We start from the raw sequence: 57,671 nt of genomic DNA on the forward strand, positions 1-57,671 counted from the left end.
GGGGGGCGGTTTGATCTCCCTCGGGACGAGGCGCTTTATTCCGCGTGTCTTTTCGCGGCGGCCCAGCCGGATCAGGATTTCCCTGCCTTCATCGCGGCAACGGCGCTGTTGCTTCTGGACCGTCTTCAGGACGGGCAGGGGGGCGACGACCTCTATTGGAACTGGGACAGCTTCCGCGCGCACTATGCGCTGGCCGATCCCTCCAGCCGTTCGGCCCTGATGAACGGCTTCCGTATCGGCGCAGCCACGGGACAGCTTCTGATCGACCCCGAGCCGGACCCGGAAGAGTGCCTGACACAGCCCATGGCCAGGCTTCTAGACAGCCCGGCGCATCCCGAGCTTCTGGCGCTTGTCCGCAAGAACGCCGATCCGCGCGTCGCGGGTGCCGTCTGGGGTGAGATGGCCGATTATACGGCCGCGCCGGCGGACCTTGCCGTCATTCGCTATCTCTACGAGCGTCCGGCCTCGATCGCGCCGCCCGCGCCCGAGCGGGTGCGGCTGATCCCGTGGTCTCCGGTCTAGCTCTGTCCGGTCGCACCTGACGTCTTGCAAGGCAGGGCGTCCTCTGCCAAGTGCCTTGCCATGGCGAAGGGTGACAAGAAGAAAAGCCAGCAGGTCTATACGCTGGTGGTGCAGGTGGGCCGCAAGGCGGGCGACGGCCTGCCCGATGGCGCAACCGGCGCAGCGCTGATGTGCTTCGCCAGCGGCGTGGACGAGGCCGAAGCAGTGCGCGAGACGGTTGCCGTCCTGAAACAGGCCGATCTTGCGCCTCTCGACGTCACCGGCCACGGCACGCTTGACGAGCGTCTGGCCGAGGGTCACGAGATCGACGAGGACGAGCGTGCGCTGATGGACCGCGCCTTGGCCGACAATGCCGTGATCGTCGTGCAGATGACTCCGTTTTTCGGGGATGACGACGGGGAAGCGGACGCATGAAGGCGATCTTTCTCGACCTCGACGGCACGCTCATGGATTCGAAACCGGGGATCGAATCCTCGCTTCGCCATGCCTTTCAGGAAACCGGCCATGACGAACTGGCCGCGAGCGACCTCACCTGGATGATCGGCCCGCCCTTTCAGGACAGTTTCGCCCGCGCCGGTGTCCGCGATCCGGACAAGGCGATCGCGCTCTACCGCGCGCATTATCAGGCCAGCGGCATGTTCACCGCCTCGGTCTATGACGGCGTGTTCGACATGCTCGACACGCTGGCCGACACTGGCGCCGAGCTGTTCATCGCCACCGCCAAGCCTCACGCCTATGCCCGGCTGATCACCGCGCATTTCGGTCTCTCGCGCTACATGGTGGCCGAGTTCGGCCCCGAACTGGATGGAACCCGCGCGCACAAGGGCGATCTTCTGGCCTATGCGCTGCAAGAGACCGGACACCGCCCGGACAGCTCTGTTATGGTCGGCGACCGTCACCACGACATGGACGCAGGCGCGCGCGTCGGTATGCCCACGATCGCCGTGACATGGGGCTATGGCAGCGAGGACGAATGGACCGGCGCCGCTGCCCGGATCGACCGGCCCGCCGAGCTTGCCCCGGCCATCGCATCCCTAGGCTGACAGCAGTTTCGCCTCAAAGCTCTTGAGCGTTGGCCGCGCCGCAGGGCCGTAACCTTCGCCTGTCTCGGGGTCGAGCTCGGGGAAGATCGCGCAGATCTCCTCGATCACCTCGCGTTCGAAGCATTCGGCTGTCTGGGGGCCGGGCAGGAAGCTCTCGGACAACAGCCCGTTCGACCAGACCACCTGATGCCGGTCGAACAGGATATGGACATAGTCCACAGTTCCGCCCTCGATCTGACGCACCTTCCGCCCGTCGATCAGGTCGCGCGCAGCGATCAGAACCTCGGCTGATCCGAACAGAAGCTCGGCATGGGTGTTTCGCACCAGAATGCGGTGCAGGGGAGATACCCGGATGCGGTCATGGTCACCGAAGACACCCCGTGCGATCTCGACCGGAGCCATCGCGCCTTCGGCCGCCATGGTTCGCCGCCCGATCCATCGAATGGGCTGAGGCCCATCGTCCCGCGTCACCACCATGTCCCCCACGCCGAGGCTCTCGACCGCACGCGGCCCGTCCGGCGTGCGGATCAGCGTCCCGGCCACGAAGCAGGGCACCGTGTTCAGCGTGACGACTGCCGTGTCGAGCTGCCGGGCGTTCCCGGTTCCATAGGCCGCCGTGTAGTCGAACGTGCCCTGGATCACGCCGCTGTCGTCGGCAGTAATGGTGACCGTGCCGTCCGCATTGAGCGTGACGGTCTCGCCATTGCCGATGTCGACGGTGTCGCCCACCTCGACCGCCTGCCCGTTGATCTCGGTGATGAAGATGACGCTCTGTCCGGGGCCGACATCGTTGGCCCTGAGATCGACCGTGACCGACGCGTCTTCCCAGATGTCGACCGTGTCGTCCACGGCGGTGAAGTTGTTCGCGCCGCCGCCACCGCCACCGCCGCCACCGTTGCCGTTCCCGTTGTCGGCATTGCCACGCGGGGAATCGTTCCCCCCGTTGCCGTTGGACGGATTGCCCACGGCCTGCCCGTTATTCGCCTCGGCCCGGACCGCCAGCGCCGACAGAACCGCCGCCGCGCCAAGGGTGCGCGTCGCGATCCGGATCGAGTTCACGCGGGATTTCCAGACGCCCAGAACCGCGCCCATCCCGATCCGGAGGCCGGCGTCCGCGGTGGCGGCCACAGGGACGTGGCCATCCGCCTGTCCTTCGGCACGCCGTGAGACCTGTGCGGGCCGCATCGCCTGACGATGCCCGTTGATCCAGATCGTCACCCCGTCCGACAACAGCCGTTCGCCGCCCGAAATCGGCACCTCGTCCGCGACGAGGGCCATGGACAGGCCAAGGTGGTCGGTCTCTGGAATGAAATCGATGTCGATATGCGCCGAGGGCGCGTCCTGCGAGGCGCCGGTGGACAGAACCGCCGAGCCATCCGCGCCCAGCCCGGACACATCGCGATTGCCCGAGAACGACGCACCGACCACGCGGATGCCGCTCCCGAGAATGGCCTTCGCCATCTCGAGCGCGCTTGCGCCGGGTACCTCTGGAACGCTGGGCACTGCCTCTGCCTCGTTCTCATATACGAGGCCGGGCCCGCCACCGGTCATACCGGTGCCGCTTGCCTGTTCAGATCGCGCGCCCGAAGTGTTCTTCGTGACGAACGGAACCCTGCCTCGGGTTATAGTTATCCACAGGGTGCCTGAAAACGCCCCGTTTCGAAAGCCTTTTCTCTCACCCGGCGGTAAAGCGTGCCCGTTGATGTCCCGCCGACCTCGGGGTAGCAGAGCGGAATGAGCACCGATCCCGCCGACCTGACCGCCCGCCTCGTCCGCTGCCCCTCCGTCACTCCGGAGGAAGGCGGCGCCATTTCGCTTCTGGAAGAGGCGCTTGCCGCCGCCGGCTTCGACTGCATTCGTGCCGACCGGGGCGAGGTCTCGAACCTGATTGCCCGCTGGGGCGACAAGGGCCACGCCCGCACCTTCGGCTTCAACGGCCATACCGACGTGGTCCCCGTGGGCGATCCCGCCGACTGGAGCGCCGAACCCTTCGGCGCCGAGCTGCGGGACGGCTGGATGTATGGGCGCGGCACGACCGACATGAAATCCGGCGTAGCCGCATTCGTCGCCGCCGCCATAGACTTCGTGACCGAAACGCCCCCGGAGGGCGCGATCCTGATCACGGTGACCGGCGACGAGGAAGGTGACGCCGCGGACGGCACCCGCGCCATCCTCGACCGCATGGCGGCAGAGGGCGAGGCTATGACCGTCTGCCTCGTGGGCGAGCCGACCTGCCCCGAAACCTTCGGCGACATGATCAAGATCGGGCGGCGCGGCTCGATGTCCGCCCATATCGTCGCCTCGGGCGTGCAGGGCCACACCGCCTATCCCCACCGCGCGAAGAACCCGGTGCCCGCCATGGCCCGGCTGGCCGACCGGCTGGCGAGCCATACGCTGGACGAAGGGTCCGAGCATTTCGACCCCTCGACGCTGGCCGTCACCACCATCGACACCGGTAACCCGGCGACCAATGTGATCCCGGCGGCGTGCCGGATGACCGTCAATCTCCGCTTCAACGACCTGCATTCTTCGGAGGCGCTGACCCGCTGGATGAAATCCGAAGCCGCCCGCGTGACCGAAGAAACTGGCATCGAATTCGCCATGACCGTGCGCGTCTCGGGCGAGAGTTTCCTGACCCCGCCGGGCGAGCTATCTGCGCTGATCGCGAACGCGGTTCAGGCCGAAACCGGCGTGACGCCCGAACTCTCGACCTCTGGCGGCACCTCCGACGCGCGCTTCATCCGCGCCCACTGTCCTGTGGTCGAATTCGGCCTCGTCGGCCAGACCATGCACCAGGTCGACGAACGGGTGGAGGTCGCCCAGATCGGCCAGCTCAAATCGGTCTATTCCCGCATCCTGAAAGACTGGTTCGCATGAGCGCCATCACCGTCGGTCTGACCGACGACCTCGCCACCTGCCTCGCCATCCGCCGCGTGGTCTTCATCGAGGGCCAGAACGTCCCCGAGGAGGAAGAGGTCGACGGCCGCGACGGCGAGGCGCTGCACCTTCTGGCGTACCAGGACGGAGATGCCATCGGCACCGCGCGGATGCTGATCGACGGCGAGACGGGCAAGATCGGCCGCGTCGCCGTCCTTGACAGCGCGCGCGGACAGGGCGCGGGCCGCGCGCTCATGCTGGCCGCCCTGGAAGAACTCCGCGCCCGCGGCCTCCGCGAAGCTTGGCTCGGCTCTCAGACCCACGCCCTCGCCTTCTACGAGCCGCTCGGTTTTCAGGCTGTCGGCCCCGAATTCATCGACGCAGGCATCCCCCACCGGATGATGATGACCCGCCTCACATCCGGCTGAAACGGTCCGTCTTTCTTTGGGTCCGGGAAATCCTCGGGGGTGAATTGGCCGCAGGCCAAGAGGGGGCAGACAGCCCCCTTGAGACCCGCCCCGAAACCGCGTGACGTCTTCCCGTCCGCGTGCTACCCGGCGACATGGCCCGTATACCGTCCAAGGACGAGATCCTCGCCTGGATCTCCGAGAACCCCACCCAGACCTCGAAGCGCGATATTTCCCGGGCCTTCGGGATCAAGGGGGCTGACCGGATCGACCTCAAGCGCGTGCTGAAAGAGCTGGAAGAGGACGGCCATCTGGAAAAGCGCCGCAAGACCTATCGCGACCCCGAGCGCTTGCCGCCCGTTTCGGTCCTGATGGTCACCGGCCCGAATGCCGACGGTGATCTCTTCGCCCGCCCGCTCGAATGGCAGGGCGAGGGGACCGAACCGGTCGTCCTCCTGATCCTCCGCGCCTCCGACCCTGCCCTTGGCGAGGGCGACCGCATCCTCGCCCGGCTCACCCAGGTCAAGGCCGAGGACCACGCCTATGAAGGCCGCCTGATCCGCCGCATCGGCACCAATCCCCGCCGCGTGCTGGGCATCTTCCGCGCCCATGCCGAGGGCGGGCGCATCGTTCCCATCGACAAGGGCGCCGACCGCGAGTGGCGCGTGGCGCCCGACGGGGTGAGGGGCGCGAAGGACGGCGAACTGGTCGAGGCCGAACAGGCCGGGCCGAAGAACTCCATGGGACTGCCGCGCGCCGCCATCGTGACGCGTCTGGGCGACCCCGGCGCGCCCAAGGCCGTCTCGCTTATCGCGATCCATCAGCACGGCATTCCCGACGCCTTCCCCGATGCCGCGATTGCCGAGGCCGACGCCATGCACCCCGCCACGGGCGAGGGGCGCGAGGACCTCACCGACCTGCCCTTTGTCACCATCGACCCGGCCGACGCCCGCGACCATGACGACGCGGTCTATGCCCATGCCGACGACGCCAGGGACAACCCCGACGGTCATGTCATCTGGGTCGCCATCGCGGATGTCGCGCATTACGTCCGCCCCGGCTCGGCGCTGGACACTGAGGCGCGCAAGCGCGGCAACTCCACCTATTTCCCCGACCGTGTCGTGCCCATGCTGCCCGACCGGCTGTCGGGTGACCTCTGCTCGCTACACGAGGGCGTCTCCCGCGCGGTGATCGCCGTCCGCATGGTCATCGGCGCCGATGGCGAGAAGCGCGGGCAGAGCTTTCAGCGGGGGATGATCCGTTCCCGCGCCTCGCTCACCTATGACGAGGCGCAGTCCGCCGAAGATGGCTCCCCGTCCGAACGCGCCGAACCTCTGCTCGACCCGGTCATCCGGCCGCTCTTCGCGGCGCACCGGGCGCTGGCCCGCGCCCGTGAGGCGCGCCAGCCCTTGGATCTCGATCTGCCCGAGCGCCGGATCGTCCTGAACGACGCGGGCGAGGTCACGTCCGTTGCCTTCAGAGAGCGTCTGACCGCCCACCGGCTGATCGAGGACATGATGGTCCTCGCCAACGTCGCCGCCGCCGAGACGCTCCGCGCGAAAAAGCAACCGCTTCTCTACCGTGTCCACGAGGAACCGCAGCCCCAGAAACTCGACGCGCTTCGCGAGATCGTCGAGGCCGCCGGGCTGGTGCTGGCCAAGGGGCAGGTCCTTCAGACCCGCCACCTGAACCGGCTTCTGGCCGCGGCCGAAGGCACCGACCACGACGAGCTGATCAACATGGCGACGCTTCGCGCCATGACGCAGGCCTATTACAGCCCCGAGAATTTCGGCCATTTCGGCCTGGCTCTGTCGGCCTACGCGCATTTCACCTCGCCCATCCGCCGCTATTCCGACCTCGTCGTCCATCGCGGCCTGATCGCGGCCCATGGCTGGGGCGATGACGGGATGACGATGGAAGAGGCCGCCGGACTGGACGCCACCGCCGAGCACATTTCCGAGACCGAGCGCCGCTCGATGGCCGCCGAGCGCGACACGACCGACCGCTACCTCGCCGCCTACCTGTCCGAGCGCGTCGGCACCGACCTGACGGGCCGCATCTCTGGCGTGCAGCGCTTCGGGGCCTTCGTGAAGCTGGACGAGACCGGCGCGGACGGTCTGATCCCGGTCCGCTCTCTCGGGGGCGAGTATTTCCACTTCGACGCCGACGAGCAGTCGCTCATGGGTGCCGACAGCGGCCGCGTGATCCGGCTGGGTCAGCGCGTCACCGTGCGGCTGACCGAGGCGGTGCCGGTGACCGGTGGCCTGATGCTGGAGCTTCTGGAGGTCGACGGCGCAACGCTGCCCCGTACCTCCGGCGCGGGCCGCAAGCGCGGCCCCGTCCGGCGCAAGGCGAAAAAGGCCAAGGCCAAGGCCGCCAAGACCAAGCGCAAGGTCAGCCGCAAACGCTCCTGACCTTTCGGGCGGCGTATTGCCGACCGCCCCCGGAGGCCGCTTTTCCGAATCCCCGGAATCGACTATCCTTCAGGAAAAAGAGCAGCGACCCAAAGATCAAAACAGGTGTTTTCATGCGTGCGGCCCTGGCCACATTCCTTACGATCCTCAGTCTCTCCGGACCGTCGGCGGCCTCTCCCGCGCCCGCCGCACCCGATGTCTCGCTCATTCCCCAGCCCCGCCCTGAAGGAGCGCCCATGATCCAGGCCCAGGCGAACAGCGCGAATATCGCCTTCACCCGCTGGATCGACCGCTTCCGGTCCCGCGCCCGGTCGGCAGGCATCCGAGACAGCGTCTTCGACGCCGCCTTTCAGGGGGTCCGCTACAATGCCGACGTGATCCAGCGCGACCGGAACCAGTCCGAATTCACCAAGCAGATCTGGGAGTATCTCGACAGCGCCGTCTCGGACACGCGGGTCCGGAACGGCCGTCAGGCCATGCGCGACCACGGCCGCCTTCTGGCCGGGATCGAGGACCGCTACGGCGTCGAGGCCGAGGTCGTCGTCGCGGTCTGGGGGCTGGAAAGCGCCTACGGCTCTTATCGCGGGTCGACGCCCATCATCGAGGCGCTGGCAACGCTCGCCTTCGACGGGCGGCGCGGGCGGTTCTTCGAGGAACAGCTCATCGCCGCGCTCAAGATCATTCAGGCGGGCGACGTCGCCCCCCGCCGCATGACCGGAAGCTGGGCAGGCGCAATGGGCCACACCCAGTTCATCCCGACCTCGTACCTCGCCTATGCCGTCGATTTCACCGGCGACGGCAAGCGTGACATCTGGTCGGACAACCCCGCCGACGCGCTGGCCTCCACCGCCGCCTACCTCAGGCGTTTCGGCTGGACCAAGGGCCAGCCCTGGGGCGTCGAGGTCCGCCTGCCGCGCGGCTTCGACTACAGCCAGACGGGCGAGCGCATCAAGAAAAGCCCCCGCGACTGGGCGGCCCAGGGCGTTCGCGCCGCCGACGGCTCGGTCGTGCCGAACCATGGCCGCTCGTCCATCCTGCTGCCCGCGGGCGCGCAGGGCGCCGCCTTCATGATCTTCGACAATTTCCACGTGATCGAGCGCTACAACACGGCGGACGCCTATGTGATCGGCGTCGGCCACCTGTCCGACCGCATCGCGGGCAAGCCTGCCATCCGTTCCGGCTGGCCCCGCGACGACAGGAACCTGCGCTTCGCCGAGAAGAAGGAAATGCAGCAGCTTCTGACCAAGCGAGGCTTCAACACGCAGGGCGTGGACGGGATCATCGGCCCGAACACCATCCAGGCGATCCGCCGCTTTCAGGCATCCAAGGGCCTGATCCCCGACGGCTATGCCAGCTATGACATCCTCCGCCGCCTACGCTGAGGCACCGTAGCGCCAGCACCCCTTGTGGTGGTCGTTCAGAACGCCCACCGCCTGCAGATAGGCCTGAATGATCGTCGGCCCGACAAAGCTCATCCCGCGCTTCTTCAGGTCTTTCGAGATCCCGTCCGCAAGGGCTGTCCGCGCGGGCATGTCCGCCATCGTCTCCCAGTGGCCGACGACCGGCTCGCCCCCCACATGAGACCAGAGCCAGTCCGAGAAACTGCCGAACTCGTCCTGCATCTCCAGAAACACCCGCGCATTCCGCCGCGCCGCGGGCACCTTCTGGCGGTGCCGCACGATGGCCGGGTTGTTCAGCGCCTTCTGTAACTCGAAATCCGTCATCGCGGCGACGCGGGCCACGTCGAAGCCGTGATAGACCTCACGATAGCCCTCGCGCTTTTTCAGGATCGTCTCCCAGGACAGGCCCGCATGAGCGCCTTCGAGGATCAGCATCTCGAACAGTGTCCTGTCGTCCCGCACGGGCACGCCCCATTCGGTGTCGTGATACTGCGCGTAAAGTGCGGATGTGCTGCCGAAACAGCGGGGCAGGTCGTCTGTCATGGCGAAAACCTACACCGGGTCACATGCCTCCGCCATCCCGGCAACTGACACCCTTTGTCAGTCGCGATCGCGGAAATGATCCTCGGCGTCGGTGACGTTCATGCCCAAAGCCTCCATTCCGGATTCGAGATATTCGGCAAGGTCGGGAATGCCCGAAAGGTATTGCTCGGTCGGCGCTGTGGCCTCGGTCCGCGCGGTCTCCAGCGCCTCGTCAAGATCGTCGGCATCGAAACTGTCCCGCCCCACCCACATGAGCGCCACCAGCGAAACCTGTTCGTCCTCGTTCAGGCCAGAGATGTAGTCGCTCAGATGCGGGCTGTCCGGCCCGTATTCCCGGCAGAGAAAGATCACCCGGACGATCTTTCCGGTGGATATGTCTAGCGTCGTCTCGGCCATGGCCGGACCTCCCTGTTGCGCGTGTCGTGGGCAGAATGCGCCCTGCCGCCCGCGCCGGTCCTTGAGCCAAATCAAGCCACGCGCGGCCCCCGGATAACCAGCCAGAGCGCGAAGCCCAGTTCCGATAGCGTCACGATTATCAGAAGCGCCACCTTGAGGATGCCGAGCAGGGCCATGTCCGGGAGGGCGAAGGCATGGATGCTGTCCACGAGATACCCCGTGCCGCCGACGATCAGGCCGAGGCCGAGCAGCCGGGGAAACCACCCCGAGGTCAGGACAAGCGCCCCCAGAAGCCAGAGATGGACGGTGAAGAAGATCTGCCAGATCCAGACACCAGCGTCGTGCATCGCGCGCAGAAGGTCGCCCAGATCGGCCCGCATCGCGCCGGTCATACCGTCGAGCGGCATCGCGCCGGTTGCGATCATGTAGAGCGCTGCCTGAAAGAACAGCATGGTCGCCATGACGGCCACCATCGCGAAGCGTGCCAGCGCGGCGGCAAGCGACAGCGCAGGGCTGACCGGACGGAACATGAAGAAAAGCATGGCGGTCACCACGACCTCGGCCAGCATCATCACCACGTCGCCCGCGATGCCGGACAGAAAGAACCCCGGCCGCGCCGCGATTTCGGCCAGCGTCCCGGCTGACTTCCCGCCGAAGAGTTCGGCAGGCACGTAGGCAATGGCATAGCCGCCCGCGACGGCGATGGTGAGATAGAACAGCCCCGCGATGCGGGCATAGCGCTTGCTTTGAGGATCGTTGAAGACGTGCATGATATGGCCTTTCCGGTCTGGGCGTCGGGGGCTCCCTGGAACGTCTCGGCGCGATGTCTGTGGCGGTGATCCGCGCTATATAGCCGGCATCTTGCGCATGAGAATTCCTGATTTTCGCATCAAATCCATACAGTTTCGCATGGAATCCGCGCAATCGCCTGCTGCGCAGGCGGCCTTCGGCGGGAGTATTTCTAAAAAGAAGAAACCAAATTTTAGTAAAATTGTCGTCTTCTGCGCCTGCGGTACAGGCTGGAGAGCCGATGGCCGTAAAAGGAGAAGCCGCCCTCCCGGTTTCAATGCCGGGGGGCGCACCTCGCTTCTTCTTTTCAAAAATACTCGAAGGCGGGCGAAGCCCGCAGCGCAATACCTCATCTCAGCGCCGACGGCTTTCCCGCCGCGAATCCGTATCCCCCTCGCGCCCCCAGATATCGGTCCGGATCAGCCCCGTCGCGCGGGAAAACCCTCCCGGATCGGGCGCGGCACCGGGGCCTGCTTCGACCAGCGGTGCCCGGCCTGGCGTCAGTTTGTGCCTGAGAAACGCGATCGGGTGGTGCCTGAGGGTCAGCCGCATCGAGACGTAATCCTCGACCACCTCTTCGCCCGCGCTCATCGCCGGCAGATGCGCCGCCGCCTCGGTGATGCCCTCGCCGTCCATGTCGCCCGCGAAGAGGGGCAGCGGCTTCTCGCCCCCGATGGCCGCCGCCGCCCAGAGCGCCTCGCGCCGGGCCAGCCCGAGCGAGGCGAAGACATCCGCTTCGGCCAGCACCCGGAGAAGCCGCGGCTCCACGCCCGCGCGCCGCCAGACATCCTCGACCGAGCGATAGCCGTTGCCGCGCGCCGCCGCGATCCAGGCGGCCTCCTCCTCACGCATCGACTTGATCTGGCGGAAGCCCAGTCTCAGCGCCAGCCCGCCCTGCCCGTCGGGCTCCATCACGTTGTCCCAGGTCGACGCGTTGATATCGGGCGGGCGCACGCTGACCCCGTGCTCGCGGGCGTCGCGCACGATCTGCGCGGGCGCATAGAACCCCATGGGCTGCGAATTCAGAAGCGCACAGGCGAAGATGCCCGGATGATGGCGTTTCAGCCAGGCGCTGGCATAGACCAGAAGCGCGAAGCTCGCCGCGTGGCTTTCGGGAAACCCGTACGAGCCGAAGCCCTCGATCTGGGAAAAACAGCGTTCCGCGAAATCGTCGTCATAGCCGTTCTCCCGCATCCCCTTCATGAAGCGCGTGCGGAACTCGCTCACGTTCCCGAGCTTCTTGAAGGTTGCGAGCGCGCGGCGCAGCCGGTCGGCCTCTTCCGGGGCGAAGCCCGCGCCCACGATGGCGATCTGCATTGCCTGCTCCTGAAAGAGCGGCACGCCGAGCGTCTTGCCCAGCACCTGCCCGAGCGCGTCCGACGGAAACTCGACCTTCTCCTCCCCGTTCCGGCGCCTGAGGTAGGGATGCACCATGTCGCCCTGAATGGGGCCGGGCCGGATGATCGCCGTCTCGATCACGAGGTCGTAGAAACAGCGCGGCTTCATCCGGGGCAGGAAGTTCATCTGCGCCCGGCTTTCCACCTGAAAGACGCCGAGACTGTCCGCCTTGCAGAGCATGTCATAGGTCGCCGGGTCCTCGGGCGGCAGCGTGGCGAGCGTATAGTCCACCTGGTGATGCCGCCCGATCAGGTCGAAGGCCTTCCGGATGCAGGAGAGCATTCCAAGCGCCAGCACATCGACCTTGAGGATGCCGAGCGCGTCGATATCGTCCTTGTCCCAGCAGATGACCGTCCGGTCCTCCATCGTCGCGTTCTCGACAGGAACCAGTTCGTCCAGCCGCCCCTCGGTGATGACGAAGCCGCCCACATGCTGGGAAAGGTGCCGGGGAAAGCCCTGTATCTCGAAGATCAGCTCCAGCGTCTGCGCCAGCCGCCGGTCTGTCGGGTCGAGCCCGATCTCTCTGAGCTGCTGGTCCGCCATGCCCGAGGTGTCGAAGAACCCCCAGAGCTGGGACGAAATCGCGCCGATCGTGTCCTCGCTCAGACCCATGGCGCGGCCAACCTCGCGGATCGCGCGCTTGCCCCGGTAATGGATGACCGTGGCGCAAAGCCCGGCGCGGTGCCGTCCGTAGCGCTCGTAGATGTGCTGGATCACTTCTTCGCGCCGCTCATGCTCGAAATCGACGTCGATGTCGGGCGGCTCGTCCCGGGCCTCGGACACGAAGCGCTCGAAGACCATGGTGCCGATCTCGGGCGAGACCGACGTGACCCCGAGGCAGTAGCAGACCACCGAGTTAGCGGCGGACCCGCGCCCCTGGCAGAGAATGCCGCGGGACCGGGCAAAGGCCACGATATCGTTGACGGTCAGGAAATAAGGCTCGTAGCGCAGTTTCGAGATCAGCCCGAGCTCGTGGTCGAGCAGCTTTCGCACATGATCCGGCGCGCCCGAGGGATAGCGCCACGCCAGCCCTTCATGGGCCAGCCGGTGAAGCCGCTCGGACGCGGTCTCCCCGCCCACCGCTTCGGACGGGTATTCGTAGCGGAGCTCGTCCAGAGAGAAGGTCAGGCGCGCGGCCAGCGCCGCCGCCCGGTCGACCGCCCCCTCGTGAGGCCCGAAGATGCGCCGCATCTCGGCCTCGGACCGAAGCCGCTCTTCGGCATTGGCAAGCGCCGCGCGGCCCAGCTCCTCGACCCTCAACCCGCTCCGGATCGCGGTCAGCACATCGGCCAGCTTGCGCCGGGCGCCGTGATGCATCCGCGGGCTGGCCGAGGCGACGGTCTCGAGGCCCAGACTGTCCGCCAGAGCGGCCAGCCGGTCGAAGCGCGCCGGGTCCTCGCCGTCATAGCGCGGTGCCATCAGAAGCCGGACATCTCCGGGAAAGCGGCGCGACAGCCGTTCCGCCTGTGACCGCCAGAGGCTCGCGCCGCCGACGCCCGCCTGCGCCTCTGGCGGGTGGAGGAGCAGCGCCTGGCCCGCCCCGAACTCCAGAAGATCGTCGAAGCGCAACTGGCAGGACCCTTTCTCGGCCCGAAGCCGCCCCCGTGATATCAGCCGGCAAAGCCGGCCCCAGCCTGCCCGGTCTCGGGGCAGGGCGGTTACGGTAAAGCCGTCCACCAGAACGATCCGTGCCGCCGGGATCAGACGCGGCACGTTCAGAATGGCGGCCGAAGCGTCGAGCGGCGGAGGCGGGGCGGGGCGGGTCTCGAACGCGGCTTTCGGACCGTCAAGAAAGTCTTGCGTTTCTTCCGGCGCCAGCGTGCCCGCCCGCCGCCGCGCCGCCGATCCGGGATAACTCTCGGCCAGAAGAGGGCACTTTGCCCATGCCTCCACCGGCGCGGGCGGCCCGATCAGCCCGATCCGCGCGCGCTCCTCGACCTGCCGGGCGATCTCGCGGATGCGGGCATGGGCGCGCACGATCCCCGCCACCGAATTCTCGTCCGCGATGGCCACCGCCCCGATCCCCAGAAGTGCGGCGCGGTCCACATATTCCTCAGGATGCGACGCCCCCGTGAGGAAGGTGAAGTTCGAGGTGATATCGAGTTCCGCAAAGGCCAATTCTGTCTTCTTCTGTTCGAAAATACTCCGGGGTGAGGCGCGCAGCGCCGAGGGGCGGAGCCCCTACCGATTTCTTGTCAAGAAATCGCGCCCGGCCCGACTCGGGGGAAGTATATTCACGTTTTGTTCTCATGGCCAGCAGGCGATCAGAGCCGGTCGCGGAACCCGTCCATGACACGCTCGTAGACAGCGCGCTTGAAGGGCACGATACCCGACAGCACCTCGTCCGCCGCCGACCAGCGCCAGCGGGCGAATTCCTTGTGATGCCGGGCGATGTCGATATCACCGTCTTCACCCCGGAACCGCAGCAGGAACCATTTCTGCGTCTGCCCGCGATACTTCCCGCCCCACATCTTCCCCAAAAGGTGATCGGGCAGGTCATAGTCGATCCAGTCGGGATGCTCGGCCTCGACCGTGACGAGGGCGGGCGGCACCCCGGTCTCTTCCTCGAGTTCCCTGAGCGCCGCCACCTCGGGCGTCTCGCCCGCGTCTATCCCGCCCTGCGGCATCTGCCAGGCGCCGGGCGTATCGATCCGTTCGCCGGTGAAAATACGCCCGTCCGCGCGGGCAAGAACAACGCCGACACAGGGGCGGTAGGGCAATTCGGACATCATCTCTCCAATGGGAGCGGGTCATGGGGGCTCTGCCCCCGTCACCTTCGGTGACTCCCCCGGGATTTTCCAGACCCAAAGAAGACAGGGGGGCTGTCAAATAGTCTCAGAATGCGGGCTGACCGGACAAAACGCTTTCCATTGGAAGGGGCAGGGGATAGAGGGACGCGTCCCCAAAACCATAGGAGGTCAAAGTGGGCTATCGCGTCGCTGTCGTCGGCGCCACGGGCAATGTGGGCCGCGAAATGCTGAACATCCTGGCCGAGCGCCAGTTTCCTGCCGATGAGGTTGTGGCTCTTGCCAGCCGCAAATCGCTTGGCACAGAGGTCAGCTATGGCGACAAGACACTGAAGACCAAGGACCTCGACACTTTCGATTTCACCGGCTGGGATATCGCGCTCTTCGCCATCGGCTCGGACGCGACCAAGACCTATGCGCCCAAGGCCGCCAAGGCGGGCTGCGTGGTGATCGACAACTCGTCGCTCTATCGCTACGACCCCGAAATCCCGCTCATCGTGCCGGAAGTGAACCCCGACGCGATCGAGATGGTGAAAAACAAGAACATCATCGCCAACCCCAACTGCTCGACCGCGCAGATGGTGGTGGCGCTGAAGCCCCTGCACGACCGCGCGACGATCAAGCGGGTCGTGGTCTCGACCTATCAGTCGGTGTCGGGCGCCGGGAAAGAGGGGATCGACGAGCTCTGGGATCAGACCAAGTCGATCTACAACCCGACATCCGAGGTCGCGCCCTCGAAATTTACCAAGCAGATCGCCTTCAACGTGATCCCCCATATCGACGTCTTCATGGAAGACGGCTCCACCAAGGAAGAGTGGAAGATGGTGGCGGAAACCAAGAAGATCGTTGACCCCAAGATCAAGGTCACTGCGACCTGCGTCCGGGTGCCCGTCTTTGTTGGCCATTCGGAATCGATCAACATCGAGACCGTGGATCACCTCGACGAGGAAGAGGCCCGCGAGATCCTGCGCGAAAGCCCGGGCATCATGGTCGTCGATAAGCGCGAGGATGGCGGCTATACCACGCCCATCGAATGCGTGGGCGATTTCGCCACCTTCATCAGCCGCATCCGCCAGGATTCGACCATCGACAACGGTCTGAACTTCTGGTGCGTCAGCGACAATCTGAGGAAGGGCGCCGCGCTGAACGCGGTGCAAATCGCCGAACTTCTGGGGAATCGGGTCCTGAAAAAGGGCTGATTTCCGCCGGAATTCGGTCGGGAGATTCGGGCCGTCCCTTCGGGGCGGCCCTTCTTTGTTTCGCTATCCTGTTCAGTCCCTTTCGGTATCGGCCATTGTTCAGGCGGCGCCCTGCGTCACCCTCGCGCGGTCTTCTGCAGGCTGAACCCCATGACCGAGGCGACTCAGCCAACAATACAAGGGGCAGCGAGCGCCGCGCGACGCGCCCGCGCCGCCTGGGCATGTCCGCCACGGCCGTCCGCCTCAATCGCGCCACAATTCCGCTGAATTCCGGCCACAATGGGCCAGATGCTGGGTGTGTTGCCAAGTGACTGCCGACCCAGGACCAACCCATGACCCCCGTGACCGAAGACCAGGTGCAAAGCTTGATGGACGGGCTCGAACGCCGCGAGAAGGCCGCTTTGCGCGCGCTTGCCGCCTCGACCGAGACCATGCCGGCGGCGGGAGGTCGGATGACCGCGCGGGTCCTCGGCTTCGCCCGCGCCGCGACCCAGCCTCAAACGTCCCGCGCCATTACCGGACCGTCCGAGCCCGTGACCCTCGCCGCCGAGCGCGCCAAGCGGCAGCGCCGCCGGACCTCTAAAGGGTTCTTCCTGTATTCCGTGGGCAAGACCCGCGCCTGACCACCCATGGGCAATCTGCCCATTCCTGTTCCTGACGAGTGCCAAGACCCGTATCCCCTGCCGCCTGCAAAGGAGACGAGCGTGGCCCTGACACTGACCCCATCCCGGCATGACAAGCGCCTGTTCGATTTCATCAAGGATCGTCCCGCGAAGGCCACGCCCCTGCTGGCACGGCGCCGGACACAGGATGTCGAGATAGACCGGCAGCCGCCCGTCTTCCGCTCGACGCGGTCGCGGCCTCTCGGATTGACAGTGCAATAGACGCTTCAGACGGGCTTGTAGGACCCCGAAGCCGGGTCATAGGCCAAGAGGCTCCCTTCCCCGATATCGGTCCAGAGACCGTGGAGCGTAAGCGACCCGTCCTCGACCGCCTTCGCCACGAAGGGGAAGGTCATCAGGTTCTCGAGACTGACCAGCACGCCTTCCAGTTCCAGCGCGCGAATCTCGTCCTCCGACTTGCCCTTGATCCGCTCATAGCCGGGCCGGAGAATATCCATCCAGCGCCCGACAAAGCTCGACCGCTCCTCCAGCTCGGGCGCATTGCCCGCGCACATCGCATGGCACCCGGCAACGCCGCCGCAGCCCGAATGACCGAGCACGATCAGATGCGCCACGTTCAGCGCCGTGACCGCGTATTCCACCGCCGCCGAAGTGCCGTGCCGGTCGCCGTCCGGCTCGTAGGGTGGCACGAGGTTGGCCACGTTGCGGTGAATGAAGAACTCGCCCTGATCCGCTCCGAAGATCGACGTCACATGCACCCGGCTGTCGCAGCAGGACACGATCATCGCACGCGGGCGCTGACCTTCGTTGGCCAGCCGTCGGTACCACGCATGGTTCTCTTCGAAGGTCGTGGCCTTCCAGCCATGATATCGCTGCGCCAGATAGGAGGGCAGCGGACGGGCATGTTTCATAGGGCGTTCCCCTCGTTTCGCCCGGTGCATTCGATGAAAATGCAAGGCGTTTTCCCGCTGTTATCAATCAATTCTTTGCCGGGTGCAATTACACCTCGTTCCGAACAAGGGGTACGAGGATGTGCGTGATGGATGAGGTCGCAACGCTGATGCCGTCTGAAGTGGTCTGCCTGGAAATGGAGCAGATCGTGAGACTGGCCGATCAGATCGGTGTTCTGGGCGCCGACCGGGCCGCCAGCGCGTCGGTCGAAGAGATCGTGGAGCGGCTCTGCATTGCCGAGGCCGCATGGGCCTCAGGCGAATTCGCACGGCTGGCCGAGGCGTCGAAATCGCTCGTCGGCATTGCCGAGGATGTGGGGATGCGCACGCTCTCGGACGTCGCGCGCGAGGTGGCTTCCGCCGCCTGTGGCAACGACCCGGTCGCGGTGGCGGCGCTCGTCGCCCGGCAAAGCCGCGTGGGCGAGGCATCGCTCGCCGCGATCTGGAACCTCGGCTCGATCCGCGTCTGACCACTTGCCGCGCCCGGCCATACGGATAGGGTAACCCGACCCAAGCCGGAGGCCCTCTCGTGACCCATATTCGCTTCGCCGATCCGACGCCGGACGCGCTGCCGCTTCACCTCGTCACAAAAGAGGCGTTCAAGGTCTGGGTCAGCCTTCTTGACGCGCCCTTGCGCGCATGGGTCGAAGCCTCCGGGTTCAAGGCCAATGCCGGGCAAGTGGTGCTATTCCCAGGACCTGACGGAGCGGTTCAGGGCGCCGTCGGCGGTCTGGGGGGAGAGGTCGACCGCAAGCGTGGCCGTTTCCACGCCGCCCGCGTCCGCGCCGCGCTTCCCGCAGGAACCTGGGCGCTTGCCAACGAATTGCCGGCCGAGCTGCTCGAGGAATGTGCGCTGGCCTGGTGCCTCGCGGGGTATAGCTTCGGTCGATACAAGGACGCCAAGCCGCCCGAGGCCGCCCTCGTCGCGCCCGAGGGCATCGACCGCGCCCGGATCGAGCGTATCGCCGCCGCCGAGGCGCGCACCCGCGACCTGATCAACACCCCCGCCAATGACATGGGGCCAGCAGAACTGGAGGCCGCCGCCCGCGCGCTGGCCGAAGAGCACGGCGCAACGATCACGGTTACGACGGGCGACGCGCTGCTCGACGGGAACTTCCCCCTGATCCATACTGTGGGCCGCGCCGCCACGCGCGCGCCCCGCCTGATCGACCTCCGCTGGGGCGACACCGGCCCCGCAATAACGCTTGTCGGTAAGGGCGTCTGCTTCGACACCGGCGGGCTGAACCTGAAGCCCGCTGCCTCCATGGCGCTGATGAAAAAGGACATGGGCGGCGCGGCCAACGTCATCGGCCTCGCCCATATGATCATGGACGCCGGAACGCCCTGCCGCCTCCGCGTCCTGATCCCCGCCGTCGAGAACGCGGTCGCGGGTGACGCCTTCCGCCCCGGTGATATCCTGCCCTCACGCAAGGGGCTGACGGTCGAGATCAACAACACCGACGCCGAGGGCCGGCTCGTCCTTGCAGATGCCCTGGCGCTGGCGGACGAGGAAAAGCCCGACCTCATCATCTCGATGGCGACGCTCACGGGTGCCGCGCGCGTGGCCGTCGGCCCCGACCTCGCGCCCTTCTACGCCACCGACGACGGCGACGCCGCCGCTCTTTCCGCCGCCGCCGACCGCGTGCGGGACCCGGTCTGGCGGATGCCGTTCTGGGACCCCTACGAGACGATGATCGAACCGGGCATCGCCGATCTCGACAACGCGCCCAAGGGAGGTTTCGCGGGGTCGATTACGGCCGCACTCTTTCTCCGCCGCTTCGTCACCGATACGCCGCGCTACATGCATTTCGACGTCTTCGGCTGGAGCCCGAGCGCCGAGCCCGCCCGGCCCAAGGGCGGGGTGGGGCAGGGCATCCGCGCGATCGAGGACGCGCTGCCCGGCCTTCTGGACATATGACCGACCCGCGCCTTCTCGCCTTCAACGGGCAGGTCGCGGATATCGCGCTGAAGGGGCATGTCGAGGCCGCGCGCTTCGTCACGCCCGAGCCCGCCACGCTGGTGACCGACGCCTGGCTTCACCGGACCACCGGCGGCCCTGTCGACCGGCAGCTTCTGACGGGAGACGCCTTCCGCGTCATCGAGCGGCGGGACACTTGGGTCTTCGGTCAGGCGGCCAAGGACGGCTACGTCGGCTGGGTGCCCACCGAGACGCTGGGCGCCCCCGTCGAGGCGAGCCACCGCGTCGCCGTCCGGATGACCTGGGGCTGGGCCCGCCCGGACTTCAAATCGCCGCCCGTTCTGCCCTTTTCGATGAATGCAGGGCTGCACGTGGAAAGCAACGACGGCGAATGGGCCGTGGTGCACCAGACCATCGGGACGCTCTATGTTCCCGCAAGGCACCTGAAAACCGCCGACGACAGGCTCGACCCGGTCGACGCCGCCCGCGCCTTCCTCGGCACACCCTATGTCTGGGCGGGGAATACCGGCCTCGGGATCGACTGCTCGGGCCTCGTGCAGGTGGGCTACCATGCCGCTGGCCGCGCCTGTCCGCCGGACAGCGACCTTCAGGAAGAGATGGAAGGCACGCGACTCGATGGCCCTGAGGCGCTCAGACCCGGCGATCTGATCTTCTGGAAAGGCCATGTGGCTATGGCGTCCGGAAAGGGCAACATGATCCACGCCAACGCCCACCACATGGCCGTGACCGAGGAACCTATCGACACCGCGCTGACCCGCATCGCCGCCACCGATACCGGCCCCGCGACCCGCTTCCTCAGACCATCTCCCGGCCTTCTTCTGTTCGGAAATACTCCGGGGTGAGCCGCGTAGCGGCGAGGGGCAGCGCCCCTTGACCCGGCAAGGGCCTAGTCGACCGCCCGGATCAGCTTGCGTTCCAGCACGCGCAGCACCGTCTTCAGGTCATGCCCGCGCTTCAGGATCTGCCCGTCCATGCCTATGACCGAATACATGCCCTGCCGCCCCCTCAGGCGCGGCCGCTTCTCGATCCGGTAGATCGGATGTTCGGCGGTGCGGCGGAAAATCGAAAAGATCGCCACGTCCTTCAGGAAGGACAGGCCGTAATCCCGCCACTCGCCGGCAGCGACCATCCGCCCGTAAAGCCCGAGGATGATGCCAAGCTCGCCCCGGTCGAATGCGACCTGCGCTGAGGTGTCGGAAGGCTGTGGAAAGGGTGTCGGTGGTTGAACCGTCATGGTTGGAATCTGCCCCCGGACCGCCTCCAATACAAGCCCCGCCGCATCTTTGCCATGAAATTACCCCCTCACCGGCCATTCCACCCCCTCATATCGACAAGATTGGACGCCATTCAGGCTTTGTAGCGATTACGCTATCCCCGGTGTCGTGGATTAACAGCCCCCACCCAGCCCGCGGCACCGGGGACCTACCAAACGGGATGGCATCAAAGCCCCGTCCGGCGCGCCCGGCGGGGCTTTCGCGCATTAGGGGCGCTGCCCCTCGCCGCTGACGCGGCTCACCCCGGAGTATTTCCGAACAGAAGAAATCCGGGCCGTTGCCTTTCCGGGCGGTGGCGATAGGGTTTCCGCGCAACCATTGGGGGAACGTCCATGACAGGCACGACCATGATCGGGGTGATCGGCGGCAGCGGTCTTTACGAGATCGACGGGCTGGAAAACGCGTCCTGGCAGCGGGTGGAAACACCGTGGGGTGATCCGTCTGACGAAATCCTGACCGGCACGCTGGGAGGCGTGCCCATGGCCTTTCTCCCGCGCCACGGGCGGGGGCATGTCTGGTCGCCCTCGACCGTGCCCTACCGCGCCAATATCGACGCGCTGAAGCGGTTGGGCGTCACCGACATCTTCAGCGTCTCCGCCTGCGGGTCGTTCCGCGAGAACATGGCGCCGGGCGATTTCGTTATCGTAGACCAGTTCATCGACCGCACCATCGCGCGGGAGAAGAGCTTTTTCGGCCCCGGCTGCGTCGCCCATGTGAGCGTCGCGCATCCGACCTGCGAGCGGCTCGGCGCGCACGCCGCCGCCGCGGCGCGCGAGGCGGGCGCGAATGTGCACGAGGGCGGCACCTATCTGGCGATGGAGGGGCCGCAATTCTCGACGCTGGCCGAATCGAAACTCTATCGTGACGTCTGGGGCTGCGACGTGATCGGCATGACCAACATGCCCGAGGCCAAGCTCGCCCGAGAGGCCGAGATCTGCTACGCGAGCGTCGCCATGGTCACGGACTACGACTCGTGGCATCCCGACCACGGCGAGGTCGACATCAGCGAAATCATCGCCACCCTGGGCGCCAACGTGGCTCATGCCCGCGATCTGGTGGCCGCCCTGCCCGGGCGGCTCGGCGGCGAGCGGGACCTCTGCAACCATGGCTGCGACCGGGCGCTCGACCACGCGATCATGACCGCGCCGGGTGCGCGGGATCCCGCCCGCGTCGCCATGCTGGATGCGGTGGCTGGCCGGGTTCTGGGCTAGCAGGAGGGGCCGGGCTGCTCCATCTCGGAGGCCACGATCCGGTCGATCGTCTCGTTCTCGATCGCGCCCATCGCCACCGTCTGCCCGATCACCAGAGCGGGCGTCCCGATCAGGCCGAGGGTGGAGGCGATGCGCCGCGTCTCGAGAAGCCTCTCCGCCACCTCTGCGCCGTCCATCGCCGTCAGCAGCGCCGCACTGTCGAGCCCCGCTTCCTCGGCCAGACCGGCGATATAGCCGGGGGACGGGCGAAAGGGCCGCGCCATGAGCCGCGTCTGGAACGCCTCGTACCCGCCCTGCAGTCCGGCGGCGACGCCTGCGCGGCTGGCGAGTTCGGACGCCGGACCGAGGAGCGGCCATTCATGCCACGTCACCCGCACCCCCCGCGCGATCAGGCGCGGCATCAGCACACGGCAATAGGGGCAGAACGGGTCGGTGAACATCGCGAACGGGATCACCTTGTCGCCCTTATCCCGGAACACGGCAGGGCAGAGTCGGTTGGCGGGCCAGGGCGGCACCGGCTCTTCCCCGCCCAGCCCGGCGAAGACCGCAGAGGTGGCGTTCCCGCCGCCGCCCGTGACCTCGCCCGTTGTGACGCGGCGCCAGCCGGGCAGGTCGGGGATATCCTCGAAGGCCAGCGGGCGCGGCCGGTGCACCCAGACCTGCCAGCCCCATGCCACAGCGGCCAGCGCCGCCCCGCCCACCAAGAGATCGCGCCGCGACCGGTTGTCCGCTTTCGCCATTTGCCTTGCGTTCCTCCGCGTCTCTCGTTTCGATGGGCACGCCCCTTGTCAGTCAGGACGGACCATGAACGACCGAAAGAAGACCGTAAAAGACTATATCCGCACCATAGTCGATTTCCCCCATGAGGGGATCATGTTCCGCGATGTGACGACACTCTTCGCGGACCCGCGCGGCTTTCGCATCTGCATCGATCAGCTTCTGCACCCCTATGCGGGTGAGCGGATCGACAAGGTCGCGGGACTGGAGGCGCGGGGCTTCATCATCGGCGGGGCCATCGCGCATCAGTTGTCCGTGGGCTTCGTGCCGATCCGGAAGAAAGGCAAGCTGCCCGGCAAGACCCTCAGCCAGGACTACAAGCTGGAATATGGCGAGGCGATCATGGAAGTGCATGACGACGCAATCCAGCCGGGCGAAAAGGTGCTTCTGGTCGATGACCTTTTGGCTACTGGCGGCACGGCAGAAGCGGGCATCAAGCTGATCGAGCGGATGGGCGGAGATATCGTGGGCTGCGCCTTCATCGTCGACCTGCCGGAACTCGGCGGGCGGGACAAGCTGGCGTCGCTTGGCATGGACGTCCATGCCTTGTGCGAATTCGAGGGGGCCTGAACCCGTTCGGTAAGGGTTTGTTAGGCCCTTGGCGGTATCACCGGCCCATCCTTATGGATGATGTGCCCTCACGAGTTCCCGCCCCGCCGGACCCGGCGGGGCGGTTCTGTTTCAGGACAGCACCACACCGGGGTTGAGAATCCCCACCGGATCGAGTGCACCCTTGATCGTGCGCATCGCGGCCAGTTTGGCCGGGTCGCCGTAGCGCTCCAGATCGCCTGTCTTCAGCCGTCCGATCCCATGCTCCGCGCTGAAACTGCCGCCGCGTGCGGCGACAGCATCGTGGACGAGACGCGTAATATCGGGCGCGGCGGCTTTGAACTCCGCAGCCTTCCGGCCTTTCGGCGGGAACATGTTGTAATGCAGGTTGCCGTCGCCAAGGTGGCCGAAGGCGTTGATCCGCACGTCCGCGATGGCGCGCACCTTTGCGCCCGTCTCTTCCAGAAACCCGGCGATTTCGGACAGAGGCAGCGAGATATCGTGGGACGCCACCGCCCCGATGACGCGGTTCGCCTCAGGGATGGTTTCGCGCACAGCCCAGAATTCGTCCCGCTGTGCGCCGCTCGTGGCGATCATGCCGTCGGTGACCAGCCCGTCTTCCAGCGCGGCCGCGAAGACCTCTTCAAGAACGGCGTCGGGGTCGATGGCCTCGGGCGTGCCAAGCTCGATCAGGACCGACCAGTCGGGCACGGGGTCGAGCGGCTGGCGCGTGTCGGGGAAGGTCTCGCTCAGGAACTCGAACCCCTCGCGCGACATGATCTCGAAGGCTGACACCGTCTCGCCCGCCGCGTCCCGCAGCCGCGCCAGAAGGTCCAGCGCCGCGTCCGGCCCGGCGATGTCCATGAAGGCCGTGCCGACGCGGGCGGGCATGGGCGACAGCGCAAGAGAGGCCGCCGTGATGATCCCGAGCGTGCCTTCCGAGCCGATCAGCAGATGCCGCAGGTCATAGCCCGTGTTGTCCTTCCTCAGCCGCTTCAGCCCGTGAAAAATACTGCCATCGGCCATCACCGCCTCGACACCAAGACAGAGCGACCGCGCCATCCCGTAGCGCAGCACATTGACCCCTCCCGAGTTCACGGCCAGCCCGGCGCCGATCTGCGCGGTTCCCTTGCTGCCATAGGTCAGCGGGAACAGGCGCCCGGCATCCTCGGCGGCGTCGTGAATGTCGGCCAGCGTCATTCCCGCCTCGACCACCATCGTGTTCTCCAGCGGATCGAGACTGCGAAGCGCGCGCATATTCTCCATCGACAGGATGAGGTTGGCCGGGCCTTTGTCCGACAACTGCCCGCCCACAAGCCCGGTGCCCCCGCCATAGGGCTGAATGCCCACCCGCGCCTCGGCGCAGAACCGGACCACTGCCGCCACCTCGTCGGTCGAGCGGGGGGCGGCCACGAAACTGGGCTGGCCGAAATACTTGCCGCGCGGCTCTTCCAGATAGCGCGCCTCGGCCGGTTTCAGCGAAAGACCGGGCAGGGCGGTGGCCAGCCGGTCGGCAAAGTCCTGATTGCAAGGGTTCAGCATGGGCAGAGTTCAGTCGCCGCCAGCGGGGAAAGTCAATCGCTCATGCTCAGAAAGCGCGGCTCCAGCACCATGATCGTGGGCCGCGAGGGCAGGGACCTGAGAGACACTTCGAAGCTGCTCCGACCCGTCCGGTCGATGGCGAACTCGGTGCTGACCCCGTCGAGGAACCGGTCGAGCGACCCGCGCGAAAACCAGTGCATCGGCAGAACGATGGACGATTTCAGGCGGCTCACAATCCGGACCATAGTCGGCGTGTCCACCGTCAGACCTCCATCCACGGCGGCCATCAGCACGTCGACCCGGCCAAGCGCGGCGTATTGCATATCTGTCGGCTCGTGGTGGAGGTGGCCCAGATGCCCGATGCAAAGACCCGCCACCTCGAACACGAAGATCGAATTGCCGTCGCGGATCGGCTCGCCGCCGAACCCGCCCCGTATGTCGGTGGTGACGTTCCGGATCAGCATTTCGCCCAGGTCGATGTAATAGTCCGCAGGCCCGTCCTGCTGCCGCCAGCCGGGAAGAATATGCGCGATGTCCGCGTCGGGATAGGCCGTCCAGTGCGAGGAATGGGCCACGTTCATCGTCACCACGTCGGGCACGAAATCCACCCCGCCGATGAAGCCGTTATAGTCCGTGATCGCCTCGATCCCGCCGGGCGTCTGGATCATGAACATCGAATGATCGATGTAGCTGATCCGCACGCCGTATTCGTCCTCGATCGGCTGCTGCCAGCTTGCCTTGTGCAGATATTCGATCCCCGGCGCGGCATCGGCAATGGCGATGCAATGGCTCGGGCGACGCTCCTGCGCGGCCAGAGGCGTGGCGAAAAGCGCAAGGGCCAGTATGTAACGCAGCATTCGGTCCCTCCTTGTTACCTTCGGTAAGATAGCGGGTCGGACGCCTGCGGCAACGCGTCCGGGGCTGCGTCAATTCGGAACGGACCCGCGCGGAGCGCATTGTCATTCCATAAACTATGGGGATTAAAGAGATGGTGCCCGAGTCGGGGCACCGAACAGGAGACCACATGACCGACGATATCCGCGACCTTTTCATCATCGGCGGCGGGATCAATGGAACCGGGATCGCCCGCGACGCGCAGGGACGCGGTCTGTCCGTGACGCTTGCCGAAATGAACGACCTTGCGTCCGCCACGTCCTCCGCGTCGACCAAGCTGTTTCATGGCGGGCTGCGCTATCTCGAATATTTCGAATTCGACCTCGTGAAAAAGGCCCTTGTCGAACGCGAGACGCTTCTGAAAGCGATGCCGCACATCTCGTGGCCCATGCGCTTCGTGCTGCCCTATCACTCGGATATGCGCTTCGAGACGACGACGCCGGCTGCAAGGCTGCTGACGAGGGTCATGCCGTGGATGAAGGGGCGCAGGCCCGCATGGATGATCCGTCTCGGTCTCTTCATGTATGACAATCTGGGCGGTCGGAAGATCCTGCCGGGCACCAAGACGGTTGACCTGACGCGCGGTCCCGAGGGCGAACCGCTCAAGGACAAGTTCAAGCAGGCCTACGAGTATTCCGACTGCTGGGTCGAGGATTCCCGCCTCGTGGTGCTGAACGCACGCGACGCCGAGGAGCGCGGCGCACGCATTCTCATCCGGACCAAGGTCCTGTCCGCCGAACGCACCGGCGACCATTGGACCATCGAATGCGAAGACGTCGAAACCGGCGTGAAATCCACCCACCTCGCCCGTGGCATCGTCAACGCGGGTGGGCCCTGGGTCGAGGACGTGGTCCGCACCAAGATCAGGCTGAACACCAGCGAGGGCATTCGCCTCGTTCAGGGCAGCCATATCGTGACGAAAAAGCTCTTCGATCACGGCAAATGCTACTTCTTCCAGGGCGAGGACGGGCGGATCATCTTCGCCATTCCCTACGAGACCGATTTCACGCTGATCGGCACGACCGACAAGGAATACAAGGGCAACCCCTCCGAGGCCAAATGCTCGGATGAAGAGGCCGATTATCTCGTCAATTTCGCCAACCAGTATTTCAAGGCCGAAATCAGCCGCGCCGACGTGGTCTGGACCTATTCGGGCGTCAGGCCGCTCTACGATGACGGCGCGATGTCGGCCACGGCGGCCACGCGCGACTATGTCCTGTCGGTCGACGACAGCGGTCCCGTGGTGCTCAGCGTCTTCGGTGGCAAGATCACGACCTACCGCAAACTGGCGGAACAGGCGCTGGCCAAGCTCAAGCCCCACTTCCCGAAGGCGGGCGGCGACTGGACCGCCGAGGTGCCGCTGCCCGGTGGCGATTTCCCGGTGAACGGTGTCGCGGCGCTGGTGGACGGGCTGAAAGCCGATTATCCGTTCCTTGATGATTTCTGGGCTAAGCGCCTCGTGCGCGCCTACGGGACCGAAGCGCGGCAAATTCTGGGTGCGGCCGAAACGCCAAACGATCTGGGCGAGGATTTCGGCGCGACCATCACGGCGGCCGAACTGCACTGGCTGATGGATCGTGAATACGCACGCACCGCGCAGGACGTGGTCTGGCGCCGCTCGAAACTGGGTCTCAGGCTCACCGAGGACCAGATCGCGCGGATCGACGCCTGGATGAAGGACGCAAAACTGGCCGTCAGCGCCTGGGCAGGATAAACCGCGTCCAAACGGAACGAAAAAGAGACGACGAGGGAAGACTATGTCGCACGTCATGGCAATCGATCAGGGGACCACGTCCAGCCGGGCGATCCTGTTCAACAAGGACATGCGCATCGTCGGTATGGCGCAGGAGGAATTCCCGCAGCACTATCCCGCCTCGGGCTGGGTCGAGCATGATCCATCCGATCTCTGGTCCACCGTCGCGGCCACCTGCCGCGCGGTGATCGAACGGACGGAAATCCCCGCCGACGACATCGCCGCCATCGGCATCACGAACCAGCGCGAAACGACTGTGGTCTGGGAAAAGGCGACCGGGAAACCGCTTCATAACGCCATTGTCTGGCAGGACCGCCGGACTGCCGACTACTGCGCCGAGATGCGCGAGGCGGGCCATGAAGAGACAATCACCGCCAAGACGGGCCTGCTCATGGACCCTTATTTCTCGGGGACCAAGCTGAAATGGATCCTCGATCAGAATGAGGGCTCGCGCGAGCGCGCGAAGCGGGGCGAGCTGATGTTCGGCACCGTGGATACCTATATCATCTGGCGCCTCACCGGCGGCGCGGTCCATGCGACCGATGCCACGAATGCCTGTCGCACGATGCTTTACGACATCGAGAAGGGCAGCTGGTCCACCACGATCTGCGATCTCTTGGACATCCCGATGGAGATGCTGCCCGAGGTCCGGAACAGCGCCGGCGATTTCGGCATGACCCGTGCCGATCTGTTCGGGCGCGAGATCCCGATCCTCGGCGTCGCGGGCGACCAGCAGGCGGCGACGGTCGGTCAGGCCTGTTTCCAGCCGGGCATGATGAAATCGACCTACGGCACGGGCTGCTTTGCGCTGATGAACACGGGCGATACGCCCGTCCGGTCGCAGAACCGTCTCTTGACCACCGTGGCCTATCAGCTCGACGGCAAGCGGACCTACGCCCTCGAAGGCTCGATCTTCATCGCGGGCGCGGTGGTTCAGTGGCTGCGCGACGGGCTCAAGATCATCCGCGAGGCTTCCGAGACCCAGCCCATGGCCGAACGGGCCGACGTGGGTCAGCAGGTCATCCTCGTCCCCGCCTTCACCGGCCTCGGCGCCCCCTATTGGGAGCCGGAAAGCCGTGGCGCCATCTTCGGTCTGACACGGAATTCGGGCCCGAACGAACTGGCCCGCGCCGCGCTCCAGTCGGTGGGTTTCCAGACCCGCGACCTGCTGGAAGCGATGCGCGCCGATTCGCCCTCTGACATGGGTGGCGTGCTGCGCGTGGACGGCGGCATGTCCGCCAGCGACTGGACCATGCAGTTTCTGAGCGACATCATCGGCGCCCCTGTCGACCGGCCCGAGGTCAAGGAAACAACCGCGCTGGGCGCAGCCTGGCTTGCGGGCATGAAGGCCGGAATATACCCCGATCAGAAGGGCTTCGCGGAAAGCTGGAAGTTGGAACGTCGCTTCGAGCCCGACATGACCGACGACGATCGCCGCCACGCCTACGACGCTTGGAAAAAGGCGGTGGCTGCGACCATTTCGGTCTGAACGGGCCTTATACTTGAAACTGCGATAAACACGTTATCTAACGCGTGTTGTTATCGCTAACGAATGGAATGCGGGCATGAGTACAAGCGCACTCAAGGACAGCGTCCTGTCGCACTTGAAATACAGCCTCGGCAAGGACCCCGAGCACGCCACGACCTATGACTGGCGCGTGGCCCTGTCGCTCGCCGCCCGCGACCGGATCGTGGACCCGTGGTTCGAGTCGACGCGCGCGACCTACCGCGCCGACGCCAAGCGGGTGTATTACCTGTCGATGGAGTTCCTGATCGGCCGTCTTCTGGAAGACGCGCTCGTCAACACCGGCGTCTACGATGACGCCAAGGCGGTTTTCGACGATCTGGGCCTGAACTTCGGCGAGATCCTCCATGACGAGCCCGACGCGGCGCTCGGCAACGGCGGCCTTGGCCGTCTGGCGGCCTGCTTCCTCGAAAGCCTCTCGACCCTCGGCATTCCGGCGATGGGTTATGGCATCCGCTACGAGCATGGCCTGTTTCGCCAGCGCTTCGAAGGCGGCCGCCAGGTCGAAGAGGCCGAGGACTGGCTGACGCAGGAACATGTCTGGGAATTCGAGCGCCCTGAGGCGGCTTTCGAGATCGGCTTCGGCGGTCAGGTCTACGAGAACGGCGGGCGTGCCGTCTGGCGTCCGCAGGAAGCGGTGATCGCGCAGGCATTCGATACTCCCGTGGTGGGCTGGAAGGGCGAATGGGCCAACACGCTTCGCCTCTGGGGCGCGCTGCCCAAGACGGTGCTCGACCTTCAGCGGTTCAACGCGGGCGACTATGCCGCCGCGGCCGAACCCGAGGCACTGGCGCGCACGATCAGCCGGGTTCTCTATCCCGACGACACCACGGAAGAGGGCAAGCACCTGCGCCTCAAGCAGGAATACTTCTTCACCGCCGCCTCGCTCCGCGACCTGATCCGGCGCTTCGAGGCCGAGCATGACGATCTCCGTGACCTGCCCAAGCGGGTCGCGATTCAGCTCAATGACACCCACCCCGCCATCGCCGGCCCCGAACTTGTCCGCATCCTGCACGACGAGCGCGGGATGGAGTTCGAGACCGCGATGGAGATCGCGCGCGGCTGTCTGAACTACACCAACCACACGCTTCTTCCCGAGGCGCTCGAGCGGTGGTCCGACGGTCTGATGGGCTATCTCTTGCCCCGTCACCTGCAACTGATCGAGCGGATCGACACCGCCCATCAGACGCAGCACCCCGGCATCGCCATCCGCGAGCATGGCGAGGTCAAGATGGGCGAACTCAGCTTCATCATGGCCAACCGCGTCAACGGCGTCTCGGCGCTGCACTCCGATCTGATGAAGGTCACGGTCTTCAAGGACCTGCACGACATGCACCCCGACCGGATCGTGAACCAGACCAACGGCGTCACACCGCGCCGCTGGCTGCGCACCTGCAACCCGCGCCTGTCGGGCCTGATCACCGACGCGATCGGGGATGGCTGGATCAAGGACGCCGAACGTCTGTCCGAGCTTGAGCCGCATGTGAACGACGCCGGTTTCCTCGACCGGTTCGTGCAGGCCAAGCGCGAGAACAAGGTGGACCTTGGACAGTGGATTGCAGAGAGCATGGGCATATCGGTCGACCCCGACGCCATGTTCGACGTCCAGATCAAGCGCATCCACGAATACAAGCGCCAGCACCTGAACATTCTCGAAACAATCGCTCTCTGGCAGGAGATGCGCGACAATCCGAACGGCGACTGGACGCCGCGCGTAAAGATCTTCGGCGGCAAGGCCGCGCCGGGCTACGTTTTCGCGAAAGAGATCATCTACCTGATCAATTCGGTCGCCTCGGTCATCAACAACGACCCGGTCACCTCGAAATGGCTGAAGGTGGTTTATCCGGCGAACTACAACGTGACGCTGGCAGAGCGGCTGATCCCGGCGGCGAACCTCTCCGAACAGATCTCGACGGCGGGCAAGGAAGCCTCCGGCACCGGCAACATGAAATTCGCTCTGAACGGCGCGCTGACCATCGGTACGCTGGATGGGGCGAATGTGGAAATCCGCGAGCATGTGGGCGCCGACAACTTCTTCCTGTTCGGCATGACCGCCGAAGAGGTGATGGAGCGTCGCACGGTCGAAGGCCACGCATGGGACGCGATTTCCAAGGATCCGCGCTTGGCGCGCGCGGTCGATGCGCTCAGAAACGGCACCTTCGCGGGGGGCGACCATGACCGCTTCCGCGGCATCGCCGATAACATCTCGGGGCCGGACTATTTCCTCGTGGCATCCGACTTTTCGGACTACTGGCGCGCCAGCCGCGAGGTGGATCAGGCTTTCCGTGACACTGGCCACTGGGCCCGCATGGCGGCGCTCAACACGGCGCGCTCGGGCTGGTTCTCGTCCGACCGGACGATCCGCAGCTATGCAAGCGAAATCTGGGACGCTTTGCCGTCCAAACCATTGCGGAACATTGCTGCGGAATAAGCGTTAACAGTTGATTCAGGCCGAAAAAAAAGGCCGAGTAAAAGGGAACGACACACAGGGGATGGTATGACGGCGAAGACAACGGAACAGGCACGGCCTTTTTCCCCCGACGACGCCAGACGCATTGCATTCGGACAGCACGACGATCCGTTTTCAATTCTCGGGCCGCACGAGGTGGGTAAGACCCGCTTCGTCACGGCCTTCGACCCCGGCGCGGTCAAACTGTCGGCCGTCGCGGGGGGCAAGACCTTCCCGCTGGCGCCGGTGGACGGCGCGCCCGGCCTCTTCTCGGGGCCCGTAGAGGGAAGCGACGCCTACACGCTCCGTGGCGAAGACGGCGACGGAAACACCTGGGACACCGAAGATCCTTTCCGGTTCGGTCCGGTCATCGGCGAGATGGACGAATATCTCCTGGCCGAGGGCACGCATGAGCGCATCTGGAAGGTGCTCGGCGCCCATACAATCGAACATGAGGGCGTCAGCGGCGTTCATTTCGCGGTCTGGGCGCCCAATGCCCGCCGTGTCTCGGTCGTGGGCGACTTCAACCTCTGGGACGGGCGCCGCCATCCGATGCGCCGCCGTGGGACAACCGGCGTCTGGGAAACCTTCGTGCCGGGTCAGGGCGAAGGCACCGTCTACAAGTACGAAATCCTGGGCGCCAACGGCAAGACCCAGCCGCTCAAGGCCGACCCGGTCGGCTTCGGTAGTCAGCACGCGCCGGAAAACGCCAGCGTCGTCCGCGACATCTCCGGCTACGGCTGGAAGGATGACGAATGGATGGCCGAGCGCGGCGCGCGCCAGCAGCGGACGGCGCCGATCTCGATCTACGAAGTGCATCTTGGCTCGTGGAAGCGGAAGGCGGACGAGGGAAATCGGTCCCTGTCCTACAAAGAGCTTGCGGTCGAGCTCGTGGATTACGTCCACGACATGGGCTTCACCCATATCGAGCTTCTGCCGATCAGCGAGTACCCCTTCGACGGCTCATGGGGCTATCAGCCGGTGGGCATGTACGCGCCCACGATCCGCTTCGGCCCCCCGCACGAATTCCGCGACCTGATCGAAGCCGCGCATGAAAAGGGCCTTGGCGTCCTTCTCGACTGGGTGCCGGGGCACTTCCCGACCGACCCGCACGGGCTTGGCCGTTTCGACGGCACGGCGCTCTATGAACATGCCGACCCGCGCGAGGGGTTCCACCAGGACTGGAATACCTACATCTACAACTACGGCCGGACCGAGGTTGCCAACTACCTGATCTCGAACGCGCTTTACTGGCTTGAGGAATATCATATCGACGGCCTCCGCGTGGATGCCGTGGCCTCGATGCTCTACCGCGACTACAGCCGCAAGGATGGCGAGTGGGTCCCGAACAAGGATGGCGGGCGCGAGAACTACGAAGCCATCGCCATGATGCAGCGAATGAACGTCACGACCTACGGCAAGGTCGACGGCATCATCACCGTGGCCGAGGAATCCACGGCCTATCCCGGCGTCTCGTCACCCGTTGACGGCGGCGGTCTGGGGTTCGGCTACAAGTGGAACATGGGCTGGATGAACGACACGCTCGAATACATCAAGAAAGAGCCCGTTCACCGCAAATACCACCATCACCAGATGACCTTTGGCATCCACTATGCCTTCAGCGAGAATTTCATCCTGCCGATCAGCCATGACGAGGTCGTGCACGGCAAGGGCTCGATGCTGGCCAAGATGCCCGGCGACGAGTGGGAGAAATTCGCAAACCTCCGCGCTTATTACGCCTTCATGTGGGGTCATCCGGGCAAGAAGCTCCTGTTCATGGGGCAGGAATTCGCCCAGTGGCACGAATGGAACCATAACGCCCAGCTTGACTGGGGCGCGCTGAAGGATCCCAAGCACGAGGGCATTCAGAACCTCGTTCGGGATCTGAATACGCTCTACCGGGCCGAGCCTGCGCTTCATGTGCGCGACACCTCGCCCACCGGCTTCCAGTGGATCGTGGGCGATGCCGTCGAGGAATCGATCTACGCCTGGGTGCGCTGGGGCGAAGAGGGCGACCGGCCTGCCGTCGTCGTCTCGAACTTCACGCCTGTCGAGCGTACCGGCTGGCAATGCGGCCTGCCGCGCGCCGGCCGCTGGCGCGAGGCGCTGAACACTGATGCGGGCCGCTATGGCGGCGGAGATCGTGGCAACATGGGCGGGGTCGAGGCCACCGAAGACGGCTGGCACGGCCAGCCCGCATCGGCCAAGCTGACCATACCGCCCTTGGGCACGGTCGTTCTGATCTGGGAGGGTCAGGACTGAGCACGACGAAAAGACGAAGAAGAACGAAAAACAGGGGGAGCCTATGTCAACACCCATGAATCGCCTGACCGCACGGTCGATGGCCTTTGTCCTCGCCGGGGGGAGGGGATCGCGCCTGAAAGAACTGACCGACACGCGCGTGAAACCGGCGGTCTATTTCGGCGGCAAGGCACGGATCATCGACTTCGCGCTGTCCAATGCGCTGAACTCGGGCATCCGGAAAATGTCCATCGCCACGCAGTACAAGGCGCACAGCCTGATCCGGCACTGCCAGCGGGGCTGGAACTTCTTCCGGGCCGAGCGGAACGAGTATCTCGATATCCTGCCCGCCTCGCAGCGCGTGAACGAGAACAAGTGGTATGTTGGCACCGCCGACGCCGTAACCCAGAACATCGACATCGTCGACAGCTACGACATCGACTATGTGCTGATCCTTGCGGGCGACCACATCTACAAGATGGATTACGAGGTCATGCTGCGTCAGCATGTCGACACCGAGGCCGACGTCACCGTCGGCTGTCTGACGGTGCCGCGCATGGAGGCGACCGCATTCGGCGTGATGCATGTCGACGAAACCGACCGCATCACCCAGTTCCTCGAGAAACCCGCCGACCCGCCGGCCATCCCCGGTGACCCGGACCATGCGCTGGCGTCGATGGGGATTTACGTCTTCAAATGGACCTTCCTGCGCGAGCTTCTGCTGCGCGACGCCGAGGACCCGAAATCCACCCACGATTTCGGCGGCGATATCATCCCCTACATCGTCGAGAACGGCAAAGCGCAGGCGCATCGCTTCGACTCGTCCTGTGTCCGCCACAAGCCCGAGGCGCCGTCCTACTGGCGCGATGTGGGGACCGTGGACGCCTTCTGGAAGGCGAATATCGACCTGACCGATTTCGACCCCGAACTCGATCTCTGGGACCGGAACTGGCCGATCTGGACGTATTCGGAAACCGCGCCTCCGGCCAAGTTCATCCACGACCAGGACGACCGGCGCGGCTCTGCCGTGTCCTCTCTCGTCTCGGGCGGTTGCGTGATTTCGGGGACCGAGATCCGGAATTCGCTTCTGTTCACGCAGGTCCACACGAACAGTTACGCGAGCCTGCAGAAGGTTGTGGCGCTGCCTTACGTGAACGTGGCGCGCTCGGCCCGGCTGACCAATTGCGTCATCGACCGGGGCGTGCAGATCCCCGAGGGCCTCGTCGTGGGCGAGGACCCGGAGGAGGACGCCAAGTGGTTCCGCGTCACCGATGGCGGCGTGACGCTGATCACCCAGCCCATGCTCGATCGCCGCGCCGAGGCCAAGTGACATGAGAACAGCCCTATCGGTCACGTCGGAATGCGCGCCGCTGGTGAAAACCGGCGGCCTTGCCGACGTGGCCGGGGCACTTCCGGGGGCGATGGCGCCCCTTGGCTGGGATATCCGGACGCTTTTGCCCGGATACCCGCGTGTCATGGAACAGGCCAAGCGGTCCAAGGCCGTCGCCGATATCCCCGACCTCTTCGGTGGCGATGCGGCGGTACTCAAGGCCAGGGTCGCGGGGCTGGACCTTTACATCCTCGACGCGCCGCATCTCTACGACAGGCCCGGCACGCCCTATCTCGACGATCAGGGCTATGACTACTGGGACAACCCCGAGCGCTTCGCCGCGCTCTGCTGGGTCGCCGCCGAGATCGCCGAGAACGGGATCGAGGGTTGGAAGCCCGAGCTTCTGCACTGCCACGACTGGCAGGCGGGTCTGGCGCCCTACTACCTGATGAAGCGCGACCGCCCAGTGCCGTCCCTCATCACGATCCACAATATCGCCTTTCAGGGCCTCGCCCCCGCCGACCGGATGGGGGCGCTCCGGCTCGACGGAGTCGATTTCAACGCCGACGGCATCGAGTACTGGGGGCAGGTCAGCGCGCTGAAGGCGGGGCTGGTCTATTCCGACCGGATTACCACGGTCAGCCCGACCTATGCCCGCGAGCTGATGACCCACGAATTCGGCATGGGTATGGAAGGGCTTTTGCAGGCGCGGGCAGGGGACCTGTCCGGCATCCTGAACGGCATCGACCTCGATGTCTGGAATCCCGCCACAGACCCCGAGATCGCCACGTTCAAGACCGCGCGGGGCAAGAGCCGGGCCAAGTCGCGGCTTCAGAAGGAAATGGGTCTGGCCAAGTCGGACGGCCCGCTGGCCGTCGTCATTTCGCGGCTCAGCCATCAGAAGGGACTGGACCTGCTTCTCGAAGCGCTGCCCGCCTTCCTCGACCGGGGCGGCCAGCTTGCGCTTCTGGGCTCGGGCGACAAGGGGCTGGAACGCGCCTTCGCCGAGGCCGCAGGCCACCCGAACGTGGCCGTCCGCATCGGCTATGACGAGGCGCTGTCGCATCGCATGATGGCCGGCGGCGACGCCATTCTGGTCCCTTCCCGTTTCGAACCCTGCGGCTTGACCCAGCTCTACGGGCTTCGCTACGGCACGATCCCTGTGGTCGCCATGACCGGCGGCCTCGTGGATACGGTCATCAACGCCAGCCCCATGGCGCTCCGCTCCGGCGTGGCGACGGGGCTGCAATTCGGCCCGATCACGGCCCACGCCATGGCAGGCGCGCTGATGCGCCTGACCGAGCTTTACGCCGAGCCCGAGACATGGGCGCAGCTTCAGGCCAACGCCATGCGGCAGGAAGTCGGCTGGAACGCCTCGGCGGCGGAATACGCCGCGCTTTACCAAGAGGTCGCTGAGCCTTCATGACCTACGCTTTGTCGGCAGGAAAGGCCGCGCCTCTCGGCGCGACCGTGGATGGGGATGGCGTGAATTTCGCCGTCTTCTCGGAACATGCGACCGCCATGTATCTCTGCCTCTTCGACGAGGACGGGACCGAGCATCGCCTTGCCCTGCCCGAACGGGACGGTGACGTCTGGCACGGCCACGTGGCCGGTATCGGCGCGGGCCAGCACTATGGCTTCCGCGCCCAGGGGCCGTATCGCCCGGATGAGGGGCACCGCTTCAATCCGAACAAGCTCCTGATCGACCCCTATGCCCGCCGCCTCACCGGCCACCCTGTCTGGCATGACGCGCTGCACGGCTATGACATCTCGGCTGATGCCGCCGACCTGAGTTTCGACACCCGCGACAGCGCGCCTTACATGCCGCGTTCGGTGGTCGAGGATTTCGCGGCACCGCCCTCCGCGCATCCCGAGACGCCGATACCCGACACCATCGTCTACGAGGCGCATGTCAAAGGACTGACCGCCGCTCACCCGGCCATCCCCAACGGTGGCACGTTCCTCGCCGCAGGCTCCGAGCCGATCATAGAACATCTCGTCAAACTTGGTGTGACCGCGATCGAGTTCCTGCCGGTCCACGCCTTCATCAATGACCGGTTTCTTGTGGACAAGGGCCTCACCAACTACTGGGGCTATCAGTCCATCGGCTTCTTCGCGCCCGACCCGCGCTACCTGTCCGGCGGGCGGATCAGCCAGTTCCGGCAGATGGTGGACGCGTTCCACGAGGCCGGAATCGAGGTGCTGCTGGACGTGGTCTACAACCACTCGGGCGAGGGCGACCAGACCGGCCCGACGCTCTGCTTCCGTGGGCTCGACAACGCCAGTTACTACCGGCTCGAGCGGGACAAACGCTATTACGTGAACGACACCGGCACCGGCAACACGCTGAACATCGACCACCCGATGGTGCTGAGGATGGTGATGGACAGCCTCCGCTACTGGGTCTCGGTGATGGGCGTCGACGGGTTCCGTTTCGACCTTGCTTCGGTTCTGGGACGCGAGCCCAACGGTTTCGACAGGGGCGCGGCTTTCTTCGACGCGATCCGGCAGGACCCGGTTCTGACCGGGGTCAAGCTCATTGCCGAGCCGTGGGACATCGGGCCGGGCGGCTATCAGCTGGGTGGCTTCCCGCCGCCCTTCCTTGAATGGAATGACAAGTTCCGCGACGGCGTCCGCCGCTTCTGGCGCGCCGATCCGGGCCGTGCGCCCGACCTTGCTGACCGCCTGACCGGTTCGGCGCGCCAGTTCGACCATTCGGGCCGCCCCGCCACCGCCTCGGTCAACTTCCTGACGGCTCATGACGGCATGACGCTGGAAGACACGGTCAGCTATTCGCGAAAGCACAACATGGCGAATGGCGAGGACGGGCGCGACGGCCATTCCGAGGATTTCTCGGACAATATGGGCGTCGAGGGCACCAGCCACGAGCCCGAGATCGTCGAGGCCCGCGCGCGCCGAAAACGCGCGATGATGGCGACGCTGCTCCTCAGTCAGGGCACGCCGATGATCCTTGGCGGGGACGAGATCGGCAACAGCCAGCAGGGCAACAACAACGCCTACAACCAGGACAACGAGACCGCCTGGATCGACTGGGAGGCGGCCGACGAGGCGTTCCTGAAATTCACCGCCGACCTGATCGCATTCCGCAAGGCGCACCCGATCCTCCGTCAGAAACTGTTTCTCCATTCGCGCGAGCGCATGGTCGACGGGGTCGAGGACCTGTTCTGGTGGCGCGAGGACGGCACACCGATGCAGACGCTTGACTGGCACGACCCGTCCCGCGCCTTCATCGCGGTGGAAAAACGGATGGCGGCGGGTACGCCAGCCTATGCCGCGCTGGAATATGCCATCCTGATGGTCTTCAACGCCGCCGAAAAAGCCACCGAATTCAAGATGCCCGCCGCACCTGAGGGGCAGCTCTGGTGTCATGAGATCGACACCGGCAAGCCCGACCACGAGGCGGGAAAGATTGCCAGGGACAAGATGCCCATCGGCCCGCAAAGCGTTTCGGTCTTTGTGCTGGTTGCCGATGACGGCGCCAACTGACGCGAGGGAGGAGAGAGACATGGAAAAGATAACGGTTCAGACGGCCCCGATCGAGGGGCAGAAGCCCGGCACGTCGGGTCTCCGCAAAAAGACGCGGATCTTCATGGGCGAGCATTATCTTGAGAACTTCGTCCAATCCATCTGGAACGGCATCGGCGGCGTCGCGGGCAAGACGCTCGTGCTGGGTGGCGATGGCCGCTATTTCAGTGACCGCGCCGCGCAGGTGATCCTGCGCATGGCCGCCGCCTCGGGCGCGAAACGCGTGATCGTGGGCCAGAACGCGCTTCTGTCTACGCCGGCGGCGTCGAACCTGATCCGCACCCGTGGAACCGATGGTGGGGTCATCATGTCGGCCAGCCACAATCCCGGCGGCATCGACGAGGATTTCGGCGTCAAGTTCAACACGGCCAACGGCGGCCCCGCGCCGGAAGAGGTGACCAACCGCATATTCAAGGCCACTGAGGAGATCGGCGAATACCACATCCTGTCGGCCCATGACGTCGACCTGTCTTCGGTGGGCATGACGTCTCTCGGCGACATGGAGATCGAGGTCGTGGACCCCGTGACCGACTATGCCGCGCTGATGGAAGAGCTCTTCGATTTCGAAAAGATCCGCACGCTCTTCAAAGGCGGCTTCACGCTTCGCTTCGACGCGATGCACGCTGTCACCGGCCCCTACGCCACCGAGATCCTGGAAAACCGCCTCGGCGCACCTGCGGGCAGCGTTCTGAACGGCACCCCAAGCCCCGATTTCGGCGGCGGTCATCCGGACCCGAACCCGATCTGGGCCAAGCCCCTCGTGGACCTCGTTATGTCGGACGACGCCCCCGATTTTGCCGCCGCCTCGGACGGGGACGGCGACCGCAATATGATCCTCGGGCGCGGCATCTACGTGACCCCCTCCGACAGCCTCGCCGTTCTGGCCGCTAACGCGCATCTGGCACCTGGATATGCGGGCGGCTTGAAGGGCGTCGCACGCTCGATGCCGACGTCCCGCGCCGCCGACCGCGTGGCCGAAAAGATGGGCATCGCCTGCTACGAGACGCCCACCGGCTGGAAGTTCTTCGGCAACCTTCTGGACGCGGGCCGCGCCACGCTTTGTGGCGAGGAAAGCGCCGGCACCGGATCGGACCACGTGCGGGAAAAGGACGGTCTCTGGGCCGTGCTGCTCTGGCTGAACATCTTGGCCGAGACCGGCAAATCGGTGAAAGAGACGCTGTCGGATCACTGGGCCACCTATGGCCGCAACTACTATTCCCGCCACGACTACGAGGCCGTGGACGCCGCCCGCGCGAACGAGATGCTGGACGCGCTTCGGGCGAAATTCGCCGACCTGCCGGGTCAGACGTTCTCGGCGGGCACGGTGGCCGAGGCGGACGAGTTCGCCTATGACGACCCCGTCGATGGCTCCCGCTCGGAAGGGCAGGGGCTGCGCATCGGCTTCGAGAACGGCAGTCGCATCGTGATGCGCCTGTCCGGCACCGGCACGGTCGGCGCGACGCTGCGCGTCTACCTCGAAGCCTACGAGGACGATCCCGCGAAGCTCCACGAAGACGCCGAGGCGGCGCTCTCGGACATCATCGCCACGGCGGAAGAGATTGCCCGGATCAAGCACTACACGGGCCGCGAGGTGCCCGACGTGAAGACCTGACAGGTCGCAACGAGAAGGAGACGACATGACGCTCGAGGACCGGATCGAACCCCGTCTTGAAGAGGCCCAGAAGCTCGCAGACTGGTCGCGCGAGACCATTATCCATGGCGCGACCGCCTTCGACGCACGCCAGACCATCGCGCGCAAACTGGGGGTCGGTATCGACGGCGACGTGGTGACCTTCGGCTTCTGGACGCCCGAACTGCTGGACCACCGGGTACCGGACGGGGACGTCTTCCTTGAAATCCTGTCCTCTGACGAGCCGATCGATCTGACCATCAGCCACCGCACTGTGGAATTCTCGCGGGTCTATGTGCCGGTCGCACGTCAGGACAACTTCACCTTCGCCGCCGTTTCGGGTGCGAAAATAGGCCGCCGGGAAGAGGTCGGCGATTTCTACGCGCTCACATGGCGCGATCATAAGGGCGAGTGGCGTCGCATCTTCGACCCGCTCGCGATGTCGGTGCCTTTCGGCGTCTTTGCTCCGGCCGAGATCTATGACGTGGCCTCGATGCACCAGGGCCGCGCGGATGCCGATTACTTCAAAGCGCTCGCAGGTGACGCGCCGCACAAGTTCGGCCCGCCCACCAACATCCTGCAGATCCACGTCCCCACCGCGACCGGCGGCGGCACGATTGCCGCGCTCAACCGGCGGTTTCAGCGTCTGGCCGAGCGCGTGCGCGAGGGGCTGCCGCTTGAACCCGACGATCAGCTCTATCTCGGCTATGACGCGGTGCAGTTGCTGCCGGTCGAGCCGACCACGGTCTACGAGGCCGGACCCGGCTTCTGGGAAGAGCTCTCCGGCGATGACGAGCGCCTGACTGTCGACCTGACCCGTCCCGACACCACGAACTGGGGCTATGACATCGTCATTTCCGGCATGGGCACCGTGAACCCGGTCCTTCTTGAAAGCGGGCGCCCGGACGAGCTGGTCGACCTTGCGGTCACGCTCCACACCTTCCCGACCAAGCCCAAGAAACTCGTGCTCGACGTGGTCTATGGCCACTCGGACAACCAGGGTCTGAAGGCGCTGAACCCGCATTTCTTTGCCGGGCCGAACATGTACGGCCAGAACCTCGATTACAAAAACCCGAACGTGCGCGCGATCCTTCTGGAAATGCAGCGCCGCAAGGTCGATTTCGGCGCGGACGGCGTCCGGGTGGACGGCGCGCAGGACTTCAAATGGTGGGATTCCTCGACGCAGGAGATGCGCCACGACGACGACTTCCTGCAACTGATGTCGGACATCGTGCAGAACGTCGCCGGCACCGACTATCGCCCGTGGTTCGTGTTCGAAGACGGCCGCCCATGGCCTCAGGAGGACTGGGAGCTGTCGTCCACCTACCGCGCCGTCATCGAGGGCCAGCGCGACGATGACGTGTTCCAGTGGGGGCCGCTCACCTTCGCCCATAACACGCCGTTCATCTATTCCTTCTGGCTGTCTAAATTCTGGCGCATCCGGGAAATGCTGGACGTGGGCGCGAACTGGATTTCCGGCACTGCGAACCACGACACGCTTCGCCGGGGCACGCAGGTGAACCCCAAGCTGAATATCAACACGCGGCTCGGCGAAAGCCGGATGGAGATTCTCGACAAGGCCTATGACAACCCGGCCGTGTCGATGCTGACCTACGTGGCCTTCCCCGGCGTGCCGATGGATTTCCTCAACGCCACCGCCCGCGCCTCCTGGGGCTTCATCCGCAATCAGGATGACAAATACGGCGTCAAGGTCGTCTCGGAAGAGGCGATCAGCCTGAAATGGCAGGTCGACGAATACAGCTACGAGCGGCCCGGCAACTTCACCCGGCTCAAGGCGATGGGCTTTACCACCCGCGATGACCTTGCCCGCTTTTTCGAGTTCCTGCCCGCGCTGGTCGAAGTCACCGAATACGACCTTGACGAGATCGCGCGCCTTCTCAATCAGGTCGAGCCGCCGCTTGCCGGTCCAGGCACGTTCTCGGTCAGGGTGCTGAAAGAGATCGCGCGGGCGTGGATGGATGACATGCACGATTACTGCAACGTCGCCCATGCCGTCAGTGCGCTCGATCCGGCGCAAACCGATTTCATGCTGCGCCTCAGGAATTTCCGCCGTCAGAACGGCTGGCTTCGCAACAACTATGGCGAGCGGGATCACTTCGACTACATGCAGCCCATCGCGGGTCGCACGGTCTTTACCTCGCTTCGCCATGGGCCGGACGGGCAGCAGGTCTACACGATCACCCATATGGAGGGGGGCGAGACCTCGGATTTCGACCCGCTTCGCCTGAAGATACCGGGCCTAGAAGGCGCGGGATGGACCTGCACCCTCCGGACACCGAATATCGGGCCGGATTACATCTCGGGGCCGATTGTTCTGAAGGATTCCATGGGGCTGGTGTTCACCCGGAACATGTAATCATGCCCGGTGATAGGGGCCGCCCGACAGGATCGTGGCGGCCCTGTAAAGCTGTTCGGCCAGCATGACGCGGACGAGCATATGCGGCCAGACCATCTTGCCGAAGCTGATGGCCATATCCGCCCGCGCACGCAAGTCGGGGTCGATCCCATCCGCACCGCCGATGACGAAAGCCGCTTCCGCCCGGCCCTGATCGCGCCAGCGCCCCAGAAGGTCCGCGAAATCGGGCGAACTCATTACCTTGCCCCGCTCGTCCAGAATGCAGACGGGGCTGGCTTGACCGATGGCCTTGTCCAGCAGCGCCGCCTCGGCGGCCATGCCGCCCTTCTTCGCCTCGACCTCGTGCACGGTGACAGGGCCAAGCCCGAGCCCGCGCCCGGTCTTGTCGAAACGGTCCAGATAATCGGAAACAAGCGCCTCTTCCGGGCCGGCCCTCAGCCGGCCCACGGCGGCAATTCTGACTTTCACGCGCGCGTCAGCTTCGCGCGGCGGCGGCCTCGGCCGGGGTCAGCCACATCTTTTCGAGCTGGTAGAACTCGCGCACCTCGGGCCGGAAGACATGGACGATCACGTCGCCCGTATCGATCAGCACCCAGTCGCCCGTTTCCTTCCCCTCGATCTTCGAGAGCCGGCCATGATCCTGCTTCAGCGTATCGACCAGATGCTCGGCAATCGCGGCCACCTGCCGCGAAGAGCGGCCGGAGGCGATCACCATGAAATCCGCCATTTCCGATTTGCCGCGAAGACTGATCTTCACGATATCCTCGGCCTTGTCGTCTTCCAGCGATGTGATGATGTGTTCGAGCAGTTCTTCGCTCGTCAGGGTTTGGGATTCGGCGGTCATGCTCGGACCGGCTTTCCCTGCGGTCGGTTCACGGACCGCGTCGTGGACGTAAGACAGGACATCGTCCTCCTTTGCTGCACGCCGTTGCTACGGGCCCTCTTTCAGGCCCTGTTCAAAATGTAACACTTCGGCGGTTCAATTCCAAGAAGCGCGCTCAGTAATCTCTTTCGAAGAAGATGCCAATGGACGTATCGCCAGTATTCGACGCACCGCCTCTTACCGTGACAGACGGTGTCAGGTCGAGGTTCAGGTTCAACTGCGTCTCGCCTTCGGCATCGACGGTGACATCCGTGTAGATCGTGTCGCTCAGATATGCGCCGGCGCGCACCTCGGTATTGCCGTCGGCATCCGTGGTCACGTCGAAATCGGCCAGCCCCGCGCCGTCGCGGACCCGTCCCACCAGACCCTCGCCGCCCTGACCGGCGAGCGTCCTGACCGCCAGCGCCAGCCGCGCCGCCTGGAAGGGCGACAGCGTGTCCAGCCCGCGTCCGAACAGAAGCCGCGCCAGCACCTCTTCCTCGGGAAGTTCGGGTTCGGACACGAACTCGATCTCGGGGTTCGAGGCGGGGCCCGAGACGACCACGCTGATCCGGAACTCGTCCTTCTGCGTGGTCGAGACGATGCGGATCACGGGCACGAACGACCCCTGCATGGTGATCGTCGCCTCTTCGATGGCAAGCCGCTGTCCGAGGATGTCCAGACGCCCCCGGATCAGATTGAACGCACCTATGGGCACCACGTCGGCGCTGGTCCCGGTAATGCGCAGGCTCCCGCCGAATTCGCTGTCCAGGCCACGGCCCCGCACGAAGATCTGGTTCGGCGCGTTGATGCGGATATCCAGAGGATAGACCGGCCCGCCGCCCCGCTCGGCGCTGGCGGTCTGGATCAGGCCCGCGCGCGCGCGGGTGCCGCGCACTGGCGGCGGCTCGTTGATATGGACGACTTCTGGGATCGCGCCCGTGCCCCCGATGGACGAGGACGGGATGCGGATCGTCGTCTCGCCCAGGGCCAGATCGCCCGCGATGCGCGCGCCGCCGGTCAGCGGTCCCGCGATGGTCACCGCACCGTTCACGGTCGTCTCGTAGAGCTGCGGGTCGGTCAGCACCAGATCGGCCAGCCTGATCGTCAGGTCCGTGCCGAAATTGCCGGACAGCGTAATCGGCCCCTCGACGGACAAGCGCCCGCCCGCGTCACCCACTGCGACCAGCGACAGCCCCGCGCGCCCGCCGGACAGCCGCGTGTTGCCCCTGATGTCGTTCAGGATGATGCCGAGCGCGGGCAGTACCAGCCGCGCGCCCTCGGTCGTGACGTCGCCCGACAGGCTCTCAAGCGCGGGTGGCCCCTGCAGCGTCAGGTCGAAACCAGCCGTGCCCGCGATCGAGCGGGGCTGGATGAAGCTGTTGGCAAGGCCGAGGGGCGCGGTTCCGTCGATGTCGATATCCACCGTGGCGAAATCGGGCGCCGCGCCACCCTGAACCGTGGCCCGCGTGCCGCCCGGTCCGGTCGCGACGATATCGACGCTGTAATCGCCCCCGGCCGAGGCCTGCCCGATGGTGCCCGCGACGGTGGCGGGCCCGGAAAAGCCCGGCACCAGCGGCGCAAGGTCCGCCAGCCGCCCGTCGATCTCGATAGCGCTGCCGTCCATGCCAAGCGCGCCGTTTGCACTGACGTCCAGAAGCCGGGTGGTCAGCTCGAGCGTTCCGATGTCGATCGAGGTCTCGCCCGTCCGCGCAGCGTCGAGGACAAGGGACAGATCACCGGCCAGTAGCCGGTCGGCCTGCGCCTGTCCGATGGACAGCCCCGCGCCGTTGGCGTTCGCCGCCAGATCGAAGCGCTGCAAATCGCCGGAGACTTCGCCCTCGGCGGTCAGCGCCAGCCGGCCCGTCAGCGGGCGGTTGGCGAGGTCCGAGAAGATCGACAGATCGCCCGCTTCGGCCTGAAGCCGCCCGGCCAGCGCCCGCGCCGGTCCCGTAGGATCAAGCGCAACGCCCGTCGCGGATACCCGCGTCTCCGGCCCATCGGCGCTGATGTCGAAATTCCAGTCGCGCCCGTCCCGGCGCGTCTCGGCCGCGAAGGTGAGCGGCCCCTCGGGCGCGCCCTGAAGCAAGAGCCGTGCATCTGTTACACGGCCCGAGACGCGGGCGTCCCCGGCCGAGGCGGTGATCGTGCCATCGGCCTCCAGAAGCAGGTTGTCGCCCTCGATCCTTGTGTCCCGCACGGAATAGACCTCGCCCGCCCGCGCCCCGTCGATCACGAAGGTGACGGCACCTGCAAGCAGGCGGTCGGCCTCGGCGATACCGGTGACGATATCGGTGGCCGTGCCGTCCAGATTGCCGTTGATCCGGCTCAGATCGGCCAGCACCTCGCCCGCGAACCGGGTGTCGATGCTGCCGCCAAGCCCACGCCCCGCAAGTTCCGAGAAATCGGACAGGTCGTCCGCGGCGAAAATGCCCGTAGCCTGCACCAACGGTGTGCCGAAGAGGTCGCGAGCCGTGCCTTCCGCGTCGATCCGCGTCCCTTCCAGCCCGCCATTCGCGCGCCATGCCCAGATCTCGCCGTCCTGCTCGGCGGCGGCGGTCAGCCGGACGGGGCCGGTCACCTGCGGCAGGATCAGCGCCGCATCGGCAAGGCTGGCCGAGGCCGAGACGGTCGACGCCCCGCTCTGAAGGTTCGCCTGCCCGGTCAGGCTGGCATTCGGCGTCTCGAGAGTGTCGAGCGTGGCGCGGATACCCGCCTCGTCCCGCGCGGCGGTCAGGTCCAGCCGCGCCTCGCCGGCAAGGATGCGGTCCGCCTCGGGCTGGCTGACGATCAGGTCGGTGGTCGTGCCGGTCACAGTGACATCGAAGAACCCGGCCAGCGGCTCGGCGTCGAAACGGCTTTGGACCGCCACCGCGCCTCCGAGGGGGCGCTGTGCAAGCCCCGAGAAGACCGACAGGTCGTCCGCCCTGACCTCAGCCTCGCCCGTCACATCGACCCCGTTCTCCGAGGTCGATACGGTGGCCGAGCCCGTCAGCGAATAGGTCTCGCCCTGAATGGCCAGACCGGTCAGGCGCACCGGCTCACCCGTGGCCCAGGTGATGTCGGCACCGCCCGTGACACGCTCGCCAAGGGCCTCTTCGGCGTCGGGATTGCCAAGGTCCAGCCGTGTCGCCTCGACATCCAGATTTGCGGTGACGGCTGCCGCGTCTCCGCCGCGGATCTGGCCTGTGCCGTCCAGCGTCAGCGTCTCGGCCGAGAACCCCGCGCGGTCCAGTCCGTCGATCGAGAAGACGCCGGTCCAGCGGTCGCCCTCGTCGGCATCGAAATCGACGTCGAGCGCGATGCGGTCCACCCGCGTCTCGGGGCCGGTCAGCGGCAGCAGAACCGGGCCGCCTGCCGGGTCGGCCACGGTGCCTTCGATGTCGATCCGTTGCGGCAGCCCGCCTGCCGCCAGAAGCACCTGCCCCGACAGGTCGAGCGAGGCGGCGCTGACGCTGAGATCGTCCAGTGCGGTGCGCCCGTCCTCGAACGTGGTGATCCGCGTGCCCAGAACGACGTTCTGACCGAAAAAGGCCTGATACTCGGGCGCGAAGATGGGCGCGATATCGCCCCGGATATCCGCCAGTACACGCAGCGCCGCACCGGGCGTGTCCTCGGGTGTTTCGGTCTCGATCCGCCCGGTCAGCCGCTCTTCCCCGTCGGTGGCCAGCCGGATGTCGGCGGCATAGGCGTCGATCGGGGCCTCGCCCGTGACCGCAAACGCGACCGACGGCCGGCCCGGCAGGTCGATCAGGTTGGCGACGATGCCATCCGGCCCTTCTTCCAGCGAGAGGTCCAGCGCCAGAACGCGGCTTTCGTTGCTATAGCCCGCGTCCAGCGTCAGCGATCCGGGCGCGTTCAGCCGGGTGATGTCCAGATCCGCCGCGCCATCGCCATCGGCAAGGCTGAGGCTGCCTTCGACCGAGGCCACCGTTTCGGCCCCGAAGACCGGCTGACCGATCTCGACCCGCTCGGCGGCGATGCGGCCTATATTCACGCTGACCGGCAGTTCCGGCAGCGAAAAGCCCGACGCCTCGGGCGCGGGCGCATCGGTCGCCTCGGCCGGGGCGGGCAGGCGGGGCAGAAGGATGCTTGCGGCGGAAAGCTCGTTCACCTCAAGCCGCCCGCGCAGCAGCGCCGCGCGGCTCCAGTCCAGCGTCACGTCCTCCAGCGTCAGCCAGATGCCGTCAGGGTCCGAAATCGTCATCGTCTCCAGCGTGGCCGTGCCGCCCAGAGCGCCCGCGAAACCGGTGATCCGCACGTCCCGGCCTTCGCCCGAGAGGTTGTCTTCGATCAGGTTTTCAAGGAACCCGCCGGGGTTTTCTTCGGCCTCGGCGGACTCATCATCGCTGCCGAAGATACGGTCGAACAGACCCTGAGCCGCCAGAGGCGTGGCGGCGAGAGAAAGCGAAAGGGCAAGCCAGAGCGCGCGCATCAGAACGCCTGCCCGATGCCGATATAGACGTAATAGTCCGACGCCTCGGTATCGCCCGAGACCGGCACCGCGACATCCAGACGGATCGGCCCGATCCCCGTGTTGTAGCGCAGACCCAGCCCCGCGCCCGCGTGGCTGTCGCCTGAGAAATCGGGGAAGGCCTCGGTGCCGATATAGCCGTAATCGTAGAAACCCACGACCTCGATGGCCTCGGTCACGTCCGCGCGCAGCTCGACGCTTGCGCCGAAGAAACTGCGCCCGCCGGTGCGGTCGTCGCCGCCAAGATCGACGGCAAGCGACTGGTAATCCTGTCCGCGCACGGTGCCGCCGCCGCCGGAATAGAAGCGATAGAAGGGCGGGCTGTCGAGCAGGTCGGGCCCGGCCAGCGACCCAAGCTGCAGCCGCGTGGCGAAGGTGAAGCTTTCGTTTTCGCCGAAGCTCTCGTAACCGCGCGCGTCCAGTTCGGTTCGGAGGCCCGCAGAGGTGCCCGAAATGCCGTAGAAGGGCGTCATTTCCAGATCGACGAAATACCCGTCCTTGGGGTTCAGCGGGTTCCGCCGCCGGTCATAGACCGCGCCAAGGGGGGCGGTGATCAGGCTGTAGGTCTCGGTCCCGAAATCGTCCTCGACCTCGGAATAGAGATAGCCCAGCCCGAAATCTACGGTCAGGTCATCGGTCGCGTAGCGGGTGAAACCCAGCGTGAACTCGACGGTGTCTGACGTGAAATCCGGCTCGTCCAGAAGCTCGACCCCGAAGGTCGCGAAGAGGTCCACGTCGGGGCGTGGGGTGGCCGGGCGCTCGTAGCGGACACCAAGGTCATAATCGACCCCGCCGGTCTCGCCGCCGATGCCCGAGATCTCGGTATCCACGCGGAACCGCTCGGCCCCGCCCAGGAAATTCCGGTGCAGCCAGAACCCCGAGAGCGTCGCGCCCTCGATGGTGCTGTATTCCGCGCCGAAGCCGAAGCGGCGGGGCGTCTGTTCCACGACCTCTATGGTCAGCGGCAACCGGTCGCCCGGCGCGACCTCGTCCCCCTCGACAACGCGCACCGACCGGAAGGACCCCGTGCGGCGCAGGCGGCGCTCGGCGCGACGCAGCTCGTCGGGGTCAAAGGTGCGGCCCTCTTCCAGACCGGCGATCGTGCGGATGCGGCGGGTCCGCACGTCTTTGTTGCCACTGACGCCCACTGTGCCGAAGCTCAGCCGGGGACCGGGGGCCAGACGCAGCGCGGCGTCCACCTCGCGGGCGTTGTGACGGGCCACGATCCGCTGGTCGGACACTTCGGCCTTGGCGTGACCGGCCTGCCGCCATGCCTCGATCGCGGTGTCGGCAGCCTCGCGGATGGCGTCAACGCCGGCGGGCTCGCCGCGCGCGAACTCCTCGGGCAACTCGGTCTGCTGGGCGAGCGGCGCGGCCCCCACATTCGAAAAGCGGTAAAGCGGGCCGGGCAGCACCCGCGCCACGATAAGGTCGATCTCAGGCGGGTTCGCCAAGGGCGGGATCGTCGCTGCCTCGCGCCCGTCGACAAGGATGTTCACAACCCCGCCGAAGCGTCCGTCCTGATAGAGCGCGGCAAGGATGCGCTCGTAATCCGCGCGGGCGTCGGCCAGAAGCTCCTGCACGTCGGTCTTTTCGGTCCGCGCGGCCTCGGCCAGAAGCGACGCGGCGAGGATCGCGTCGGTCACCTCGGACGGGACCGAAGACGGGATCTCGAAGCGGATTTGCGTGTCGGCCAGCGCCTGAGACCCCAGAACCAGACCGGCAAGCAAGGCGGCGATCCGCCCTGTCGAAAGAACACTGGATACCATCAACCCTGTCCGCCCCAACTGCATGATTGACGAATATAGCGTTCCTGACGGAACTGACAGGGGGTCAATCCGTCTCAGGCAAGGGCTTGCCAGTGTCGAGCAGTTTGACCTCGCGCTGCGGGAACGGGATCGAGATGCCGTTTTCCTTGAAACTGTCCCAAAGTGCCAGGAACACGTTGCCCCGGATATTGGTCAGCCCGCCGGACGGATCGGTGATCCAGAAGCGGAGGATATAGTCCACGGAACTGTCACCGAAGCCCACGATGTGACAGACCGGCGGGCGCGTCGCCAGCACCCGGTCGCAGCTTGCCGCGGCCTCGACCGCCAGCTTGCGCACCTTGTGCGGATCGTCGCCATAGGCAGTGCCGAAATAGACGTCGAGCCGGACGAAGTCGTTGGAATGGGACCAGTTGACCACCTGCCCGGTGATCAGGTCTTCGTTCGGGATCAGGTATTCGCGCCCGTCCCGCGTGGTGATAGACACATATCGCGCGCCGAGCGCGTTGATCCAGCCGAAGGTCTCCCCGATGGAGATCACGTCGCCCGGTTTGATCGACTTGTCGAGAAGGATGATGATCCCTGAGACAAGGTTCGACACGACCTTCTGCAAGCCGAAGCCCAGACCGATACCGATGGCGCCCGACAGGACCGCCAGACCGGTCAGGTCGACGCCCACGATCTTGAGGCCGAGGAAAAACGCGGCGCCGAACAGCATGATCTGCAGGAATTTGACCGCCAGAACCTGCATCGAGGGCGAGATGTCCTCGTTCGCGCGGATGCGCGAGGCGGCGGTCGACTGAATGAGCCGGGCCCCGGTGACCAGCGCGCCGATGACGATGGCGGCCGTGATGACCGTCAGGACCGACAGCCGGAAGTCGCCGATCTCGATGGCGAGGCTGTCAAGGAAGCGGCTCACATCCTCGACAATGCCGAGATAGTAGAGCGTGACATAGATCCACAGGAACCACGTCACGATCCGCCTCAGGAACGGATTGCGCACCAGCCGCGCGGCAAAGCCCACCAGCAGGATCGCCAGCGAGATCGTGCCCACAAGTTCCAGCAGAAACCGCCGCGAGACGAAGGGCGTGACCTCGGACATGATGGCGGCCGAGATCCAGATGAGCGCGGTGAAGATGATCAGCCCCAGCCGCCGGTTCACCAGCAGAAGCGCGCGTAGCTGCCATTTGGGCCGGCCTTCAAGTGTGTGCATCCACTCGCGGACCCGCGGCTTGATCGCCCGCGTCAGGACCCATGCCAGCGCGATACAGAGGATCAGGATACCGATCTGGTATAGGCGCGACGGCAGGAGCAGCAGTTCCGCCTGAAGCATCGCGGTTTGCCAGAAGGCCTGCACCTGTTCGCTGATCGCGGCGAGTTCCTGTTCCATGCCTCAAGGTTGCAATGCCGCACGGGCAGGAGCAAGCGAAAGCCGCTCAGAGATCGGGGCAGGGGGCGGCATCGACCCCGGCGGCGTTCAGGATGTCGGCCACCGGCGCACGCCGGATGAGCGGACGGAAGGGGCCGTCTGGCGTGCTTCTGAGGCCCACGTCGAATGTCGCGCCATCCTCCGGCCCGTCGCCAAGGGTGCAGGCCGTCACCTCGACAGTGAGCGACCCGGTCGTCCCGTCGGAGTCCGCGGCCTCCCACGCGCGGATCAGGCCCTGCACGTCGCGAAAGGCAGTCAGATCTTCGGGTGCCACGGAGTAAAGCGTTGTCCCGCCCTGCCGCTCTTCGGCCAGCCGGACGCCGATGCCCGCGCTTTCCCCGTCGGCGGCGCTGGCTTTCAGGCTGAGCGTCACGCCTGCGGGTGCCACGGTCACCCCCTCGGGCAAATCGACCGAGACGGCGAAATCGGCCGGGTCGGCCTCGAGCGGCGAGACGCCCATGAGGCCCGCGACCGTCGACGGCACAAGGCTTCCGCAGGCAGCAAGAACGAGAGCGGCGGGAAGCCACAGAAAACGGGTCATCTGGGGGAATTCCTCTTGATGGATAAAAAATTTAATGCAAGACAGTAAAAAATACTTGAAAGAGGAAAAGTCAAGTGAACTTCGAGAACAGATTGCCCCGCGTCCTCTATGCCGCAAGCTGGGCGGCGCTGATCCTGTTGCCCGTCTCGTTGATCTGGACGGCTGCGGCAGGCGGGCTGAGCCGCAGTGCTCTGATGCGGGCGCTTCCCGACGTGCCGGTGACCGATGCGCTCTCCGACAACGCGGTCCTTCTGGCGCTGGCGCCGGCAGCGATCGGGGTGGCCGCGATGTGCTTCGTCCTTTGGCAGATGCAGGCGCTGTTCCGGCTCTTCTCCGAAGGTCAGGCGCTGACCATGCCGGCGGCGCTCCGGATCAGGCGGATCGGTCTGGGCCTCTTGGTGGCCGGGCTTGCCGGGCCGGTGCTGCGTCCGCTGCAAATCCTGATCCTGACTTCGGCCAACCCGCCGGGCGAGCGGATGCTGGCCCTTGGCATCGGGTCGTCCGATGTGGGCCTCCTGCTCGCCGCCGGGCTTCTGACCGTGATCGGCTGGGCCATGGCAGACGCGGCGTGGGTCGCGGAAGAGAACCGGGGCTTCGTCTGATGGAAATCGTGGTCCGGCTGGACGTGATGCTTGCCCGCCGCAAGATGCGGTCCCGCGAACTGGCCGAGCGGGTGGGCATCACCGAGCAGAACATCAGCCTTCTGAAATCCGGCAAGGTCAAGGGCATCCGCTTCGAGACGCTGGCCCGCATCTGCGAGGCGCTCGACTGTCAGCCGGGCGATATTTTGGAGGCCGTGCCGGGCGAGGGCATCGACACCGTCGACCTCGCCCGCCGTGTGTCCTAGCGGTAGACCTGATCCTCGGTCGGGAAGCTCCGGTCGCGCACGTCGTCGGCATAGGCTTTGACCGCGTTCTCGATCTCGTCCAGCAGATTGCCATAGACCTTCACGAACTTGGGCGGCGTGCGGTTCAGCCCCAGCATGTCTTCGAGGACGAGGATCTGCCCGTCGCATTCGGCACTTGCCCCGATCCCGATGGTGGGGATGTCGATCTGCTTGGTGATCTTCGCGGCAAGCGGCTCGACCATGCCTTCCAGCACGACGGCAAAGGCGCCCGCCTCGGCAACGGCGCGGGCGTCTTCCTCGTGAGCGGGCCATGTGTCTTCCTGCCTGCCTTGCGTCTTGAAGCCGCCCATGACGTGGCTCGACTGGGGCGTGAGCCCGGTATGCGCCATGACGGGGATGCCGCGTTCCACGAGGAAGTTAATGGTCTCGGCCATCCGCGCGCCGCCTTCGAGCTTGACCGCGCCGCAGCCGGTTTCCTTCATGATCTTGGCGGCGTTGCGGAAGGCCATGTTGGGGCTTTCCTCATAGGTGCCGAAGGGCATGTCGACGACGATCAGCGCCTGCTTCGTGCCCCGCACCACCGCGCGCCCGTGCATGATCATCAGGTCCAGCGGCACGCCCACGGTGGTCTCCATCCCATGCATCACCATGCCGAGGCTGTCGCCCACGAGGATGAAATCGGCATAGCGGTCCACGATGGCCGCCGTATGCGCGTGGTAGGACGTCAGCGAGACGATGGGCTCGCCCCCTTTCCGCGCGGCGATCTGCGGCACGGTCTTGCGGCGGACGGGCTTGGCGGGTTCGGTGCTCATGGTGTGATCTCTTTCTGATCGATCAAAAGGACGGTGTCGTCGCCCGAGCCGAACTCGACCGACATCATGATGGCGACAGGGCCGATGATCCGGCCGGTGATCGGGATGAAGGTGGCCGGGTCCACCATGTCGAAGGCACGAAGGCGGCCCGAGGTCTCGCCGTGGACCATGTCCCCGGCCATGGCGGCGAGGTCTCCGGCCACCGTGATCCGACCGCTGGTCAGCGCCTCTTCGGCTTCGGTCAGGACGCGGTAGAGGATGCGCGCCTCTTTGCGGTGCTCCGGCGACAGCCGGACGTTGCGGGAGGACATGGCCAGCCCGTCATCCTCGCGCACCGTGGGCACGCCCACGACGGCGGTCGGCACGTGGAGGTCGCGCGCCATGCGCCGGATGACGGCAAGCTGCTGATAATCCTTTTCCCCGAAATAGGCCCGGTCGGCGCCCGCGATATTGAAGAGCTTGGTCACAACGGTGGCCACGCCCCGGAAATGGCCGGGCCGGACCTGACCGTGAAGGACATTGGCGAGGCCCGTGGTCTCGACGATGGTCTCGTCGCCAGGCGGATACATCTGCTCGACGGTGGGGATCAGCACCGCGTCGACGCCGCCGCTTGCGAAGAGGGCGAGATCGGCCTCCTCGGTCCGGGGGTAGTTGTCCAGATCCGCCGCCTGTCCGAACTGCGTCGGGTTGACGAAGATCGTCGTCACGACACGGTCGCATTCCGCCCGCGCCCGCGTGACCAGCGCCATGTGGCCCGCGTGGAGCGCGCCCATGGTCGTCACCAGACCCACGGATTGCCCGGCCTCGCGGAAGGACGCGATCTCGGCGCGGAAGTCGGAAATGCTGCGGCACAGTCTCATGGGCGCGTGATACCGGGCGGCGGGCCGGGCCTCAAGACGAAGGCGAAAGCGGCGCGGGCGAGAACAGGACGCCGAACTGCTCGCACCAGATCACGACCGACCGGAACCGGGCCGTGTCGGTGCCCGGCGGAACCGAATAGGCCTGATCGCCGATATTGCCCTTCAGCTGGCCGAGCGCGAGCCATTCCGCCCCGGTGACATCCGACGATGCGGCCGGGTCGGGATGGGCCGAGAGCCAGACTTCGAGGTCGGGGCCATTGGTGACCTGGAATTCGGAGAGCTGGACTTCGACCCCGCCCGAGGGCAGCGCCACCAGCCGTGCCGTGCCGGAGCCCCGATGCGCCGCGTCGGCGTCGCGGAAGGCGCCCGAGGCGAGGACCTCTGCCACGGTCAGGCGCTCTTCGACGACTTCGTCGAAGAGGAGGGGCGAGAAGGCGTACCAGAGAAAGGCCCCTGCCGGCGCGCCCACGACGGCGCCGGCAAGGAAGATGGCGAGGGTTCTGAGCATGAGGAGGGCTCCTGGGGCGCGGCTGGCGGAAGTCTGATCCCGGCGGCCCCACCTGTCGAGGAAAAAGGGATTGCGCCGGGGCTTCGCCCCGTCGCGCTGGGCGGCTGCATGCGCAGCCGCAGGGGCGAAGATCGTGACGATCTTCGGGACCGAATGCCGGTGGCATTCGGTTGGTCGGGGTAAGGGGGCTTCGCTTGGAGCCATTTGCAGAGTGTTTTGCATAGCTTTGTCGGCTGTCCGCGAATGCTACGGGCATTCGCTTTGGGCCTCTCGAAGATCGCCTTGCGATCTTCTGCCGGCTATTCGCGAATATCTGCGATATTCGCTCTAGGGGCTTCCGCGCCCGGCGCTTCGCGCCTCCCCCGAGGATATTTTCGAACAGGCGAAGGGGGAGGTCGCTTTCGAGACATGCCGTGTCGGATGGCTCTGACGCAGGGGGCGGCTTTGGGGTTAAATCGCGGCCAATACCGGGAAGGGAATCGGACCATGAAGACCCATGTGAAAGCTCTTGTTGTCGGCGGTGGCGCGGTCGGCACCTCGATCGCCTATCATCTGGCCAAGGCGGGCTGGCAGGATGTGATGCTGCTGGAGCGGGACGAGCTGACATCCGGGTCCACATGGCACGCGGCGGGTCTTCTGCCCTATTTCAACATGTCCTACGCCACGACCCATATCCACGACTATTCCATCAAGTACTACAAGACGCTGGAAGAAGAGACCGGCCTCAATCCCGGTTTCTACGTGGTGGGCAACCTGCGCATGGCGCAGACCGACGCGCGCATGGACGAATACATGCTCTATGCCTCCACCGCCGAGACGGTGGGCGTGCCTTATGAGTGGATGACACCCGATCAGATCAAGGAGCGCTGGCCGCTGGTCCGGACCGACGACCTGAAGGGAGCGATTTATCATCCGACCGACGGCTACATCAATCCGGCCGACGTGACGCAGGCCATGGCCAAGGGCGCGCGCCAGAGGGGTGTCGTGATCGAGCGGAAGTGGCAGGTCGATGGTTATGAGTGGAAGGGCGACCACTGGGACGTGACCGTCACGAAGATGGTCGAGAAGGGCGGCAACCTGATCCCCTCCGACGAGCAGGTCGTGATCCATGCCGAGCATGTCGTGACGGCCACCGGGAACCACTCGCAACGGACGGCCAAGCTCCTCGGCATCAAGATCCCCGCCATCCCGGTCGAGCACCAGTATATCGTGACCGAGCCCGACCCCGCGCTGGTCGAGTACCGCAAGACTATGCCTGAACACCCGGTCCTGCGGGACGCCGACGCAAAGTGGTATGTCCGCGAGGAGCGGGGCGGCTGGATTCTGGGGCCCTACGAGGAGGGCGCGCCCGCGCGGTTCAGCTACTCGGTCCCGGACAGTTTCCGCGCCGACCTCTTCCCGCTCGATCTGGAGCGGATCGAAGAGGAATACATGTCCATGATCCACCGGATCCCGTCCTCGGAAACGGTCGGTCTGAAGGACGATTTCAACGGCCCGATCTGCTACACGCCGGATGGCAACCCGCTTCTTGGCCCCGCGCCGGGCCTCCGCAACATGTGGCTGGCGGAAGGGTTCTCCTTCGGGATCACGGCCGCGGGCGGCACCGGCCATTACCTTGCCCAGCTCATGGTCGAGGGCGAGGCCGAGATCGACATGGCAAGCCTCGATCCCAAGCGCTACGGGTCCTGGATGACCACGGAATACGGCGAGCGGAAGAACGAGGAAGCCTATTCCCACGTCTACATCCTGCATCACCCGGACGAGGAACGCCCCGCCGCGCGCCCGCTCCGGACCGCCCCCGCCTATGACCGGCAGAAGGCCGAGGGCGCGCAGTTCGGTCAGGTCAATGGCTGGGAGCGGCCGAATTATTACGGACCCAAGGACGCGCCCGAGACCTTCGACCACGACGCGCGCTCCTTCCGCCGGGGCGGCTGGTGGCAATACGCCGTGGACGAGGCAAAGGCGATCCGCGAGGGGGTTGGACTGATCGACGCCACCGCCTTCACCAAGCATCTCGTGCGCGGGCCGGGGGCGACTGCTTTCCTCGACTGGTTCACCACGAACAAGCTACCCAAGGTAGGCCGGATCAACCTGACCTATGCGCTGACCGGCCACGGCACGACGCGCACGGAATACACCATCGTCCGGCTGGCCGAGGATGCGTATTACCTGGTCTCGGCGGGCGCCTGGACGGCTTATGACGCCGATTATCTGCTCAAGGCGGCAGAAGACAAGCGCGAGGAATTCGGCTGGATCGACATCCACGATGTCACCACCCAATGGGGCGTCTTCGCCATCGCCGGGCCGAAATCGCGCGACGTCCTGAACGAACTTGTCCGCGACGCCGAGCCGGACACGGTCCTCTCCAACAAGCGCTTCCCCTGGCTCAGCTACCGCGACATCGAACTGGGCATGTGCCCGGTCCGCGCGGTCCGCGTCGCCTATACGGGCGAGCTTGGTTGGGAGCTTCATCACCCGATCGAGATGCAGCGTTATCTCTGGGACAAGCTGATGGAGGCGGGCGCGAAGCACGGGCTGAAGCTGGTGGGCGCGCGGGCGCAGAACTGGCTTCGTCAGGAGAAAAGCTACCGCGCTTTCGGGACCGAGCTTGGACGCGATGCGACGCCGCTCGAGGCCGGGCTGGACCGCTTCGTCGACCTCGACAAGGACTTCCACGGCAAGGCGAAGATGGTCGAGACCGGCATCCGCGCCATGTGCGTGACGCTTCTGATCGACGGCCCCGACGACACCGACCCCTGGGGCCGCGAAGCACTCTATCACGGGGATGAGCGGGTGGGCCGCCTGACCTCGGGCGGCTATTCCGTGGCCTTCGGCAAGTCCATCGGCATGGGCTATGTGAAACCTGAACTTGCCAAACCGGGCACGAAGCTGAAGGTTCTCATTCAGCGTCGGCTCTGGGACGCGGAAGTGACGGAAGACAGCCCCTATGACCCCGGAAACGAGACCATCCGCAAAGACGGCTGACACGGACACACGCTGGCGCGCCCTGATCGGCGCGCTGGCCGCGCTCGGTCTCATCCTGTCGGTTCTCTCGTGGAATCCGCTCGCCCGCGTGGCCTCGGCCGAGGCGCGGGCGACGCTGGCGTCCACGGTAACGGTCTATGCGGGGCTGAGGTCGCTCAACGCATTCCTCTCCACCGCGCAGGAGGTCGAGGTCGGCGGCTCGCTGGTGGTGCAGGGCTCGGTCCAGCCACTCAAGACGCTGG

The 57,671-nt window shown here is 65.7% G+C and carries 48 protein-coding genes (2 of these 48 running past the window's edge); 28 read left to right on the forward strand and 20 right to left on the reverse strand.

Features of this window, described 5'->3' with window-relative positions; genetic code table 11:
• The 3 genes in view from GQ651_RS16115 to GQ651_RS16125 are tightly spaced (at most 60 nt apart) and all read left to right on the forward strand, a layout consistent with a single transcriptional unit that may run on beyond the window.
• Positions 1-522, forward strand: the 3' portion of a protein-coding gene (locus GQ651_RS16115) for a hypothetical protein (RefSeq protein WP_160765305.1). The gene continues 102 nt to the left of window position 1, outside the view; 522 of the gene's 624 nt are visible here — the last part of the coding sequence; the start codon falls outside the window, past its left edge; it ends in the stop codon at positions 520-522.
• A gap of 60 nt (positions 523-582) precedes the next feature.
• The gene (locus tag GQ651_RS16120; RefSeq protein ID WP_160765306.1) at positions 583-936 is read left to right on the forward strand and encodes a hypothetical protein; all 354 of its coding nucleotides are present in this window, start codon (positions 583-585) and stop codon (positions 934-936) included.
• The gene (locus GQ651_RS16125) at positions 933-1,565 is read left to right on the forward strand and encodes an HAD hydrolase-like protein (protein WP_160765307.1); all 633 of its coding nucleotides are present in this window, start codon (positions 933-935) and stop codon (positions 1,563-1,565) included. The genes GQ651_RS16120 and GQ651_RS16125 overlap by 4 nt, the downstream gene beginning before the upstream one ends.
• Here GQ651_RS16125 and GQ651_RS16130 read toward each other — a convergent pair.
• Positions 1,557-3,116: a Hint domain-containing protein gene (locus tag GQ651_RS16130; protein WP_160765308.1), complete on the reverse strand. Its 1,560-nt coding sequence runs from the start codon at positions 3,114-3,116 to the stop codon at positions 1,557-1,559. The genes GQ651_RS16125 and GQ651_RS16130 overlap by 9 nt on opposite strands.
• A 183-nt stretch (positions 3,117-3,299) precedes the next feature.
• Here GQ651_RS16130 and dapE point away from each other — a divergent pair, with 183 nt between their 5' ends.
• The 4 genes from dapE to GQ651_RS16150 all read left to right on the forward strand — a co-directional run bounded on the left by dapE (position 3,300) and on the right by GQ651_RS16150 (position 8,645).
• Positions 3,300-4,442: a succinyl-diaminopimelate desuccinylase gene (gene dapE / locus GQ651_RS16135; RefSeq protein WP_160765309.1), complete on the forward strand. Its 1,143-nt coding sequence runs from the start codon at positions 3,300-3,302 to the stop codon at positions 4,440-4,442.
• Entirely contained in the window at positions 4,439-4,870 is a 432-nt protein-coding gene (locus GQ651_RS16140) for a GNAT family N-acetyltransferase (protein WP_227258308.1), read from the forward strand. The genes dapE and GQ651_RS16140 overlap by 4 nt, the downstream gene beginning before the upstream one ends.
• A 134-nt stretch (positions 4,871-5,004) precedes the next feature.
• Complete coding sequence (rnr, locus tag GQ651_RS16145; RefSeq protein ID WP_160765310.1) at positions 5,005-7,263, forward strand: ribonuclease R; 2,259 nt, start codon at positions 5,005-5,007, stop codon at positions 7,261-7,263.
• A gap of 113 nt (positions 7,264-7,376) precedes the next feature.
• The gene (locus GQ651_RS16150; protein ID WP_160765311.1) at positions 7,377-8,645 is read left to right on the forward strand and encodes a lytic murein transglycosylase; all 1,269 of its coding nucleotides are present in this window, start codon (positions 7,377-7,379) and stop codon (positions 8,643-8,645) included.
• Here GQ651_RS16150 and GQ651_RS16155 read toward each other — a convergent pair.
• The 5 genes from GQ651_RS16155 to GQ651_RS16175 all read right to left on the reverse strand — a co-directional run bounded on the left by GQ651_RS16155 (position 8,637) and on the right by GQ651_RS16175 (position 14,518).
• Positions 8,637-9,206 (reverse strand): DNA-3-methyladenine glycosylase I, encoded by a 570-nt coding sequence (locus GQ651_RS16155; protein ID WP_160765312.1) that lies wholly within the window; start codon positions 9,204-9,206, stop codon positions 8,637-8,639. The genes GQ651_RS16150 and GQ651_RS16155 overlap by 9 nt on opposite strands.
• A gap of 57 nt (positions 9,207-9,263) precedes the next feature.
• Positions 9,264-9,602 (reverse strand): DUF3775 domain-containing protein, encoded by a 339-nt coding sequence (locus tag GQ651_RS16160; protein ID WP_160765313.1) that lies wholly within the window; start codon positions 9,600-9,602, stop codon positions 9,264-9,266.
• Positions 9,603-9,673: 71 nt separating this feature from the next.
• Complete coding sequence (locus tag GQ651_RS16165; RefSeq protein WP_160765314.1) at positions 9,674-10,372, reverse strand: DUF4386 domain-containing protein; 699 nt, start codon at positions 10,370-10,372, stop codon at positions 9,674-9,676.
• Between the two features lie 373 nt (positions 10,373-10,745).
• Positions 10,746-13,907: an error-prone DNA polymerase gene (locus GQ651_RS16170; protein WP_160765315.1), complete on the reverse strand. Its 3,162-nt coding sequence runs from the start codon at positions 13,905-13,907 to the stop codon at positions 10,746-10,748.
• A 146-nt stretch (positions 13,908-14,053) separates the two neighbouring features.
• Entirely contained in the window at positions 14,054-14,518 is a 465-nt protein-coding gene (locus tag GQ651_RS16175) for an RNA pyrophosphohydrolase (protein WP_227258310.1), read from the reverse strand.
• Between the two features lie 194 nt (positions 14,519-14,712).
• Here GQ651_RS16175 and GQ651_RS16180 point away from each other — a divergent pair, with 194 nt between their 5' ends.
• The 3 genes from GQ651_RS16180 (at position 14,713) to GQ651_RS16190 (ending at position 16,619) form a co-directional block, all read left to right on the forward strand.
• Positions 14,713-15,735, forward strand: a complete 1,023-nt coding sequence (locus GQ651_RS16180; protein ID WP_160765317.1) for an aspartate-semialdehyde dehydrogenase — start codon at positions 14,713-14,715, stop codon at positions 15,733-15,735.
• Between the two features lie 332 nt (positions 15,736-16,067).
• Positions 16,068-16,358 carry a hypothetical protein gene (locus GQ651_RS16185; protein WP_160765318.1) on the forward strand — a complete coding sequence of 97 codons (291 nt, stop codon included), beginning with the start codon at positions 16,068-16,070 and terminating at the stop codon, positions 16,356-16,358.
• Between the two features lie 81 nt (positions 16,359-16,439).
• Positions 16,440-16,619: a hypothetical protein gene (locus GQ651_RS16190; protein ID WP_160765319.1), complete on the forward strand. Its 180-nt coding sequence runs from the start codon at positions 16,440-16,442 to the stop codon at positions 16,617-16,619.
• Positions 16,620-16,624: 5 nt separating this feature from the next.
• Here the strand turns inward: GQ651_RS16190 and GQ651_RS16195 are convergent, their stop codons facing one another.
• On the reverse strand, positions 16,625-17,269 hold the full coding sequence (locus GQ651_RS16195) for a carbonic anhydrase (protein ID WP_160765320.1): 645 nt from the start codon (positions 17,267-17,269) through the stop codon (positions 16,625-16,627).
• Between the two features lie 128 nt (positions 17,270-17,397).
• Between GQ651_RS16195 and GQ651_RS16200 the strand changes: the two genes are divergently transcribed.
• From GQ651_RS16200 to GQ651_RS16210, 3 genes are read left to right on the forward strand one after another with little or no spacing between them, the layout of a single operon-like run.
• A complete protein-coding gene (locus GQ651_RS16200) occupies positions 17,398-17,778 on the forward strand; it encodes a hypothetical protein (RefSeq protein ID WP_160765321.1) in 381 nt (126 codons plus the stop codon).
• Between the two features lie 59 nt (positions 17,779-17,837).
• Positions 17,838-19,226 (forward strand): leucyl aminopeptidase family protein, encoded by a 1,389-nt coding sequence (locus tag GQ651_RS16205; RefSeq protein ID WP_160765322.1) that lies wholly within the window; start codon positions 17,838-17,840, stop codon positions 19,224-19,226.
• Positions 19,223-20,089 (forward strand): C40 family peptidase, encoded by an 867-nt coding sequence (locus tag GQ651_RS16210; protein ID WP_160765323.1) that lies wholly within the window; start codon positions 19,223-19,225, stop codon positions 20,087-20,089. Before GQ651_RS16205 ends, GQ651_RS16210 begins: the two co-directional genes overlap by 4 nt.
• A 44-nt stretch (positions 20,090-20,133) precedes the next feature.
• Here the strand turns inward: GQ651_RS16210 and GQ651_RS16215 are convergent, their stop codons facing one another.
• Positions 20,134-20,481, reverse strand: coding sequence for a DUF2794 domain-containing protein (locus tag GQ651_RS16215; RefSeq protein WP_160765324.1), 348 nt, complete (start codon positions 20,479-20,481; stop codon positions 20,134-20,136).
• Between the two features lie 372 nt (positions 20,482-20,853).
• Here GQ651_RS16215 and GQ651_RS16220 point away from each other — a divergent pair, with 372 nt between their 5' ends.
• Entirely contained in the window at positions 20,854-21,732 is an 879-nt protein-coding gene (locus GQ651_RS16220) for an S-methyl-5'-thioadenosine phosphorylase (protein WP_160765325.1), read from the forward strand.
• On the opposite strand, the gene GQ651_RS16225 is transcribed toward GQ651_RS16220, so the two are convergent.
• The gene (locus tag GQ651_RS16225; RefSeq protein WP_160765326.1) at positions 21,729-22,472 is read right to left on the reverse strand and encodes a DsbA family protein; all 744 of its coding nucleotides are present in this window, start codon (positions 22,470-22,472) and stop codon (positions 21,729-21,731) included. The genes GQ651_RS16220 and GQ651_RS16225 overlap by 4 nt on opposite strands.
• Positions 22,473-22,536: 64 nt before the next feature.
• On the opposite strand from GQ651_RS16225, the gene GQ651_RS16230 reads away from it, so the two are divergent.
• The gene (locus tag GQ651_RS16230) at positions 22,537-23,079 is read left to right on the forward strand and encodes an adenine phosphoribosyltransferase (RefSeq protein WP_160765327.1); all 543 of its coding nucleotides are present in this window, start codon (positions 22,537-22,539) and stop codon (positions 23,077-23,079) included.
• A 111-nt stretch (positions 23,080-23,190) separates the two neighbouring features.
• Here GQ651_RS16230 and GQ651_RS16235 read toward each other — a convergent pair whose 3' ends face one another.
• Both GQ651_RS16235 and GQ651_RS16240 read right to left on the reverse strand, forming a co-directional pair.
• A complete protein-coding gene (locus tag GQ651_RS16235) occupies positions 23,191-24,600 on the reverse strand; it encodes an FAD-binding oxidoreductase (RefSeq protein ID WP_160765328.1) in 1,410 nt (469 codons plus the stop codon).
• Between the two features lie 32 nt (positions 24,601-24,632).
• Positions 24,633-25,457 (reverse strand): MBL fold metallo-hydrolase, encoded by an 825-nt coding sequence (locus tag GQ651_RS16240; protein ID WP_160765329.1) that lies wholly within the window; start codon positions 25,455-25,457, stop codon positions 24,633-24,635.
• A gap of 167 nt (positions 25,458-25,624) precedes the next feature.
• Here GQ651_RS16240 and glpD point away from each other — a divergent pair, with 167 nt between their 5' ends.
• The 9 genes from glpD to gghA all read left to right on the forward strand — a co-directional run bounded on the left by glpD (position 25,625) and on the right by gghA (position 42,345).
• Positions 25,625-27,208 carry a glycerol-3-phosphate dehydrogenase gene (gene glpD, locus GQ651_RS16245; protein ID WP_160765330.1) on the forward strand — a complete coding sequence of 528 codons (1,584 nt, stop codon included), beginning with the start codon at positions 25,625-25,627 and terminating at the stop codon, positions 27,206-27,208.
• 43 nt (positions 27,209-27,251) lie between these two features.
• A complete protein-coding gene (gene glpK / locus GQ651_RS16250) occupies positions 27,252-28,736 on the forward strand; it encodes a glycerol kinase GlpK (RefSeq protein ID WP_160765331.1) in 1,485 nt (494 codons plus the stop codon).
• A gap of 76 nt (positions 28,737-28,812) precedes the next feature.
• Positions 28,813-31,203: a glycogen/starch/alpha-glucan phosphorylase gene (locus GQ651_RS16255; RefSeq protein ID WP_160765332.1), complete on the forward strand. Its 2,391-nt coding sequence runs from the start codon at positions 28,813-28,815 to the stop codon at positions 31,201-31,203.
• Positions 31,204-31,269: 66 nt separating this feature from the next.
• Complete coding sequence (glgB, locus tag GQ651_RS16260) at positions 31,270-33,483, forward strand: 1,4-alpha-glucan branching protein GlgB (RefSeq protein WP_160765333.1); 2,214 nt, start codon at positions 31,270-31,272, stop codon at positions 33,481-33,483.
• A gap of 55 nt (positions 33,484-33,538) precedes the next feature.
• The gene (gene glgC / locus GQ651_RS16265; RefSeq protein ID WP_264464715.1) at positions 33,539-34,792 is read left to right on the forward strand and encodes a glucose-1-phosphate adenylyltransferase; all 1,254 of its coding nucleotides are present in this window, start codon (positions 33,539-33,541) and stop codon (positions 34,790-34,792) included.
• 1 nt (position 34,793) lies between these two features.
• Positions 34,794-36,218 (forward strand): glycogen synthase GlgA, encoded by a 1,425-nt coding sequence (gene glgA / locus GQ651_RS16270; RefSeq protein WP_160765335.1) that lies wholly within the window; start codon positions 34,794-34,796, stop codon positions 36,216-36,218.
• Positions 36,215-38,299: a glycogen debranching protein GlgX gene (gene glgX, locus GQ651_RS16275; protein ID WP_160765336.1), complete on the forward strand. Its 2,085-nt coding sequence runs from the start codon at positions 36,215-36,217 to the stop codon at positions 38,297-38,299. Before glgA ends, glgX begins: the two co-directional genes overlap by 4 nt.
• A gap of 19 nt (positions 38,300-38,318) precedes the next feature.
• Positions 38,319-39,950: an alpha-D-glucose phosphate-specific phosphoglucomutase gene (locus GQ651_RS16280; protein WP_160765337.1), complete on the forward strand. Its 1,632-nt coding sequence runs from the start codon at positions 38,319-38,321 to the stop codon at positions 39,948-39,950.
• Positions 39,951-39,975: 25 nt separating this feature from the next.
• Positions 39,976-42,345: a glucosylglycerol hydrolase gene (gene gghA / locus GQ651_RS16285; protein WP_160765338.1), complete on the forward strand. Its 2,370-nt coding sequence runs from the start codon at positions 39,976-39,978 to the stop codon at positions 42,343-42,345.
• On the opposite strand, the gene rlmH is transcribed toward gghA, so the two are convergent.
• From rlmH to GQ651_RS16315, 6 genes are all read right to left on the reverse strand, one after another.
• Complete coding sequence (rlmH, locus tag GQ651_RS16290) at positions 42,346-42,813, reverse strand: 23S rRNA (pseudouridine(1915)-N(3))-methyltransferase RlmH (RefSeq protein ID WP_160765339.1); 468 nt, start codon at positions 42,811-42,813, stop codon at positions 42,346-42,348.
• 7 nt (positions 42,814-42,820) lie between these two features.
• Positions 42,821-43,189, reverse strand: coding sequence for a ribosome silencing factor (gene rsfS, locus GQ651_RS16295; RefSeq protein WP_160765340.1), 369 nt, complete (start codon positions 43,187-43,189; stop codon positions 42,821-42,823).
• A 154-nt stretch (positions 43,190-43,343) separates the two neighbouring features.
• Positions 43,344-47,642, reverse strand: a complete 4,299-nt coding sequence (locus tag GQ651_RS16300; protein WP_160765341.1) for a translocation/assembly module TamB domain-containing protein — start codon at positions 47,640-47,642, stop codon at positions 43,344-43,346.
• The gene (locus GQ651_RS16305; RefSeq protein ID WP_227258311.1) at positions 47,642-49,450 is read right to left on the reverse strand and encodes an autotransporter assembly complex protein TamA; all 1,809 of its coding nucleotides are present in this window, start codon (positions 49,448-49,450) and stop codon (positions 47,642-47,644) included. Before GQ651_RS16305 ends, GQ651_RS16300 begins: the two co-directional genes overlap by 1 nt.
• Before the next feature lie 64 nt (positions 49,451-49,514).
• Positions 49,515-50,837, reverse strand: coding sequence for a mechanosensitive ion channel family protein (locus GQ651_RS16310; RefSeq protein ID WP_160765342.1), 1,323 nt, complete (start codon positions 50,835-50,837; stop codon positions 49,515-49,517).
• A gap of 46 nt (positions 50,838-50,883) precedes the next feature.
• On the reverse strand, positions 50,884-51,417 hold the full coding sequence (locus GQ651_RS16315) for a hypothetical protein (RefSeq protein WP_160765343.1): 534 nt from the start codon (positions 51,415-51,417) through the stop codon (positions 50,884-50,886).
• A gap of 74 nt (positions 51,418-51,491) precedes the next feature.
• Between GQ651_RS16315 and GQ651_RS16320 the strand changes: the two genes are divergently transcribed.
• Together GQ651_RS16320 and GQ651_RS16325 are read left to right on the forward strand one after the other, a co-directional pair.
• Positions 51,492-52,019, forward strand: a complete 528-nt coding sequence (locus GQ651_RS16320) for a hypothetical protein (protein WP_160765344.1) — start codon at positions 51,492-51,494, stop codon at positions 52,017-52,019.
• Positions 52,019-52,264 (forward strand): helix-turn-helix domain-containing protein, encoded by a 246-nt coding sequence (locus tag GQ651_RS16325; protein WP_160765345.1) that lies wholly within the window; start codon positions 52,019-52,021, stop codon positions 52,262-52,264. Before GQ651_RS16320 ends, GQ651_RS16325 begins: the two co-directional genes overlap by 1 nt.
• Here GQ651_RS16325 and panB read toward each other — a convergent pair.
• Genes panB through GQ651_RS16340 form a run of 3 tightly spaced genes read right to left on the reverse strand, consistent with a single transcriptional unit; the run spans position 52,261 to position 54,444 of the window.
• Positions 52,261-53,076 (reverse strand): 3-methyl-2-oxobutanoate hydroxymethyltransferase, encoded by an 816-nt coding sequence (panB, locus tag GQ651_RS16330; protein WP_160765346.1) that lies wholly within the window; start codon positions 53,074-53,076, stop codon positions 52,261-52,263. The two genes, GQ651_RS16325 and panB, sit on opposite strands and share 4 nt — an antisense overlap.
• Entirely contained in the window at positions 53,073-53,936 is an 864-nt protein-coding gene (panC, locus tag GQ651_RS16335; RefSeq protein ID WP_160765347.1) for a pantoate--beta-alanine ligase, read from the reverse strand. Before panC ends, panB begins: the two co-directional genes overlap by 4 nt.
• Before the next feature lie 31 nt (positions 53,937-53,967).
• Positions 53,968-54,444 (reverse strand): DM13 domain-containing protein, encoded by a 477-nt coding sequence (locus tag GQ651_RS16340; RefSeq protein ID WP_160765348.1) that lies wholly within the window; start codon positions 54,442-54,444, stop codon positions 53,968-53,970.
• Positions 54,445-54,930: 486 nt separating this feature from the next.
• On the opposite strand from GQ651_RS16340, the gene GQ651_RS16345 reads away from it, so the two are divergent.
• Positions 54,931-57,429: a GcvT family protein gene (locus GQ651_RS16345; protein ID WP_160765349.1), complete on the forward strand. Its 2,499-nt coding sequence runs from the start codon at positions 54,931-54,933 to the stop codon at positions 57,427-57,429.
• Positions 57,392-57,671: the start of a hypothetical protein gene (locus GQ651_RS16350; protein WP_160765350.1), read on the forward strand. Its footprint extends 566 nt past the window's final position; only the first 280 of its 846 coding nucleotides appear in the window; the start codon lies at positions 57,392-57,394; the stop codon falls past the right edge of the window. Before GQ651_RS16345 ends, GQ651_RS16350 begins: the two co-directional genes overlap by 38 nt.

It is taken from the genome of Kangsaoukella pontilimi (genome assembly GCF_009830125.1).
Lineage (GTDB): Bacteria > Pseudomonadota > Alphaproteobacteria > Rhodobacterales > Rhodobacteraceae > Kangsaoukella > Kangsaoukella pontilimi.

Excerpts from the sequence above, each read along its gene's own strand:
- glgX (WP_160765336.1), top strand. The coding sequence starts at position 36,215 with ATGACCTACGCTTTGTCGGCAGGAAAGGCCGCGCCTCTCGGCGCGACC.
- GQ651_RS16220 (WP_160765325.1), top strand. The coding sequence starts at position 20,854 with ATGACAGGCACGACCATGATCGGGGTGATCGGCGGCAGCGGTCTTTAC.
- rnr (WP_160765310.1), top strand. The coding sequence starts at position 5,005 with ATGGCCCGTATACCGTCCAAGGACGAGATCCTCGCCTGGATCTCCGAG.
- GQ651_RS16160 (WP_160765313.1), bottom strand. The coding sequence starts at position 9,602 with ATGGCCGAGACGACGCTAGACATATCCACCGGAAAGATCGTCCGGGTG.
- GQ651_RS16120 (WP_160765306.1), top strand. The coding sequence starts at position 583 with ATGGCGAAGGGTGACAAGAAGAAAAGCCAGCAGGTCTATACGCTGGTG.
- GQ651_RS16255 (WP_160765332.1), top strand. The coding sequence starts at position 28,813 with ATGAGTACAAGCGCACTCAAGGACAGCGTCCTGTCGCACTTGAAATAC.
- GQ651_RS16310 (WP_160765342.1), bottom strand. The coding sequence starts at position 50,837 with ATGGAACAGGAACTCGCCGCGATCAGCGAACAGGTGCAGGCCTTCTGG.
- GQ651_RS16140 (WP_227258308.1), top strand. The coding sequence starts at position 4,439 with ATGAGCGCCATCACCGTCGGTCTGACCGACGACCTCGCCACCTGCCTC.
- GQ651_RS16210 (WP_160765323.1), top strand. The coding sequence starts at position 19,223 with ATGACCGACCCGCGCCTTCTCGCCTTCAACGGGCAGGTCGCGGATATC.
- GQ651_RS16130 (WP_160765308.1), bottom strand. The coding sequence starts at position 3,116 with ATGACCGGTGGCGGGCCCGGCCTCGTATATGAGAACGAGGCAGAGGCA.
- GQ651_RS16175 (WP_227258310.1), bottom strand. The coding sequence starts at position 14,518 with ATGTCCGAATTGCCCTACCGCCCCTGTGTCGGCGTTGTTCTTGCCCGC.
- GQ651_RS16150 (WP_160765311.1), top strand. The coding sequence starts at position 7,377 with ATGCGTGCGGCCCTGGCCACATTCCTTACGATCCTCAGTCTCTCCGGA.
- GQ651_RS16325 (WP_160765345.1), top strand. The coding sequence starts at position 52,019 with ATGGAAATCGTGGTCCGGCTGGACGTGATGCTTGCCCGCCGCAAGATG.
- GQ651_RS16215 (WP_160765324.1), bottom strand. The coding sequence starts at position 20,481 with ATGACGGTTCAACCACCGACACCCTTTCCACAGCCTTCCGACACCTCA.
- GQ651_RS16345 (WP_160765349.1), top strand. The coding sequence starts at position 54,931 with ATGAAGACCCATGTGAAAGCTCTTGTTGTCGGCGGTGGCGCGGTCGGC.
- GQ651_RS16155 (WP_160765312.1), bottom strand. The coding sequence starts at position 9,206 with ATGACAGACGACCTGCCCCGCTGTTTCGGCAGCACATCCGCACTTTAC.
- glgC (WP_264464715.1), top strand. The coding sequence starts at position 33,539 with ATGAATCGCCTGACCGCACGGTCGATGGCCTTTGTCCTCGCCGGGGGG.
- GQ651_RS16240 (WP_160765329.1), bottom strand. The coding sequence starts at position 25,457 with ATGCTGCGTTACATACTGGCCCTTGCGCTTTTCGCCACGCCTCTGGCC.
- gghA (WP_160765338.1), top strand. The coding sequence starts at position 39,976 with ATGACGCTCGAGGACCGGATCGAACCCCGTCTTGAAGAGGCCCAGAAG.
- GQ651_RS16200 (WP_160765321.1), top strand. The coding sequence starts at position 17,398 with ATGGATGAGGTCGCAACGCTGATGCCGTCTGAAGTGGTCTGCCTGGAA.
- GQ651_RS16340 (WP_160765348.1), bottom strand. The coding sequence starts at position 54,444 with ATGCTCAGAACCCTCGCCATCTTCCTTGCCGGCGCCGTCGTGGGCGCG.
- GQ651_RS16225 (WP_160765326.1), bottom strand. The coding sequence starts at position 22,472 with ATGGCGAAAGCGGACAACCGGTCGCGGCGCGATCTCTTGGTGGGCGGG.
- panB (WP_160765346.1), bottom strand. The coding sequence starts at position 53,076 with ATGAGCACCGAACCCGCCAAGCCCGTCCGCCGCAAGACCGTGCCGCAG.
- GQ651_RS16185 (WP_160765318.1), top strand. The coding sequence starts at position 16,068 with ATGACCCCCGTGACCGAAGACCAGGTGCAAAGCTTGATGGACGGGCTC.
- GQ651_RS16300 (WP_160765341.1), bottom strand. The coding sequence starts at position 47,642 with ATGCGCGCGCTCTGGCTTGCCCTTTCGCTTTCTCTCGCCGCCACGCCT.
- GQ651_RS16195 (WP_160765320.1), bottom strand. The coding sequence starts at position 17,269 with ATGAAACATGCCCGTCCGCTGCCCTCCTATCTGGCGCAGCGATATCAT.
- GQ651_RS16315 (WP_160765343.1), bottom strand. The coding sequence starts at position 51,417 with ATGACCCGTTTTCTGTGGCTTCCCGCCGCTCTCGTTCTTGCTGCCTGC.
- rsfS (WP_160765340.1), bottom strand. The coding sequence starts at position 43,189 with ATGACCGCCGAATCCCAAACCCTGACGAGCGAAGAACTGCTCGAACAC.
- GQ651_RS16235 (WP_160765328.1), bottom strand. The coding sequence starts at position 24,600 with ATGCTGAACCCTTGCAATCAGGACTTTGCCGACCGGCTGGCCACCGCC.
- dapE (WP_160765309.1), top strand. The coding sequence starts at position 3,300 with ATGAGCACCGATCCCGCCGACCTGACCGCCCGCCTCGTCCGCTGCCCC.
- panC (WP_160765347.1), bottom strand. The coding sequence starts at position 53,936 with ATGAGACTGTGCCGCAGCATTTCCGACTTCCGCGCCGAGATCGCGTCC.
- glgA (WP_160765335.1), top strand. The coding sequence starts at position 34,794 with ATGAGAACAGCCCTATCGGTCACGTCGGAATGCGCGCCGCTGGTGAAA.
- GQ651_RS16165 (WP_160765314.1), bottom strand. The coding sequence starts at position 10,372 with ATGCACGTCTTCAACGATCCTCAAAGCAAGCGCTATGCCCGCATCGCG.
- glpK (WP_160765331.1), top strand. The coding sequence starts at position 27,252 with ATGTCGCACGTCATGGCAATCGATCAGGGGACCACGTCCAGCCGGGCG.
- GQ651_RS16230 (WP_160765327.1), top strand. The coding sequence starts at position 22,537 with ATGAACGACCGAAAGAAGACCGTAAAAGACTATATCCGCACCATAGTC.
- glpD (WP_160765330.1), top strand. The coding sequence starts at position 25,625 with ATGACCGACGATATCCGCGACCTTTTCATCATCGGCGGCGGGATCAAT.
- glgB (WP_160765333.1), top strand. The coding sequence starts at position 31,270 with ATGACGGCGAAGACAACGGAACAGGCACGGCCTTTTTCCCCCGACGAC.
- GQ651_RS16125 (WP_160765307.1), top strand. The coding sequence starts at position 933 with ATGAAGGCGATCTTTCTCGACCTCGACGGCACGCTCATGGATTCGAAA.
- GQ651_RS16305 (WP_227258311.1), bottom strand. The coding sequence starts at position 49,450 with ATGGTATCCAGTGTTCTTTCGACAGGGCGGATCGCCGCCTTGCTTGCC.
- GQ651_RS16280 (WP_160765337.1), top strand. The coding sequence starts at position 38,319 with ATGGAAAAGATAACGGTTCAGACGGCCCCGATCGAGGGGCAGAAGCCC.